Origin of the sequence: Aeromicrobium sp. 636 (assembly GCF_024433585.1) — a bacterium.
GTDB lineage: Bacteria > Actinomycetota > Actinomycetes > Propionibacteriales > Nocardioidaceae > Aeromicrobium > Aeromicrobium senzhongii.
Genome location: NZ_WNJU01000001.1, coordinates 283936 through 340428, shown reverse-complemented (window position 1 = coordinate 340428; position 56493 = coordinate 283936). Strand labels below are relative to the sequence as shown.

Here is a 56493-nt window from a genome sequence, read left to right as displayed (position 1 = left end):
CCTCGAGGAACTGGTTCTCCTCGCTCTCGGTGTACATCCGCTCGACGGTGCGCTGGATCATGGCGTGGACGCAGGCCTGGCGGTCGCCGCCCCACTCGCGCAGATCGTCCTCGTGCAGCGGCAGCGTCGTGGTCAGGTACTTGCTGAAGATGTCGCGGGCGGCCTCGGCGTCGGGGCGCTCGATCTTGATCTTCACGTCGAGGCGCCCGGGTCGCAGGATGGCCGGATCGATCATGTCCTCGCGGTTCGAGGCACCGATGACCAGCACGTTCTCGAGACCCTCGACGCCGTCGATCTCGCTGAGCAGCTGCGGGACGATCGTGTTCTCGACGTCGGAGGAGACGCCGGACCCGCGGGTGCGGAACAGGGAGTCCATCTCGTCGAAGAACACGATGACCGGGGTGCCCTCGTTGGCCTTCTCCCGAGCCCGCTGGAACACCAGGCGGATGTGCCGCTCGGTCTCGCCGACGTACTTGTTGAGCAGCTCGGGGCCCTTGATGTTGAGGAAGTAGGAGCGTCCCTCCTCCCCCGTCCGCTCGCTGACCTTCTTGGCCAGGCTCGCGGCGACGGCCTTGGCGATCATCGTCTTGCCGCAGCCGGGAGGCCCGTAGAGCAAGATGCCCTTCGGCGGCTTCAGCTCGTGCTCGATGAAGATCTCGGGGTACAGGTACGGCAGCTCGACGGCGTCCTTGATGATCTCGACCTGGTTGCCCAGGCCGCCGATGCTCGTGTAGTCGATGTCCGGCACCTCTTCGAGGACCAGCTCCTCGACCTCGGACTTGGGGATGCGCTCGTAGACGTAGCCCGCGCGGCTGTCCAGCAGCAGCGAGTCGCCGGCGCGGAGCCGCTCGTCCGCGAGGGTGTCGGCGAGACGCACGACCTTCTCCTCGTCGGCGTTGCCCAGGACGAGCGCACGGTCACCGTCGGCCATCAGCTCCTTGAGCATGACGACCTCGCCGATCTGCTCGAACTCGAGCGCCGCGACGACGTTCATGGCCTCGTTGAGGATGACCTCCTGGCCCTTGCGCAGCGAGTCCTTGTCGACCGCGGGGCTGACATTGACGCGCAGCTTGCGGCCGCCGGTCATCACGTCGACGGAGTCGTCGTCGTTGCGCTTGAGGAACGTGCCGAACCCGGTGGGCGGCTGGGCGAGCCGGTCCACCTCCTCCTTGAGAGCGACGATCTGGTCGCGCGCCTCTCGCAGCGTGGAGGTGAGCCGCTCGTTCTGCGCGGCCGTGTTGGCGAGCCGGGACTCGACGTCCGCAAGGCGGGCCTCGATGAACCGATCGGTGTGCTCATTGCCGTTCATGTGCACCTCCTGGAGGGTGATGTCCACGACCCTACCCGCCGGGGACGCCCGTAACACCCCATCGTGAGATGGCCGCGCTGCGATCGTGTCGCCCGCCGGACGCGCACCCTCTTCCGGGGCGCGGTGCGTCTAGCATGTCGCCATGAGTCGAGGGAGCCTGCTGACCGTGACGTGTGCCCTGACCCTGGGCCTGGCGCTGGCCGGGTGCGGGAGCGAGGCCGACGAGGGTCCGGGCAAGCCCGCGAGCCCCAGCGCCTCGGCCACCGCCGACGCGGACGAGGTCGCCGTGATCGACGCGTACACCGCGTTCCTGACCGAGAAGCGTGCCATCGAGAACTCCGGCAAGGTCCCCGCGGACGCCTACGTCGCGACGCTCTCCCAGGACCGCATCGAGAAGGAGCGCGCGCTCGCGCGCGGGTACGCCGAGTCGGGACTCGTGCGCGTGGGCCGGTCCGAGGTCAAGGACGCCGAGGTCGTGGACCTGAGCGGCGACAGCGCGACGCTGCTCGTGTGCGAGAACGAGGACGGCTGGGGCTTCAAGCCGAAGGGCAAGGACGTCCAGTACCCGAAGGCCGGCTGGGGCCCGCGCGGCATGAAGGTCGTGCGCGAGGGCGATCGCTGGGTCGTGGCCGAGGCGATCGACCAGCAGCGCCTCCCCGCGAAGGACTGCACGGAGTGAGGACGGCGGCACGGCGATTCGGGACGGCCCTCGCGCTCGCGCTGGTGGGCTCGTTCCTCATGATCGCGCCGGCGTCGGCCGAGCGTGAGTGCCTCAGGGAGGGCATGGTCCAGCAGCCCGACGGTTCCATGGTCTACGGCTGCGTCGAGTGGTCGGCCGGCTCCCCCGGCGACTCCGGCGGCGGCTCGGGAGGTGGGGGCGACACCGCTCCCGCCTGCACCTTCCGCGGGTCGATCTACAACGAGTTCTGCATCGGCGACCGTGCGTGCTTCATGAACGACCCGGCGGCCTACCAGGACGTCGAGGCGATCCGCGAACGCGGCGGCACCATCTCGGACAAGCCCGACGACGCCGACCACATCATCCACGTGGGCTGCATCGGACCGGACGACACCGAGTACGAGAACTGGTACTGGGACTCCGAGTTCGAGACGGTCTCGGTGCGCGACCGCCTCGTCGCCGCCTATGGCCGCATCGTCCTGCCGGACGTGACGCCGGTGTTCAACCCGCCGAACCGCACGCTGGTCAACCTCGAGACGTGGTTCTGGGCCCAGGGGGCGTCCGCCACGCCCGTCGTCGGGTCCGAGGCCCTTGGGCTCGTGGCGATCGCCGAACCCCGGGCCATGGTCGTCACCGCCGCGGGCCAGTCGGTGACCTGCCCGGTGGTGACCAGCCGCTCGGACGCGTGCTCGATGACGTTCAGCCGCGCCGGAACCCACACCGCCTCGATGCGGATCACCTACGACATCCGCTTCGAGCTGGACGGCTCGCCCTTCACGGTGCCGCCCGGGAACGAGCAGTTCCTGACGATGGAGTCCACCGACTCGGTCACCGTGCCCGTGATCGAGGTCCAGTCGCTCGTGACCGAGTTGGGCTGAGCCTCAGACGTCCGCGGGGCGCGGGCCCACGTAGTCCGGTCCGTAGGCGCCCGGCGCGGGGCGACGCGTCTTGGGCATCGGCCGCTGACCGGGGGCCAGGCGACGTGCGGTGACGAGGAACGCGGTGTGCCCGTTCATCTTGTGGTTGGGGCGAACGGCCAGTCCCTCGAGGTGCCAGTCGCGCACGAGGGTCTCGAACGCGTGCGGCTCGGTGAAGCCGGCCGACTCGCGCAGCGTCTCGACGAAGCGCGACAGCTGGGTGGTCGTGGCGACGTACCCACAGACGATGCCCCCGGGCACGAGCCGGTTCAGGGCCAGCGGGATGCAGGTCCAGGGATCGACCATGTCGAGGATGATGCGATCGACCTCGGGCCCGTCTGCGGCGTCACGCAGGTCGCCGACGGTGAGGGACCAGGTGTCGGGCGCCCCACCGAGGGCCAGTTCGACGTTCTTGCGGGCCGTCTCGGCGAAGTCCTCGCGCAGCTCGTGGGACTCCAGGTGACCCTCGGGGCCGATCGCTCGCAGCAGGTAGGTGGTCAGGCTGCCGGAGCCGGCGCCGGCCTCGATGACGCGGGCGCCGGGGAAGATGTCGGCCTGCACCAGGATCTGGGCGGCGTCCTTCGGGTAGATGATCGCGGCGCCGCGGGGCATCGAGACGACGTACTCGAACAAAAGGGGCCGGAACACCTGGTACGGGAACTCCAGCGAGGTCTCGACGACGATCCCCTCGGGGCGTCCGATGATGTCGTCGTGGCGGATCTGCCCCTTCTTGGTGCTGAACTCCTTGCCCGCGACGAGTTGGATGTTGTGCTTACGGCCCTTGGGGTCGGACAGGCGGATCCACTCGCCCTCGACGAACGGGCCCGTGCGTTGAAGATTCATCCAGCCTCACGATAGGCGCGGTCCACCGTGGACGCGAAGAGGGTGCCCACCACGAACCCGCCGTCGTCGACGAGCGCATAGGCATCCGAGGGATTCTCGGCCATCGCCAGCAGCAGATCACGGCCCGAGAGCTCGACAGAGATCGGGACGGCACCGGCCGGCGGCGCATCCTCGCGCATGAGCGAGGAGGCGGACAAGGAGCCGATCCGGGCCAATGCCACCCCCTGCTGCAGCGCGTACGACGCGCCCTGCCACAGGAAGAGGGCGACGGCGAGCAGCAACAGGGCTCGACCGATCGCGAACGCGTCCTCGCCGAACATCATCGAGATCGCGATCCCCACGAGTCCGAGGGCGGCCAGGCGGCCGATCCATCCGGCGACGCGCACGCCCTTGGACTCGCTCCCCGTGACGGCCCAGATGAGGGCGCGCAGCACGCGTCCGCCGTCCAGGGGCAGGCCCGGGAGCATGTTGAAGATCGCGATGAGCACGTTGATGAAGCCCACCGACCACAGCACCGAGCGCGTCGCGCCCTCCGTGGCCTGGGCACCCCAGAGCGCCGCGATGCCCACGACGAACGAGGCGATCGGACCGACGACCGATGTCGCCAGCTCCTGCCAGGGGTTCCGCGAGTCGCCCTCGATGTGGGTCTCACCGCCGAGCAGGTGCAGCTCGACCATCGGCACCCGCATGCCGAACCACCGGGCGACACCGAGGTGCGCGAGCTCGTGGAGGAACACCGACACGTAGAGGCTGAGGACGAACACGATGGAGGTCAGGTACGGGTTCGGCCCGGCCCCCAGGGAGTCGAACTGCGGCGCGAAGACGATCACCAGGATGACGCCCATCAGCAGCAACGAGGGACGCACGCGGATGTCCGCGCCCGCGATGCGCGCGATGCGCCAGCCACCACTCATGCGTACAACCTACTGGCGGGTGACGAGGAGATCACTGGTCATTCGTGACCGAGCCCGGCCAGTCGCCCCAGGTGGTCTGCCGTCAGTCCGGCCAGGGTCGGGACGACCGCCCGGAACGGTGCCTCGGGGACGGCGACGGCGTGCGGCACCGCGATCACGAAGCAGCCCGCGGCGTTGGCCGACGCGGCACCGGTGCGCGAGTCCTCGATGGCGATGCAGTCCTCCGCCCGCACCCCCAGCAGCTCGGCGGCCTTCAGGTACGGCTCGGGGTGCGGCTTGCCCTGCGTCACCGAGTCGCCCGTCACCACCGCCTCGAACCCGAGCGCGTCGACGACCGGTTCGGCGATGTAGCCGTACGACATCGTGACGAGGGCCTGCGGCACGCCCGCGGCGCGGTACTCCTCGATCAGCTCCCGGGCACCGGGACGCCATTCCTGCTGCTCCCGCAGGGCGGTGGCCACGCGACCGCCCAGGAAGTCGACGATGTCCTCCGGCGTCATGTCACCGCCGATCCGCTCCTTGATGTAGCGCGCCGCCACCAGCAGGTCGCTGCCGACCAGGTGCAGCGAGTCCTCCTCGGTCCAGACCGCGCCGTGGTCCTCGGCGAGCTGGTGCTCCCCCGCGATCCACATCGGCTCGGTGTCGACGAGGGTGCCGTCCATGTCCCATAGAACGGCGGCGGGACGTGTCGAAGGCGCATTCATGCTGTGACCTGCAGTTCTCTCGAGTCGTGGCGCGCACACGGTGGGCCCGTGGCGTCTCCACCCTAGGTCGGGCCCCGATGACGCCCGAACCACGGTCGCGCCGGCTCAGCGCTGCGCGACCGCCCGGATGACGAGCTTGCGCACCTCGTCGTACCAGAGCACGACGGAAGCCAGTGCCGTGCAGACGCCCCAGTGGACCAGGTCCAGGGAACCGGTCCCGAACGCGACCTGGAGGAAGGGCACTTCCACGACGGCGAACTGGAGCACGATCCCGAGCCCGATCGCGCCCCACAGCCAGCCGTTCCTGAACAGGCCGTGGAAGGCGCTCGTCGTCTCCGACCGGGCGTTGAGCGCGTTGAACAGCTGGGCGAGGACCAAGGTGGTGAACCCGGCCGTCCGGGCGACCTCGAGCGAGTCGTCCCCCTCGACCAGTCCTCCGGGCAGGAACACGTCGATGGCGAACAACGTCACCAGCGCCATCACCAGACCGATGGTGACGATGCCCCGCCACATGCGGGTGTCGATCGCGCGGTCCTCCGGCCGGCGTGGCCGGCGCGCCATCACGTCGTCGATCTCGGGATCGACCCCCATCGCGAGTGCCGGGCCCGAATCGGTGATGAGGTTGATCCAGAGGATCTGGGTCGCCAGCAGCGGCAGCACGATCGTCTCGTTGCTGGCCTCGTTCAACCCGATGACGCCCGCGAACACGACGCCCAGGAAGACCGTGAGGACCTCGCCCATGTTCGACGAGAGCAGATAGCGCAGGAACTTCTTGATGTCGTCGAAGATCACCCGTCCCTGACGGACCGCCATGACGATCGTGGCGAAGTTGTCGTCGCCCAGGATCATCCGGGCGGCCTCCTTCGTGACCTCGGTGCCGGTCACACCCATGGCCACGCCGATGTCGGCGGACTTGAGGGCGGGCGCGTCGTTGACGCCGTCGCCGGTCATCGCCACGATCTGCCCTTCCGACTGGAGGGTGTCGACGAGCAGGAGCTTGTGCTTCGGGGACACGCGGGCGTAGACGGACACCTCGTGGACGATCTCGCGCAGCGTCCGGTCGTCCACGGTGTCGAGTTCGGTCCCCGTGACGGCGCGGCCGCCCGGCTCGATGATGCCCAGATCCGCCGCGATGCGGGTCGCGGTGGTCGGGTGGTCGCCGGTGATCATGATGACGCGGATCCCGGCCCGGTGGGCCTCCGCGATCGCGGTGGCGGCCTCGGCGCGCGGCGGATCGATGATGCCGACCACGCCGAGGTAGACGAGCTCGTGCTCGATCGACGCGTCGACGTCATCACTCCCGGGCGGCACGTCGTCGGCGACCCGGTAGGCGACGCCGAGCGTCCGGAACGCCTCCGCCGACAACGCCTCGACCTGGGCGAGACGCTCAACCCTGGCCGCGTCGGTGAGCGGCGCCGTGGCGTCCCCGACCTGGTACTGCGCGCAGTGCGCGAGGAGAACGTCGGGCGCGCCCTTGCTGAACACCAGAGGCGTCCCGTCGTCGCGCTCGCGGTGCAGCGTGGACATCATCTTGCGGTCTGACGTGAACGGGATCTCGGCCACGCGCTCGAACCGCGAGAACTGCTCGGCCGTGCCCGGGAACTTGCGCGCCGCCACGAGGAACGCCGCCTCGGTCGGATCTCCCTGGATGGTCCATTCACCGTCGCGCTCGGTCAGCTGGGCGTTGTTCGCGAGCGATCCGGCACCCAGGAGGAGCTGGGCCTCCAGGCGCTGCGGCCCGGCCAGGTCCTCTCCCCCGGCCGTCAGCGTCCCGTCGGGGCGGTACCCGACACCCGTGACGTCGGCGCTGCCCGAAGCCGTGACCACCCGCTCGATCGTCATCTCGTTGCGCGTCAGGGTGCCGGTCTTGTCGGTACAGATCACCGATGCGGATCCGAGTGCCTCGACGGAGTTGAGCTGCTTCACCACCGCGTTGCGTCGTGCCAACCGCTGCACGCCGATCGCCAGAACGACGGAGAGGATCGCCGGCATCCCCTCGGGCACCGCGGCGACCGCCAGCGAGACGCCCAGCAGCAGGACGACGACGAAGTCCGCCGGCTTGGTGACCCCGTCGACCACGACGATCGTGATCATCACGGCCAGGGCGATGATGACCACCGCGGTGCCGAGCATCCTGCTGATGTGGGCGACCTCGGTCTGCAGCGGCGTGGGCTCCTCCTCCGTCGCGTCGAGCATCTCGGCGATCGCGCCGACCTCCGTCGACATGCCCACGGCGGTCACGGCGGCGCGACCGACCCCCTGCACGACGGCGGTGCCCTTGTGAACCATGTCGTGGCGCTCCGCCAGGGGCGCCGGCTCGGCCAACGTCGCCGCATTCTTGGTGACGGCCTCGCTCTCACCGGTCAGCGACGCCTCTTGGATCCGCAGCGCACTCGCGCTCAGCAGCCGGGCGTCGGCGCCGACGGCGTCGCCCTCGTTGAGGACCAGCACGTCGCCGACCACGAGATCGGCTGACGGGACGGTCTTGAGCTCACCGCCGCGCAGCACCGTCGACGTGGCGGCGGTCATGGAGCCGAGCGCAGCCACCGCGTCCTCCGCCCGGGCCTCCTGGGTGTAGCCGAGCACCGCGTTGAGGATCACGACGATCGCGATCACGACAGCATCGACCGGCACGCCTTCGGCGCCCTCGATCGCCCACGAGACCAGCGAGATGACGACCGCCGCCAGCAGCAGGTAGATCAGTGGATCCTGGAACTGCGCCAGGATCTTGCGCCACGTCGGAACCGCAGGCTTGCCCCGGAGCTCATTGGGGCCGTTCTCCTCGAGCCTGCGCGCGGCCTCAGCGTCGGCGAGTCCGGTCGACGGGTCGACCTGCAACCGCTCCGCCACCGTCGCCGCGTCGACGCATGACGCGTCCTGGATGCCGTGATCGATCATGTCTCGACCCCATGACCGATCCTCCCCCAGGACCACCTCGGCCGCGACGGCAACGGCGCAACCCTGCCGTGAGGGCGGGACGCGGACGCCCGGTGAGCATCATCACTCCCCGGCCCGGAACAAGCCGCCGCGCCCGCGCGTTGGGACCACTGGTGTCCCTCGGGGCACACTCGACTCGCCATTCCCCACCGCGCAGGAGCACCGTGACCACCACCGCCGCCACCTCGGCACCCTCGAGCAACGACCGTTCGGGCCGCCTGATCGCCCTGCTGGTCGGCTCGGCGTTCGTCGTGATCCTCAACGAGACGATCATGAGCGTCGCCCTGCCCGAGCTGATGCGCGAGTTCGACGTCCCGGCGACGACGGCCCAGTGGCTCACGACCGTGTTCCTGCTGACGATGGCCGTGGTCATCCCCATCACCGGGTTCCTGCTGACGCGCTATCCCCTGCGCCGGGTCTTCATGGCCGCGATGATCTCGTTCACGGCCGGCACGTTGCTGGCCGCCGTGGCGCCGACCTTCGCCGTGCTGGTCGCCGCTCGCGCCGTCCAGGCCGTCGGCACCGCGCTGATGATGCCGCTGCTGATCACGACGATCCTCAACCTGGTCCCCGCGGAGCGCCGCGGCCGCATGATGGGCACCGTCTCGATCGTCATCTCGGTGGCCCCCGCCGTCGGGCCCACGATCTCGGGCCTCATCCTCGACCAGCTCGACTGGCGATGGATGTTCTGGCTCGTGCTGCCGATCGCCCTGCTCTCCCTCGGGCTCGGTGCCGCGTGGGTGCGTAACGTCACCGAGCCGGTCGACGTCCCGATCGACGTGCTCTCGGTGGTGTTGTCGGCGCTGGCCTTCGGTGGGCTGATCTACGGACTCAGCAGCATCGGCGCGGCCGCCGCGGGCGAGACCCCCGTCGACCCCTGGATTCCGGTGGCCGTCGGCGCCGTCGCACTCGTCGTCTTCGTCCTGCGCCAGCTCTCGCTCCAGGACCGCGCGCTGTTGGACCTGCGCACCTTCGCCCACCGGACCTTCACCATCGCCGCCGGCCTCGTCGCCGTCAGCATGATGGCGCTGTTCGGCACCTTGATCCTGCTGCCGATCTACCTGCAGACCGTGCTGGGGCTGTCGACGTTGAAGACCGGCCTCGTGCTGCTGCCCGGTGGCGTGGTCATGGGCCTGCTCGCACCGATCGTGGGTCGCCTGTTCGACCAGTACGGACCGCGGCCCCTCGTCGCGCCCGGCGCCGCCGTCACCTCCGTCGCACTGTGGTCGATGTCGATGTTCGACACGAGCACGACGCAGGGCACCGTCATCGCCGTGCACGTGCTGATGAGCATCGGGCTCGCGCTCATGTTCACGCCGCTGATGACGTCGGCGCTGGGCTCGCTGCCGCACCATCTGTACTCCCACGGCAGCGCGACGGTCTCCACGTTGCAGCAGGTCGCCGGCGCCGCGGGCACGGCGCTGTTCGTCACCGTGATGACGCGTCGGTCCGTCAGTGACCTCGAGTCCGGCGCCACGGTGGTCGACGCGACCGCGGCCGGCGTCCACGCCGCGCTCTTCTACGGCGGGCTGATCTCCGCGGTGGCCGTGCTGGTCGCCCTGCTGGTCAAGGGCCCGAAGTCCGAGACCTCCGTCGTCGTGACCGACGGGACGCAGACCCCCGCGCGTTGACCCGGACCCGTTCCACCGGCGTTCGTGAGGCGCCCGACACACCCGGTCCCACACCGCGGCGATCGAGTTTCGCGTCGCGCGGACTGACGTATGCTCGGGGAACAGTTCGGATCCTTCCCGAGGCCCAGGCGAGCCCGCCGCCGGCTGGAGGGTCCCAGCAGCCACCGCTGTCACACCGCTGAGGACTTTCACCCATGACCGAGTTCGTTCCACAGTTCCGTCCCGACGCCACCGCCGCGCTCACCGAGGCGATGTCGCAACGGATCCTCGTGCTCGACGGCGCCATGGGAACCGCGATCCAGCGAGACCGTCCCGACGAGGCCGGCTACCGCGGTGAGCGGTTCGCCCAGTGGTCCTGCGACGTCCAGGGCAACAACGACCTGCTCACGCTGACGCAGCCCGACATCATCGCCTCGATCCATCGCGAGTATCTCGAGGCCGGCGCCGACATCATCGAGAGCAACACGTTCAACGCGAACGCGATCTCGTTGCGCGACTACGACATGGTCGACCTCGCCTACGAGCTCAACTACACCTCGGCCCAGCTGGCGCGCTCCGCCGCGGACGCGGTCGGCACCCCCGACCGCCCCCGGTACGTCGCCGGCGCCCTCGGTCCGACCACCCGCACCGCGTCCATCTCCCCCGACGTCAACGACCCCGCGGCCCGCAACGTCACCTGGGACGAGCTGGTCGACGCCTACCTCACCGCCGCTCGCGGCCTGGTCGACGGCGGCGCCGACCTGCTGATGATCGAGACGATCTTCGACACGCTCAACGCCAAGGCCGCGATCTTCGCGGTCGAGACCCTCTTCGAGGAGACGGGACGTCGCTGGCCGGTCGTCATCTCGGGCACCATCACCGACGCCTCCGGCCGCACGCTCTCGGGCCAGACGGTCGAGGCGTTCTGGAACTCGGTCCGGCACGTCAAGCCGCTGCTCGTGGGCCTGAACTGCGCCCTGGGTGCCGACGAGATGCGCCCCTACATCGCCGAGCTGTCGCGCATCGCCGACTGCCACATCTCCTGCTACCCCAACGCCGGCCTGCCGAACGCCTTCGGCGAGTACGACGAGGCACCCGACCAGACGGCCGCCACGCTGCACGAGTTCGCCGAGAGCGGCTTCATCAACGTCGTGGGCGGCTGCTGTGGAACGACGCCGGCGCACATCGCGGCCATCGCCGAGACGGTCGAGGGGCTCAGCCCCCGCGAGGTGCCCGAGATCGCCCCGGCGCTGCGCCTGTCCGGACTCGAGCCGCTGACCGTCACCGAGGACTCGCTGTTCGTCAACGTCGGCGAGCGCACCAACATCACCGGCTCGGCCCGCTTCCGCAACCTCATCAAGGCCGAGGACTACACCTCCGCCCTCGCGGTGGCCCTGCAACAGGTCGAGAACGGCGCGCAGGTCATCGACATCAACATGGACGAGGGCATGATCGACGGCGTCGCCGCGATGGACCGGTTCTGCAAGCTGATCGCCGCCGAGCCCGACATCAGCCGCGTCCCCGTCATGGTCGACTCCTCCAAGTTCGAGGTCATCGAGACCGGGCTGAAGGCGATCCAGGGCAAGTGCATCGTCAACTCGATCTCCCTCAAGGAGGGCGAGGAGCGCTTCGTCGAGCACGCGCGCCTGTGCCGCAAGTACGGCGCCGCGATCGTCGTCATGGGCTTCGACGAGGACGGCCAGGCCGACAACCTCGAGCGCCGCCAACAGATCGCCAAGCGCGCCTACCGGATCCTGACCGAGCAGGTCGGCTTCCCCGCCGAGGACATCATCTTCGACCCGAACGTCTTCGCCGTCGCCACGGGCATCGAGGAGCACGCCCGCTACGGTCTGGACTTCATCGAGGCCACCGCCTGGATCAAGCAGAACCTGCCCGGCGCGCTCGTCTCGGGTGGCGTCTCGAACGTCTCGTTCTCGTTCCGAGGCAACAACACGGTCCGCGAGGCGATCCACGCCGTCTTCCTGTTCCACGCCATCAAGGCGGGCATGGACATGGGCATCGTCAACGCTGGCGCCCTGGTCCCCTACGACGCCGTCCCGACCGAGCTGCGCGAGCGCATCGAGGACGTCATCCTCAACCGGCGCGAGGACGCCGCCGAGCGCCTGCTCGAGATCGCGTCCGAGTACGCCGGCACCACCGAGAGGACCGAGGCCGCGGCCGAGGAGTGGCGCTCGCTGCCCGTGGGCGAGCGGATCACCCACGCCCTCGTCAAGGGCATCGACGCCCAGGTCGAGGAGGACACCGAGGAGCTGCGCCAGCTGATCTCCGAGCGTGGCGGCAAGCCCATCGAGGTCATCGAGGGCCCCCTCATGGACGGCATGAACGTCGTCGGCGACCTGTTCGGTGCCGGCAAGATGTTCCTGCCCCAGGTGGTCAAGTCGGCGCGGGTCATGAAGAAGGCCGTCGCCTACCTGATCCCGTTCATCGAGGCCGAGAAGTCCCCCGACGACGTCAGAACCTCCAACGGCACGGTCATCATGGCCACCGTCAAGGGCGACGTCCACGACATCGGCAAGAACATCGTCGGCGTCGTGCTGCAGTGCAACAACTACGACGTCATCGACCTCGGCGTCATGGTGCCGGCCCAGAAGATCCTCGACGCGGCGCGTCAGCACAACGCCGACGTCATCGGGCTGTCCGGCCTCATCACCCCGTCGCTGGACGAGATGGAGAACTTCGCCGCCGAGATGGCGCGCCAGGAGTTCGACATCCCGCTGCTGATCGGCGGCGCCACCACGTCGCGAGCCCACACCGCCGTCAAGGTCGACCGCAAGTACCCCGGGCCGGTCGTCTGGGTGAAGGACGCCTCGCGCTCGGTCCCGGTCGTGGCCGCGCTGCTGTCCGACGAGCAGCGGCCGAAGCTCATGGCCGATCTCAAGACCGACTACGACGCGCTGCGTGAGCGCCACGCCGCCCGCGGCGACTCCCGTTCCCTCCTGCCGCTGGAGGCCGCCCGCGCCGACGCCACGGCGATCGACTGGAGCGACTACAAGCCGCCGGTCCCGGCCTCCCCCGGCATCCACGAGTTCGGGCCGTTCCCGCTGGGCGAGCTGCGCGAGTACATCGACTGGCAGCCGTTCTTCAACGCGTGGGAGATGAAGGGCTCGTTCCCCGACATCCTCAACTCGCCCACGCACGGCGATGCCGCGCGCAAGCTGTACGACGACGCGAACGAGATGCTCGACCGCATCATCGCCGAGGACTGGCTGACCGCCCGTGGGGTCGCCGGCCTGTTCCCGGCCGCCCGCGACGGTGACAGCACGATCGTGTTCACCGACGAGTCCCGGACGACCGAGCTGACGCGGTTCCACCACCTGCGCCAGCAGACCGCGCACCGCGAGGGCGTCCCGCACCGCTCGCTGGCCGACTTCGTGGCCCCGGTCGACACCGGCCTGCCCGATTACGTCGGCGCGTTCGCCGTGACCGCCGGGCTGGGCAGCACCGAGCGGGTCGCGGCCTTCAAGGCCGAGCTCGACGACTACTCCGCGATCATGGTCGAGGCCCTGGCCGACCGGCTGGCCGAGGCGTTCGCCGAGCGCCTGCACGAACTGGTCCGCACCGACCTGTGGGGCTACGCCCCGGACGAGAAGCTCAGCAACACCGAGCTGATCAAGGAGAAGTACGACGGCATCCGCCCGGCGCCGGGTTACCCCGCGTGCCCGGAGCACACCGAGAAGAGCACGATCTGGTCGTTGCTCGACGTCGAGGCGCGCACGGGCATCGAGCTGACCGAGTCGATGGCCATGTGGCCGGGCGCCTCCGTCAGCGGCCTGTACTTCTCGCACCCGCAGTCGCAGTACTTCGTCGTCGGCCGGATCGGCCGCGACCAGGTGCAGGACTACGCGGAACGCAAGGGTTGGACGATCGCGGAGGCCGAGCGGTGGCTGTCGCCGAACCTCGGTTATCGGACCGAGGATGAGTAGGCTGGCAGGGTGACCGACGCCCAGATCCCCGTCCTGCGGAATCCGTGGATGATCGCCGCGTTCGAGGGCTGGAACGACGCAGCCGACGCGGCCACCAGCACGATCGACCACCTGCTCGAGGAGTGGGACGCCGAGATCTTCGCCGAGCTCGATCCGGAGGAGTTCTACGACTTCCAGGCGGTCCGCCCGGTCATCGCCCCGTCCGAGAACGGTGTCCGCGACATCGTGTGGCCCACCCCCACGCTGTACTTCGCCCGTCCGCCGCGCCTGGACCGCGACGTCCTGCTGCTGCGCGCGGTCGAGCCGAACTACCGCTGGCAGACCTTCTGCGCCTCGGTGGTCGAGATCGCCCAGCGCGCCGGTGTCCAGGAGCTCCTCACGCTCGGGGCCCTGCTGGCGGACAGTCCGCACTCCCGTCCGGTTCCCGTGACCGGCACGACCAACGACCCGGTGATGCTGGAGCGGCTGTCCCTCGAGCAGTCCCGCTACGCCGGCCCCATCGGCATCACGACCGTTCTCGGCGACGTCGCCGCGCGGGCGGGCATGGCGACGGCCGCCATCTGGGCGGCCGTGCCGCACTACGTGGCCGAGCCGCCCTGCTACAAGGCCACGCTCGCGTTGCTCGGAGCCGTCGAGGACGCCGTGGGCGTCGGACTGCCCCAGGGGGTCCTGCAGGAGATGTCCGAGGCGTGGCAGCGCGGGGCCGACGAGCTGATGGAACAGGACGAGGACCTGCGCGACTACGTCCAGTCACTCGAGACCGACCGCGACACCGACGACCTGCCCGAGGCCTCGGGCGACGCCATCGCGCGCGAGTTCGAGCGCTACCTGCGTCGGCGCCCCACCGAGGAGACCTGAGGCCCGCAGGCCCGGCACCGGCGCACCGGGGTCAGAGCGCGATGCCGAGCAGCGCGTCGACCGCCGCGCGCATCTGGGCCGGCGCCTGGGCGTCGTTGCCCGTCGAAGCCGTCCACGCGTCGACCGCCGCCAGCGCGGCGGGCGCGTCGAGGTCGTTCGTCAGAGCGGCCCTGAGCTGATCCACCAGCTCCTGGCCGGACGGTCCGGCCGAGCGATCGGCCGCGGCCCGCCAGCGGGCCAGGCGCGCCTCGGCGACCTCGATCTCGTCGCCGAACCACTCCCAGTCCTCGCGGTAGTGGTGCGCAAGCAACGCCAGCCGGATCGCCATCGGGTCGCGGCCCTCGACACGCAGCTTGGAGACCAGGACGAGGTTGCCCTTGGACTTGCTCATCTTCTCGCCCTCGTAGCCCACCATCCCGGCGTGCACGTACGAGCGGGCGAAGGGCTCACCCGTGGCGCGCTCGGCCTCGGCGGCCGACATCTCGTGGTGCGGGAAGACCAGGTCCGATCCCCCGCCCTGCACGTCGAACGCCGAGCCCAGGTGGTGCAGGGCGATGGCCGAGCACTCGATGTGCCAGCCGGGCCGACCGCGGCCGAGCTCGGTGTCCCAGGCGGGCTCGCCCGGGCGCTCGGCCTGCCAGAGCAGACAGTCGAGGGGATCGCGCTTGCCGGGACGCTGCGGGTCGCCGCCACGCTCGGCGAAGAACTTCAGCATCGCGTCGGTGTCCAGACCGGAGACCTCGCCGAAGCTCGGCGCGGAGCGCACCTCGAAGTACAGGTCGTCGTCGACCCGGTAGACCGCGCCGGTCTTGTCCAGCCGCTGGATCAGATCGATGACGAGCGGGATCGACTCGACGGCGCCGATGTAGTGCTCCGGGGGCAGGACACGCAGTGCGGTCATGTCGTCGCGGAACAGCTGGGTCTCGCGCTCGGCGAGCGCCACCCAGTCCATGCCGGTCGCCGTGGCCCGCTCGAGCAGCGGGTCGTCGACATCGGTCACGTTCTGCGTGTAGTGCACGTCCAGGCCGCGGTCGAGCCAGACCCGCTGCAGCAGGTCGAAGGTCAGGTACGTGTTGGCGTGTCCCATGTGCGTGGCGTCGTACGGCGTGATGCCGCAGACGTAGAGGCGCGCGGCACCCTCGGGGTCGACCGGGACGACCTTCCCGGCGGCGGTGTCGTACACCTGGACGGGTGGTCCGTCACCGAGCCCGGAGTCCGAGAGTCGTGGGATCGGTGGGCGGGACCAACTCTGCATGTCGCCGAGCCTATCGGGAGACCGGAAGCCACAATGGGCAGGTGATGATCGACTGCGCCGTCTACGTCGACGGGGTGCGCCGCGACACCGACCACGACCCCGACGACCTCGCCGAACGGTTGGCCGGCCTGACGGGCAACGACTTCATCTGGGTCGGCATCAACAACCCGACGCACGACGAGATGGAGCGTCTCGGCAAGGCCTTGCGGATGCACCCGTTGGCGGTGGAGGACACGATCGGCGCGCACCAGCGGCCGAAGATCGAGCGGTACAGCGATCACGTGTTCATCTCGATGCGCGCCGTGTCGTACAACGACGACGACATCACCACCAACGAGGTGAACATCTGCCTGGGTGCGCACTACCTGCTGACCGTGCGCCACGGTGGGGCGTCGCTCGTCGACGCGCGGCACCGGGCCGAGGTCTCCCCCGAGCGGCTGAGCCACGGGCCGATCGTCGGGCTGCACGCCGTCGTCGACTCGATCGTGGACCACTACGAGTCGGTCGCCGCCGAGCTCGAGACGGACGTCGGCGAGGTCGAGACCTCGGTCTTCTCGCCCGACCGCACCGAGGACTCCCGTCGCATCTACCGGCTCAAGCGCGAGACGCTGGAGTTCCGGCACGCCGTCGCACCGCTGCGCGACCCGATGAGCCGCTTCGCGACCGTCGCCGACCCGGAGGCCCTGCGGCCCTACTTCCGCGACATCGCCGACCACCTGCAACGTGCGGTGGACGCCATCGACTCGATCGACAGCCTGCTGTCCAACGCGCTCAACGCCTACCTCGCGCAGCTGAGCGTCCAACAGAACGAGGACATGCGCAAGCTCGCCGCGGGTGCCGCGCTGTTCGCGATCCCGACCGCCGTGGCCGGGGTCTACGGGATGAATTTCGAGCACATGCCCGAGCTCTCGTGGACCTTCGGCTATCCCGCCTGCCTGGCCGCCATGGGTGGCACCTGCTGGTACGTGTACCGCCGCTTCAAGAAGTCCGGCTGGCTCTGAGTGCCCGTCAGCCGGCGACGGCGCCGGTGATGACGCCGGCCCAGAGCAGGCCGAGGACGAGTGCGCCGAGCGCGACGCGGTAGATCACGAACGGCTTGTACGAGTGGTTGCTGACGTACTGCAGCAGCCAGTGGATGACCGCGAGGCCCACGACGAACGCCACGGCGGTTCCGACGATGGTCGGGACCGTGCCGTAGGCGTTCTCACCGCCGGGGATGTCCTTGAGCTTGTAGACACCGGCGCCGACGACGGCGGGGATGGCCAGCAGGAAGGCGTAGCGGGTGGCGGCCTGGCGCTCGTAGCCCAGGAACAGGCCCATCGAGATCGTGGCGCCCGACCGGGAGACACCCGGGACGAGGGCGCAGGCCTGGGCCAGACCCAGCAGGATCGCGTCGCGGGACCTGAGGTCGGCGATCGGCTTGGTCTTGCGTCCGAGCCGCTCGGCGAGACCCAGGACCAGGCCCATGCCGATCAGCATCGAGGCGATGAACCACAGGTTCCGGAACTCGCGGTCGATCGCGTCCTCGAGTGCGAGGCCCAGCACGACGATCGGCAGTGAGCCGACGATGATGAACCAGCCCATCCGCCACTCCGGTGCCTGCCGCGCCTCGGCGTTGAACACGCCGCGGACCCAGCCCGAGCCGATGGTCCAGATGTCACGCCAGAAGTAGAGGATGACCGCCAGCTCGGTGCCGATCTGGACGACCGCCGTGTACGCCGCGCCGGGGTCTTCCCAGCCCAGCAATTGCGGCACGATCGCCAGGTGAGCACTGCTGGAGATGGGCAGGAATTCGGTGAGTCCCTGGACGATGCCCAGGATCACGGAGCGCAGCAGATCCACCGTGCGAGCCTACACACGAAGTTCCGAGCCACCGACTAGCCTCGTCGCATGCACGCGCGTCGGCTCGGGGGTTCGGGTCTCCAGGTGTCGCGGCTGGGCCTCGGGACGATGTCCTGGGGTGCGGCCGTCGACGAATACGTCGCTGACGAGCAGTTGCGCGTCTTCCTCGACGCCGGCGGGACCCTGCTCGACACCGCGCCCATCTACGGCGACGGCGGATGCGAGCAGGTCATCGGGTCCCTGCTGGCCAAGCACGGCGTCCGCGACCGGGTCGTCCTGGCCGGCAAGGCCGGCGTGATCCGTCGCGACGGACATGCCGTGGTCGACGGCTCCCTGCGGTCGCTGATGCGCCAACTGGACCAGTCGCTCGCCGATCTCGGCACCGACCACCTCGACCTGTGGCAGATCCACCGCTGGGACGACGCCGTCCCGGTCGACGAGACGATGGCCGCGCTCGATCAGGCGGTGCGCTCGGGCCGGGTCCGTTACGCGGGCATCAGCAACTTCACCGGGTGGCAGACGGTCGCGGCCCAGCACGCGTTCACGCGCCTGGGCGGCGGCGTCCCGCTGGTCAGCACGCAGATCGAGTACTCGTTGGTGCGCCGCGACCCCGAGATCGAGACGATCCCGGCCGCCGAGCACGCCGGCATGAGCGTCCTGGCGTGGTCTCCCCTGGGCCGAGGCGTCCTCACCGGCAAGTACCGCGCCGGTGTACCCGGCGACTCACGCGCCGCCGACGCGCGATGGGAGGCGTTCGTGGCGCCGCACCTCACGTCCTCGAAGGCCCGCGTCGTCGACGCGCTCGCGGCCGCCGCCCAGGGTCTGGGCGTCCCGGTCTCCCACGTCGCCCTGGCGTGGCTGCGCGACCGGCCCCAGGTCGGCTCGGCGATCGTGGGAGCCCGCACCACCGCTCAGCTCCAGGAATCCCTCGAATCGGAGACACTGGAACTGCCGCCCGAGATCCACGCTGCGCTCAGTGATGTGTCAGAAGGAGCACGATGATCGACTACGAGTTCTGGGATGTCTCCATCTCGCGGACGAAGTCGCGAAATGCCGTGTGCCAGTGGCTGACGCAGGCGGCCGAGTTCCAGGGATGGGAACTCGACCGCCTCCGCAAGGATCCGACCGGTCATCGCACGGTGCGGCTGCGGCGCAAGATCATCCGCATGCGCGCGACCGTCTGACCGTCGGTCAGTCGTCCTTCGGCTCGCCTCGCGAGCGTCGCAGCGCCCGGCCTCGGGCGATGTCCTTCTCGGCCTTCTTCTTGGCCTTCTCGATCTGGCGGGTGTCGCGCGGAGGCAACTGGATCTCCTCCTCGGCCGGCAGGCCAGCCTGCAGCTCACGACCGCGCTCCAGCTCGGCATCGAGCTCGGCGCCGAAGAGCAGGGCCAGGTTCGTGATCCACAACCACAGCAGGAACACGATGACGCCGGCCAACGAGCCGTACGTCTTGTTGTAGTTCGAGAAGTTCGAGACGTAGAGCCCGAACAGCGCCGAGGCCACGATCAACACCACGATCGCGACCACCGCGCCGAGGCTGATCCAGCGGAACCGCGGCTGCTTCACGTTCGGCGTGACGTAGTAGAGCAGCGCCACGATGAAGACCACGACGATCAGCAGGACCGGCCACTTGGCGATGTTCCACACCGTCACGGCCGTGTCGCCGAGACCGACGGCGTCGCCGACCGCCTGCGCGGCAGGACCGGTCAGGACGAGCCCCAGGGCCACGACCGCGGTCAGCGCCACGAGGACGACCGTCAGCAGCAGCATCACCGGACGCAGCTTCCAGATCGGCCGGCCTTCACCGATCTCGTAGATGCGGTTCATGCCGCGGCTGAACGCATTCACGTAGCCCGACGCCGACCACAAGGCCGCGACGAGACCGATGATGAGGCCCAGTCCCGAGTTCTGGCTCTGGCCCAGCTCGCGCAGGGTCGGCTCCAGGGTGTCGGCCGCACCGGAGGCGCCGAGGTCGCGCAGGATCTGCATGAGCGCGTCGACGGTCTCGTCGCTGCGCCCGACCAGGCCGACGAGCGACAGCACCGCGACCGCGGCCGGGAACAGCGCCAGGATCGAGTAGTACGTCAGCGCTGCGGCGAGGTCGGTGCACTGGTCCTCGGAGAATTCACGCGCCGTCTTGCGCAGCACGTAGAACCACGAGGGCTTGGTGAGCTCCTTCGGGGAGTCCGGGCCGCTGTCCTTGCCAGGTTCAGCCATCAACGCCCCCGCCGCAGCGACCGCAGCACCAGGAACGCCAGGCACAGCGACGTGATGCCGGCGGCCAACGCCAACACCTCCGGTCGCGGCTTGCCGTCCTGGTCGGTCAGGGACTCGCGGGTGGAGTCCTTGAAGTCGTTCAGGGACTCGCGGGTGGAGTCCTTGAAGTCGTTCGCGGAATCCTTGACGCGGCTCTTCACGTCGAACTTGGCGGCGAGTTCGTCGACGGTGTCGGCGAGCTCCTCACGCGTCCGTTCCACCTCGTCACGCAACTCGTGGATGTTCTCGTCACTCATGGCACTCCTCGGGATCAGTGGTCTCGGGCATGTCGGACGGCGTCCACGTCGGCCTTGACGCTGTCCATCGTGCCAGTGGGAACCGGCGGACCGGCTTCCTGCACCCGGCTCTTGCCCAGCAGGGCCGCGATGCCGGCGATGACCAGCAGGACGACCGCGACGATGAGCGCCGCCAACCACGCGTCCATGACCAGCGCCAGAGCCAGGATGATGGCGGCGAGCAGGACACCGACCCCATACAGCGCGAGCAAGCCGCCCACGCCGATGAAGCCGGCCCCGATGCCTGCCTTCTTGGCCCGCCCGGTCACCTCGGCTTGCGCGAGCCGCATCTCGTCACGGACGAGCGTCTTCATCTCGGTTGTCAGCTTGGAGATGAGCTCACCGGTGGTGGCCGACGAGTGATCCGACTGCTCTTGGCTCATTGCCCGGAGACTCCCGTGGAACGGGTGCCGAATTCGGTCGAGCCCGTGCTGGTGCCGGTCGAGCCGGTGCTGGTGCCGGTCGAGCCGGTGCTCGAGCTGCTCGAATCGGTGCTGGACTTGCTCGCACCGGGCACGTGCTCCTGGGCCACGTCCTGGACCTTGTGCGTCGCGTCCTGGACCTTCGGGTTCTTCCAGAGGCTCTGGGCCTTCTCGACGATCTGGTCGTAGCGCTCGCGACCCGAACGGGCCCCGAGGACGTAACCCGCGCCGAGTCCGACGAGGAACTTCAACTTTCCGGCCATGGTGATCCCCTGTGTGTCTCGCGACCGCCCGAATGACGGTCTGTGCCGAGGGGGTACCCAGGTGTCGACCGGGTATGCGCCTCTCAGGCCAGATCGAGGAATTCGTCGAAGACCCGGCAGCCGAACTGGAGCGCGTCGATCGGGACGCGCTCGTCGACGCCGTGGAACAGTGCGGTGAAGTCCAGGTCGGCCGGCAGCCGCAGCGGCACGAACCCGTACGACCTCATCCCCAGCTTGTGCCACGCCTTGGCGTCGGTCCCCGCGGACATGAGGAACGGCGCCACGTGGGCCTGCGGGTCGTGCTTGAGCAGCGAGACGGTCATCGCGTCGACGAGGTCTCCCTCGAACGGGTACTCCAGCGGGATGTCGAGGTGGTACGGCTCGACCGTGACGGTGTCTCCCGCGATCTGCTGCACGCGGTCGACGAAGCCGTCGTCGTGCCCGGGCAGCGGACGGCCGTCCACGTACGCGACGGCCTCGCCGGGCACGACGTTGTGCTTGTAGCCGCCCTGGACCATCGTCGCGTTGGTCGAGTTGCGCAGGCCCGAGCCGATCATCCGGGCCGCCGGCCCGAAGTGCTCGAAGAGCTCGTCGGGCGTGCCCTCGGCGCCGGTCAGCTCGCGCACCTTGTCCAGCAGGATCCGCATGGAGGGGCCCGGCTCGGACGGCCACTCGTGCTCGCCGAGGTTGACCAGTGCGCGCGCCAGGTGGGTGACGGCGTTGTCCGGGTTGCGCATCGAGCCGTGGCCCGCGGTTCCGGCCGCCTTGAGCCGCAGCCACGCGATGCCCTTCTCACCCGACTCGATCAGGTAGAGGCGCTGTCCCGCGACCTGCGTCGAGAAGCCGCCGACCTCGCCGACCGCCTCGGTGCAGCCCTCGAACCACTCGGGATGCTCGGCGACGAGCCAGTGCGCGCCGAGCTGACCTCCGGCCTCCTCGTCGGCCGTGAAGACCAACAGGATCGGGCGGTCGGGGATCCGGCCGGTCCGCTGCCGGTCGCGCACGACGGCGAGCATGATCGCGTCGAAGTCCTTCATGTCCACGGCGCCGCGGCCCACGACGTAGTCGTCGACGATCTCGGCGGCGAACGGGTCGACCGACCAGTCGGCCGCCTGGGCCGGCACCACGTCCAGGTGTCCGTGCACGACCAGTCCCGGGCGGGTGGAGGTCTGGTCGCCCCAGCGAGCGACCACGCTGGCGCGGCCTCGCTCGGACTCGAGGATCGTGGACTCGATGCCGACCTCGGCCAGGCTGGCGGCGACGTACTCCGCCGCGGCGCGCTCACCCGGGCCGGACGAGTCGCCGAAGTTGGACGTGTCGATCCGGATCAGGTCACGGCAGAGGTCGACGACCTCGGTCTCGGCAGCGGACATGCCACCCACCCTAGCCACGGAGCAGACGGCTCAGCACGGACGAGACCATGAGTCCGAGGAGCCGCCGCACGACCGGGTCGAGGAACCCCGGGACGCCGATCACCGAGACCTCTTCGTCCCACGTGACGATCGACCCGGGCCCGTCAGGCTCGACCGTGATCGTGGCGCTCCCCCGGACGACCCGTCCCCGCTTCACCAGATGGACGCGGCTCGGCGGGTCCCAGTGCGTGACCTCCATCGGGTCGTCGAACCCCAACGGGCCGAGGCCGGTCCGGGCCGTGAACCCGTCGGAGGTGGCCGTGATCGTCGTGAGGGGCACCCGATGCTGCTCCCAGTCCGTCACGCGGGCGAAGGCTGCAGGAGCAGCCAACTGTGATCTACGCCTCACCCGAGTCATCGCCGCCATACTGTCAGCGTAGACTTGAATCCATGTTCAACAAGGGCACGATGCCGTTCACGTCGGTCGCCGACGTCAAGGCCCGCCTCGCCACAGCCGGCTATCTCGCGTCGGACGCCGTCGCCACGACGGTGTTCCTCGCCAGCGAGCTGGGCAAGCCGCTGCTCGTCGAGGGCCCCGCCGGGGTCGGCAAGACCGAGCTCTCGCGGGCCATCGCCCAGGCGTGCAGCGCCGAGCTGGTGCGCCTGCAGTGCTACGAGGGCGTCGACGAGTCCCGCGCGATCTACGAGTGGAACCACGCCAAGCAGCTGCTGCGGATCTCGGCCGGCCAGGACGAGACGTGGAGCGAGGCGAAGTCGGACATCTTCTCCGAGGAGTTCCTGCTCCCCCGCCCGCTGCTGTCGGCGATCCGCAACGACGGCCCCACCGTGCTGCTGATCGACGAGACCGACAAGGCCGACGTCGAGATCGAGGGCCTGCTGCTCGAGGTGCTCGGCGACTTCCAGATCACGATCCCCGAGCTGGGCACGGTGACGGCCACCCAACGGCCTTTCGTCGTGCTGACCTCGAACGCGACCCGCGAGCTGTCCGAGGCGTTGCGCCGCCGCTGCCTGTTCCTGCACATCGAGTTCCCCGACGCCGAGCTCGAGCGCGACATCGTCGCCATGAAGGTGCCCGACCTCGACCAGGCACTGGTCGACTCGGTCATCCGCGTGGTCAACGCCCTGCGTGCCATGCCGCTGCGCAAGGCCCCCTCGGTGTCCGAGACGCTCGACTGGGCCCGCACCCTCGTGGCGCTGGGCGCCGACGCGCTCACCTCCGAGGTCGTCTCCGAGAGCCTCGGTGTCGTGCTGAAGCACCAGGACGACATCGACAAGGCGCGCACGAAGCTGGATCTGGACGCCGTCCTGTCATGAGCGCCCAGGTCGCGACCCGGCTGGTCGAGTTCGTCGAGGCGCTGCGCACCAAGGGCGTCAACGCCGGTCCGAGCGAGACGATCGACGCCGCGGACGTGATGCGCGTCCTGGGTCTCGACGACCGTGAGCTGCTGCGCGAGGGCCTGGCCGCGGCGCTCGTGCGCCGCGGCGGCCAGCGCGACGTGTTCGACCAGACCTTCGACCTGTTCTTCCCGGTCGGCGTCGGCCGCCCCGAGGCCGCCCGCGACGCCGGCGAGGACATGGACGTCGAGCAGATCCGCGAGCTGCTGCTCATGGCCCTGATGGACCGCGACCCGCGCACGCTGGCCCAGATCGCCGAGATCGCGGTGGACGTGCTGGGCGAGGTGGGACAGCCCGGCAGCGAGACCGCCGGCTGGTCCGCCTACCAGACCATCGACCGCCTCCAGCCCCAGACGCTGATCGCCGCGGCCCTGGCCATGCGCCCCGGCGGCGGCAGCGGTCAGGGCGGCCAGGGACTGGGCACCCAGTTCACCGACCGGCTGGCCCGCGACGAGGTGCGCCAGGGCGTCGAGGCGTTCCGCGAGATGGTCCAGGCCGAGGCCCGCCGCCGGTCGGCCGAGCTGCGTGGTCGTGAGCTCGTGGCCCGGCACGCCGTGCGGTCGTCGCGTGAGCACGTCGATTTCCTCAGCGCCAACCGCCAGCAGCTGGAGGAGCTGCGCCGGTCGGTGAAGCCGCTCGCCCGCGTGCTGGCGACCCGCCTCTCGGCCCGCCGCCGACGCCGGCGCCGCGGCAAGATCGACATGCGGCGCACCCTGCGACGCGCCATGGGCACCGGCGGCGTGCCGATGCGGCCCGTCTACGAGAAGCCGCGACCGAACCGCCCCGAGCTCGTCCTGCTGTGCGACGTCTCGGGGTCCGTGGCCGGGTTCTCCAACTTCACGATGCTGCTCACCCAGGCCCTCAGCGCCCAGTTCAGCAAGGTGCGGGTCTTCGCCTTCGTCAACGCGATGGCCGAGGTCACCGACATCGTGCGCGACGGCGCCGTCTCCGGCGGCGCGGACATCGAGACGCGCATTCGTGCCGAGGCCCGGATCACGAAGTGGCACACCAGCAGCGACTACGGCGAGGCGCTGCTGGACTTCCGCGAGTTCTTCCTCGACGCGGTCGGACCCCGGACCGCCGTGCTGATCCTCGGCGACGCCCGCAACAACAACCAGAACCCGCGGTTCGACGCGCTCCACGAGATCGCGATGCGGTCCCGGCGGACGTACTGGCTCAACCCCGAGCACCACACCCGGTGGGGGCTGGGCGACTCCGAGGCGCTGGCGTACGCCGAGGTCGTGCCGATGTACGAGTGCGCCAACGTCGATCAGCTGACCCACTTCGTGACACGATTGCTGCCTGTCTGAGCGAAGGAGCGCGATGCGCACCCTGATCCGTCTCGCGGTGGTGGCCGCAGTCGCCCTCGTCCTGGCCGCCTGTGGCGGCTCCGAGGAGGCGCCCGACGCTCCGACGACGCCCACGATCACGCCCGCCCCGTCGCGTGGCGTGCCCGCGGGCGTCAAGGAGAGCATCGACACCCCCGCCGGGGTCGTCGTGGGCGAGGGCGGCCAGATCCACGTGGTCACGTACGGCAGCAGCTCCAACCCCGCGGTCGTCCGGGACGTCAGCGCCGAGGGCCAGACCGTCACGGTCGACGTCGGCGCCGTCCCGGGCCGCGCCGCCACCATGGACTACGTCCCCACCACGTCGACGTTCCCGGTGCCCGAGGGCGTGGACACCGGCGAGCCCATCGTCTTCCGGCTCGGCGAGTTCGGTGCGGTGACGATCGAGTCCTTTGCTCCCGGCGCCCAGGCCTGGATCACGAGGCCCGAGTGAGCGCCACGATCAGCGCCGTCCAGGCCGACATCACGACCCTCGAGGTCGATGCCATCGTCAACGCCGCGAACAACGCGATGCGCGGCGGCGGTGGCGTCGACGGGGCGATCCATGCGGCCGGCGGTCCCGCCGTCCTGGCCGACTGCATCGCTCGGTTCCCCGACGGGCTGGCCACGGGCGACGCGGGCTGGACGACCGCCGGCGACCTCCCGGCCCGATGGATCATCCACACGGTCGGACCGAACCGCCACGCGGGCCAGACGGACCCCGATCTGCTCGAGTCCTGCTACCGCCGGTCCCTCGAGGTCGCCGACGAGCTCGGTGCGCGCGAGGTGGCGTTCCCGCTGATCGGGGCCGGCGTCTACGGCTGGTCGAAGGCCGAATCCGTGGCTGCCGCCGTCCGTGCGGTCCACGGCACAGCGACCTCGGTCGAGCGCGTGCTGCTCGTGGGCTACGACGCGGCGGCCCGCGCCGAGATCGAGTCGGCGCTGCGCTGACGGGCGCGGTTGACTGTCCCCATGGCATCTCGGCTGCTGATCCTCGCGGACACCCATCTGCCCAAGCGGGCGAAAGACCTCCCGGAGCAGGTGTGGGACGAGGTGGACGCCGCTGACGTGGTGATCCACGCCGGCGACTGGGTGTCGGTCGACCACCTGAACGACCTCGAGCAGCGCTCGCGACGCCTCGTCGCGGTGTACGGGAACAACGACCACGGCGAGCTGCGCGAGCGGCTGCCGCTGGTCGCCCGCGCCGAGATCGACGGCGTCCGGTTCGCCGTCGTGCACGAGACGGGCCCGGCGAAGGGCCGCGAGGACCGGTGCAGCGTCGAGTACGGCGACGTCGACGTCCTCGTGTTCGGGCACAGCCACATCCCGTGGGACACGACGGCCGAGAGCGGCCTGCGGCTGCTGAACCCCGGCTCCCCCACCGACCGCCGCCGTCAGCCGTTCTGCACCTACCTGACGGCGATTGCCGATGCGGGTGCCCTGCGGGACGTGACGCTGCACCGACTCCCGCCCCGAACCCCGGCGCCAAGGTCTGGCTCCCGCTAGGGTCCGGCACATGACTGAGCGTCCGAGGGCCGTCGTCGCGGGGTGGAACGGATTCATCGGACACCGGCTGGTCGACGACCTCCGGTCACGGGACTACGAGGTCGTACGAGTCGGCCGCGCGGGACCGGACGCGACCTGGTCGGACCCCTCCTCCCTCCGTCGCGCGGTCGACGGAGCCGACCTCGTCGTCAACCTGGCGGGCAAGAGCGTCGGCTGCCGGTACACCGACGCCAACCGCGACGAGATCCTGCGGTCCCGCGTGGCGACCACGCGTCAGCTGCGCGAGGCCATCGAGCAGGCGGGCCACCCGCCACGGCTCTGGATGAACGCCAGCACGGCGACGATCTACCGCTACGCCCTGGACCGTCCGCAGACCGAGTCCGACGGCGAGCTGGGCTCCGGCTTCTCGGTGGACGTGGCGCGGGCGTGGGAGGACGAGTTCTTCGCCGGCGACCTGCCGGGCACCCGCCGCGTCGCCCTGCGGATGGCGATCGTGCTCGGCGGGCCGGCGTCCGACCTGCTGGCCCGCGTGGCGCGGCTCGGACTGGGCGGCCCGCAGTACGACGGGTGGTGGCGCCAGCACCGCCGCTACCGCGGGATCGGCGACCGTCCCTCCGCCGGTCCCGTTCCGATCCACCACTCGCGCGGTCGCCAGAAGTTCTCGTGGATCCACATCGACGACGTGCTCGCCGCCACGCGGTACATCGATGAGCACCCCGGGATCGACGGCCCGGTCAACCTCTCGTCGCCCCGGCCCAGCGACAACCGCACCCTCATGGCCGAGTTGCGCCGGGTCGTGCGGATGCCACTCGGCCTGCCCGCCCCCCGCTGGATGCTCGAACCCGCCCTGTGGGTGCTGCGCAACGAGTCGGAGCTGTTGCTCAAGAGCCGCTGGGTGCTGCCCGAGCGGCTCGAAGCGGCAGGTTTCGACTTCGCCTGGCCCGAGCTGGGACCTGCACTGGACGATGCGGTGCGAAGCCGGAGAAGTCAGCCCGCACGGGCCGTGTAGCCCGCCATCGCAGGCCTTTCGGGGCGCTACGACCGCGTGGATCCCGTGAGATATCTCACGAGGAGGGATTTCTCCGGTTAACGGATATTCACTGGAACCGCAGTGCGATCGCCGGCTCGAGTCGGACGGCTCCCTACACCGTGGGTTCGTGATCGCCTGAATTTCCGACGTAGATTCGCTGTGGCCACAAGGGGCCAGGCCGTGAACACGCTGAACTCGCCGAGGTTCACGGGACCAGTCAAGACGAACACAATCGGCGAGCCGGGGAAACCAGCATTCCGTCGCGACAGCGCGACTTGGGGCTAACCACCACGCGTGGGGCACACCTTCACTGCCAGCCCGACAGGTCTCTCTCCGTAGGCGTTGAAGGAGACTCCCATGCGACACGTCGCACGAATCCTTGCTGCCACGATGGCGGCTTCCGTCCTCGGCGTCGTTGCTCCCGCAACCGCCCATGCCTCGGGCAGCACGACGCCCACCACGACCAGCACGACCAGCACGACCGCCGCTCCCGCACCGACTGCAGCGCAGTTGGCAGCGAAGAAGAAGGCCGCCGAGAAGAAGAAGCGTGCGGCCATCGCGAAGAAGAAGCGCCTGCTGAAGAAGAAGCGGGCCATCATCGCCAAGAAGAAGGCGCTCGCGAAGAAGCGTGCCGCCGCCGCGCGCGGCAAGAAGATCGTCCGCCACGCCGCGAAGTACAAGGGCACGCCCTACCGCTGGGGCGGCACCAGCCCTCGCGGCTTCGACTGCTCCGGCTACGTCCAGTACGTGGTGAAGAAGGCGATCAAGAAGAAGCTCCCCCGCGTTGCGGGTGCCCAGATGAAGAAGGGCAAGAAGGTCTCCAAGAGCAACAAGAAGAAGGGCGACCTGATCGGCTTCTACAGCGGCTCGCGCGTCTACCACATCGGGATCTACGCCGGTGACGGCAAGATCTGGCACTCGCCCCGTCCGGGCAAGTCGGTCAAGAAGGAGAAGATCTGGACCAGCAAGTACAAGGTCCGTCGTCTCTGATCTGACGCATTCGTCGCCGAGGGCGAGCCACCGTCACGGTGGCTCGCCCTTGGTGTCTCTTCGAGTGCTGATGCCTGCTCGTCTGACCGCGGTCAGACGCCGAGGTAGGCCCGCTGCACCCGCGCGTCGTTCTGGAGCTCCTTGGCGCTTCCCGACAGCACGACCCGGCCCTCGGCCAGGACGTAGCCGGAGGTGGCGATCTGCAGGGCCGAGTTGGCGTTCTGCTCCGCGAGCAGCACGCCGATGCCCTCGTTGTTGATCTCGACGATCGTCTCGAAGACCTGCTGGGTGATCAGGGGCGCCAGTCCCATCGACGGCTCGTCGAGGATCAGCATCGACGGGTCCGACATCAACGAGCGGCCGATCGCGACCATCTGCTGCTGGCCGCCCGACAACGACCCGGCCGCCTGCTTGCGCTTCTCACGCAGGACCGGGAACAGGTCGTACGACCGCTCCAACAGCGTCTTGACCCGGGACTTGTCGCCGCGCCGGACGTAGGCGCCCAGCATGAGGTTCTTCTCGACCGACATCCGCGGGAACAGGTGGCGTCCCTCGGGGCAGTGCGCGAGGCCCTTCTTGACGATCGCCGCCGGGCTGCTGCGCGTGATGTCCTCCCCGTTGAACTCGACCGAGCCGCTGTTCGGCCGGAGCACGCCGCTCATCGCCTTGAACAGCGTCGACTTCCCGGACCCGTTCGCACCGAGGATGACCGTCAGCTCGCCGTCGTTGGCGGTGATGTCGATCCCGTGGAGGACGTCGACAGCCTCGTAGCTTGCGTTCAATCCGCTGATCTTGATCATGATCGCGCTCCTGCTTGGTCGTTGTTGGCGCCGAGATAGGCCTCGATGACGAGCGGGTCCTTCTTGATCTGCTCGGGCGACCCGGTCGCGATGCGCTGCCCGTGGTCGAGCACGACGATCTGGTCGGCCAGGTTCATGACCATCGACATCTTGTGCTCGACGAGACACACGGTGATGCCACGCGACACCATCTGGCGGATGAGGTCGCCGAAGGCCTCGGTCTCCTCGTCGTTGGTGCCCGCTGCCGGCTCGTCCAGCAGCAGCAATCGGGGCTCCGTGGCCAGGGCGAGTGCCATCGACACGCGCTTCTGCGCCTCCTGGGGAAGCTTCGACGCCACCTCGTCACACAGGTGCGCCGCCCCGACGAACTCGAGCTCCTCCATCGCCTTGGCCCGACTCGCGCGCTCGTCGCGCCGGTGCCGAGGCGTGTGGAAGACCGCGTCGAGCGCATTGGACTTCGAGCGGACGACGCAGCCGGCCAGCACGTTGTCGAGCACCGTGGAGTCCTCGAACAGCTGCGTCGTCTGGAACGTCCGGGCGATGCCTTCGCGCACCGTGCGGTGCGGCTTCATGCCGGTGATGTCCTTACCCTCGAACGTCACCGTGCCGGAGGTCGGCGTGTAGAACCCCGCCAGGAGGTTGAACAGCGTCGACTTGCCCGCACCGTTCGGACCGATGATCGCCGTGATCTGACCTTCCGGGACATCGATGTCCACGTCCTTGACCGCAGCAATGCCGCCGAACGTCTTGCCGAGACCGCGTACCTGCAGGAGCATCAGTGCACCTCGTCCTTCGTGGTGGAGCCGGCCGGCACGGTGGCGGGCTCGGTGGCCGGCTCGCCGGGCATCGTGGTGGCGCGGCGTTTGAAGCGCGCGGGGACCAGGTCGTTGAGGTACCCGATCATCCCGCGCGGGGCGAAGATGACCAGCAGCACGATGATCGGTCCCAGCACGATGAAGCGATAGGTCTCCAGGTCCTGCAGCATCTCGAACAAGAACGCGACCAGGAGGCTGCCCAGCAGCGGCCCCATGACCGTGCCGAGGCCGCCGATGAGCAGGAACAGCAACATCTCGAACGTGCGGTCGATGCCCGCCGAGTCCGGGCCGATGAAGCCGTTCAACGAGGCGAACAGGCCGCCGGCGAGTCCGGCGATGGTGGCCGACGCGGTGAAGGCCAGCTGCTTGCTGACGGCGACGTTCACGCCGATGGACTTCGCCAGGTCCTCCGAGGTGCGGATGGCCACGAGCGACCGTCCCGCGTTGGAGTGCAGCAGCGCATGGGTCGTGTACGCGGCGGCGGCCAGGAAGATCAGGACGAAGTAGTACATCGTCGCCGGCTCCGTGAAGTCGATCGGTCCGATGTTCTCGGGGAACTTCACCCCGCTGACGCCCGAGTGCGCGTGCGTCAGCGACTCCCACCGCACGATGACGATGAAGATGAGGAACCCCAGCGCCATCGTGAAGATCGCGAAGTAGGCACCCTGCGTCCGCAGTGCGATGAGCCCCGAGACGTAGCCCAGCACCGTGGTGGCGAGAATCGCGACGAGGAAAGCCGACCAGAACGGCCAGTCACGGTCGGTCGTCAGCAGGCCCACCGTGTAGGCGCCCACGCCGAAGAAGGCACCGTGGGCCAGGGACAGCTGCCCCGTGAGGCCCAGGATGATGTTCAGTCCGTAGGCCGCGATGGCGTAGATGGCGGCCGTCGTCACCACGCGCAGCAGGTACTGCTGCTCGCTGAAGACGACCGGTGCGAGGAGCAGGGCGATCGCGACGAGGGCGACGCCGAGCAGGCGGGGGTTGAGTCGGTCGATCATCGCTGTGCCACCGTTCCGAAGATGCCCGTGGGCTTGATCGCCAGGACGGCGATGAGGATGACGAAGATCGCCGCCTCCCCCGCCGCGACGGAGATGTAGGTCGAGGCCATGACCTCGGCGATCGCGATCGAGAAGCCACCGACGATCGCTCCGGGCAGCGAGCCCAGGCCGCCGAGGATGATGATGGCGAACACGGTCAGGCCGAGGGCGTCGCCCATGCCGGGCGAGAGCAGGTTGATCGGGGCGACCAGACCGGCCGCGATGGCGACCAGCGCCAACGAGACCGCGAACGTCACCATCGAGACCATGCTCGGGTTGATGCCCACGAGCGCGGCGCCCGTGCGGTCCTGCTCGATCGCCTCGATGGCCTGCCCGTGCGGCGAGCGCTTGAGGAACCAGGTCAGGAGCAGCAGCACGACGACCGCCGTGACGATGATGATGATGCGCTGCCACGAGACCTGGGCGCCCAGGACGCTCACCTGGCCGCCGACCGGCGACTGCATCCGCAGGAATCCGGTGCCCCAGACCTCCTGGACGAGAGCGACGAGGAAGAACATCACGCCCACCGTCGCGATCATGTGATGGGTGTGTGGCGCATTCCGCAAGGGGTGGAACACGAGTCGCTCGAGCACGACGCCGAGGAAGGCCAGGACCGCTGCGGCGGCCAGGATCGCCACGACATAGGGCATGCCGGCGTCGGTGAGGAAGAAGTATGTGAGGTAGGCGCCGAGCATGTACAGCGCGCCGTGCGCCAGGTTCGGGAAGCCCAGGACGCCGAACACGAGCGTCAGCCCGATGGCGGCGAGACAGTAGATCCCGCCCAGGGCCAGGCCGTTGGCCAACTGCTGGATGAAGAGGGTCATCAGTCACCTTCTGATGGGAGGTCGGTGGATCAGGGCGTGGCGGGGCCCCGGCCGCCCGGAGGACGGACGGTGGGGCCCCGCTGGCTCACTCCTGCGGCTGCTCGATCGCGAAGGGCTCGTACTCGCCGTCCGCGTTGCGGTAGGCGGCCTGGAGGCCGTCCGCCTGCAGGTGGCCCTTCGCGCTGACCTTGTTCGGCACGAAGAAGACACCCTCGACCGACTTGACGGCCTCACCCATCGCCTCACGGATGGCCTTCGGGTCGTCGGTCGTACCAGCGATCTTCATGGCCTCGATGAAGATGGGCAGCGCCTGGTAGTTCAGCGCGATGTCGGCGTTGACCGGCTTCTCGGAGGAGTACTTCTCCTTGTAGTCGGCGATGAACTTCTCGGTGCCCTCGAACAGCGGCAGCGGCATGATGCCGACCGAGTTGTTGAGGTTCTTCGGGTCGGTGAACTCCTCGAGCTCCTCGAACTTCGCCTGGTCGATGATCAGGAAGGCGCCCTTGAAGCCCTGCTTGCGCGCCTCCTCGATGAGCAGCGCCGTGGGCTGCGAAGGGCCGCCGACGAGGATCACGTCGGGCTTGCCCGCGAGCGTCTTGGCCACCGGGCCGGCGAAGTCCGAGACGGTGCCGTAGTCGATGTTGTTCTTCGGCAGGACCTCGCCGCCGGAGGCCTCCCACTTCTCGATCGTCGTCTTGGTCCACTCCTGGCCGAACTCGCTGGCCGTGGCCATCAGGCCGAGCTTGGCGTTCTCCTTGGTCTTGACCTTGTCGATGAACGGCTGGACGTAACTGTCGAAGCTCGGGGGGATCATGACCGTGAGGTCGTTCCCGCTCTCGAGGATCGCCGGGTCGGACGAGTAGGCGCCCACGAGGAACTCGGTGCGGCCGGAGTTCAGCTCCTGCGCGGCCTTGATGCCGCCGGCGTGCGGAACGAAGACGACCGAGGCGCCTTCCTTCTCGACGAGGCGCTGGACGTTCGTTCCGGTCGTGCCGGGCTGGTACTGGTCGTCGAGGGACTCGAGCTTGACGGTGTACTTCTTGCCGTCGATCTCGACGCCTTCCTCGTTGACCTCGTCGATGGCCATCTTCAGGCCGTTCTGGACGTTCACGCCGTACTCGGCGGCACCTCCACTGAGTCCGGCCGAGTACCCGATGACGATCGTGCCGTCACCGGAGTCGCTCGAGCCGCCGCACGCGGCGACGGCCGCGAGCATGCCGACGCTGGCGACCGCGGCCGCGGTCCTGAACGTGCGCTGTGACAATCGATGAGTCATTCCAGTCCCCCCATGTGATCTGCTTCATACTGAACGTGAACTCAACTTAAGTGCCCGGTGGGACTCCGTCAATCCGAGAGTGATCCACAACACAGTTTTTTTCCGCCATGGGCCACCGCAGAATCTGCTAGCTCCATTCCGGCTCGTAGGCTGAAGTGAGCCACGGGCCGGGAAGGACCGACCAGCGAGCGAACGACCGGACGCCATCACGGTGCGCGGCGCCCGCGTCCACCACCTCGAGGACGTCGACGTCACGGTGCCCGTGGACCTCGGCCCCGGAGGAGGCGTGAACGGCGGGCGGATCGTCGCCACCGGCACCGCCGAGCAGGTCGCAGAGAACCCCGACAGCGTCACCGGCCGATACCTCCGAGCGGCGATGTCTTGACCCCGGGCTTCACGACGCGCCATGCTCGCGCATCACCGACCACTCGTTCGGTGCACGAGACAGGATGTCGAGCCCATGACGACACGAGCACTGCGCATCGGCGGACGGGCCGCCCTCGCGGCCGGCCTTCTCGCGGCGGCGGCCGCGGTGACGGTGGCCGTCATCGGGATCCTCGCGTCGGCAGGCAAGGTGACCCACCCCGTGGACCTCGCCTGGGGCCCGTTCCACCTCGAGCACCGGGTGTCGCTGCCCGTCGCGTGGGGCGCGGACGTCTGCCAGTCGGCCGACGTCGGGGACCAGACTTCTCCGAGCGAGTGCCTGAGGTTCTTCGTCCATGACGCGGACGGGTCAGGTGCGCGTGGGCCGGTGCGCGAGCAGGACGCGGATGTCCGCCCTGAATCGGCGACCCTGACGGGAGCGGTGGAACTCGCCTCCACGGGTCGGCCGAGTGCCTTCGTCGCGACGTCGGCGGTGCGCGATGCGATCGGTCTGGCGGTCATCAGTGCCGCGCTCCTCGTGCTGTGGCGCCTGCTCGCGGGCGCAGCCGGGCCTGTGGCCGAGCGCCGCACCGCACCGCTCGTACGGGCCCTCGGCTGCCTGTTGATCGCCGGGAGCCTCGTCGACGCGGCGCTGGGACTGTTCATCGCCACCCAACTCCGGTACTCGTACGAGGCATTCGGACCCGGACCGCTGCTGTCACCGGCCGACGGCCGCGGGTTCGACCTCGGCCAGCTCGCTCTCGGCGGATTGGTCCTGCTCATCGGCGAGCTGTTCCGCCGCGATGCCACCGCCGAGGCCGACGACCGACTGACCGTGTGAGGGCCGACCCGCCAGAGTCAGGACCTCGCAGCCAACGCGTCGGTGAGCATCGAGACGAGGGTCTCGAGCTGGATGTCCGCCGACTCGACGATCTCCTCGTCGGAGCCGTCGAGCGCACGGGCGGCGAGACCGGCCTTGCTGTCGATGAGCTCGACGATCCGGTTCTCGATCGTGCGCGAGGCGATGATCCGCCACGCCGTCACCGGCTCCTCCTGACCGATGCGGTGGACCCGGTCGATGGCCTGGGTCTGCTCCGCGTCGGTCCAGGACAGCTCGGCCAGCACCATGTCGGAGGCGACCTGCAGGTTGACGCCCACGCCGGCCGCAGACAGCGAGCAGACCACGACGGAGACGTCGGGATCGTTGACGAAGGCGTCGATGTTCTTCTGCCGCGCCGACGGCGTCTGGTTGCCGCGGATCGACGAGTACCGGATGCCCCGCTTCTCGAAGGTCTGCTCGGCGACGTCCATGACGTCGACGTGCTTGGCGAAGAAGACGACCTTGCCGACGCTGTGGGCCAGTTGAGCGGCGTAGTCGGCCGCGAGGCCCGCCTTCGCCTGGCCGATGCGCCGCATCATGGCGAAGACGTTCTCCTCCGTCTTCGCGGACTCCTCACGCTCCCACGCCGCGATCCGGCGCACGAGGTCGTGGTCGATGCCCTCGACCGGCACACCGGGCGCACGGGTCTCGAGCGCCGCCTCGTAACGGGCGACCAGCCGCTGCTGGAGCTCGCGCTCGGCCGCGTGGATCGAGCGTCCGGCCTCGTCGTCGAGCTCGACCCGCAGGTCGGCGATGCGGCGGGCGGGGATGTCGGCGGCCACGTCGACCTTGCGCCGGCGCACGATGCCCATGTCGATGACGCGGGCGCGGGCGGCCGAGAAGAACCCGGGGTCGATCGGGGTCAGGCCCGTGTCCTCGAGCGCCTGGAGCAGCTCGGCGCGCGGCTTCTTCTCGTCGATCCACCCCAGGTACTGCCAGATGGCCCGGAAGTCCTCGATCTCGTTGATCAACGGGGTGCCGGTCAACGCCATCAGCAGCGGCCGGGAGGTCCGGGAACGGATGCGCTCGGACAGCTGGAGGACGTGCTGGGAGCGCTGGGACGACTTGTTCTTGATGAAGTGCGCCTCGTCGAGGACCATCCCGCGGAAGCCCAGGTCGCCGAGCCAGCCGACGTGCCGGTCGAGCACCTCGTAGTTGACGATGACGATGTCGGCGAATCCGTCGATCGTGTGGCCGTCGCCCTGGATCACGGTGGCCTTGTGCTTCGGGGTCCACATGTTCGCCTCACGCGCCCAGTTGGACTTGACGACGTTCGGGACCACGACCAGCAGCGGATAGGCGTCCGCGGCCTGCGCCGCCAGGAGCGCCTGGGCGGTCTTGCCCAGGCCGGGCTCGTCGGCCAGCAGGAAGGTGCGGTGCCCCTCCGCGGCGGCTGCCACCAGTTGCGCCTGGTGGCGCATCAGCTCTTTACCCTCGGGAAGGGGCACGGAGATCGGCTCGGGCAGGGCCATGCACGCCGGGGAGCTGCTGGACGCCCGCTCGAACGACGACAGCAGCGGTCCGATGAGCTCCCAGCTGGCCAGCCGCCGCCCTTGGGGCTTGCGGGTCTCGGGGGTCTCGAACTGCGGAGCGAGGAACGGGTCGGCCAACCGGCGCGAGATGACCGACTGGGGAACCACCTGACGCGTGGGAGCCGCGGGCGTGGGGTCCTCGTCGACCTCCGCCTCGGGCTCGGCCGGGGACTCGAGGCCCGCGGCGATCAGCATGTCGCGCTTGAGGGCCTTGGAGGCGTCGGACACCTCGGCGTCCTCGGCGAGCAGGGACAGCAAGGAGGTGTCGCGGGTGGCGGTCTTCGCCAGAATGGTGCCGATGCCGTCGAGTCGCTTGAGCTGCTCGGCCCGTTGGGACTCGCCCATCGAGGCCGTCTTGACCCGCGTGCGCTCCTCACGCGCCAGCAACGCGACGGTCTGGAACTTCGTTCGAACCGTCGGGGTCGCCCGGCCGCGCTGGACGCCCGCCTCGACGTCGCGCACGGCGCGCGCGAGCACCGGGATGATGCCCTCGTTGTCCGTGGCGCGCCCACCCCGCTGGTTCCGCGGGCGTGCCCCGGTGGAGCTTCCCTGACTGCGGCCTCGTCTGGCCAAACTCGTCTCCTCTGACTGGCGCTCTTTCCGTACCGAGACGGCAGCGCACTCGGACCCTGCAAGGCCCGGGCTCGCCGACTTCGCCGACGACGAACGCGTGGCCGCCCTGCGGGCAGCCGCGGACCTGGTGACCAGATGAGGACCGACGACGCGATCCGCGGTCGGCCGACACTCACTGGTGTTCTTTTCCGTCCCCATTCCAGCGCAGTTCTGCTGCGAGCGCGTGGAGACGACGTCCTGACACTCAGAGTTTACCCCGACGAGGGCGCACGGATCGCACAGGACACGAGCGGTCTCGTCCATGGCATGACAGCGTCATCGCGTTCGTCCCGTCGATCACGCTCGGATGCAGGATCGACGACGAAATCCGGCGGATCCAGTGGCCCGGGGATGCAGGGCCTCAGGCCCAGGTGTCGACTGAGTGGCTCGCCGATGGGTACCTCTCAGTCCCAGCTTCGGCGCACGGGGGCGCCGCGGCGCAATGCAGAGGAGTGGTCATGGCTTCAACGAGGAAGACCCAGGGCAACGGTGGTGTCCAGATGACGGACGACAGCCTGCGCGTACGGCAGCTCACGCACTACCAGTTCAGCTGGACCGCGGGCGAGGGTGGCGGGTCCGGTGTCTGGACGCTGCAGCTCGTGCTCGACCAGGGCGCGTGGGAAGAGGTGCTCACGGTCAGCGCCGAGGACGCCGACGCCCTGCAGGACATCCTGACGAACACGAGCAAGGTGTTCTACGACATTGACCGCCGCGTGCTCATGTTCGGGGTCACCAAGACGGGCGACTGACCCGCCCCAGCAACACCATTCGCAACGAGGAGTGCGGCGGCATCGCATGTTCGCGGTGCCGCCCTGCCCCTACCGCCTCCGGCACGATCAGCTGACACGTGACCCGCCCACGGCCCCGTCACGGTCGAGGTCCAGGCGGATCGTCAGCAGACTCGTCCCCAGGGCGCGAACGGCTGCGCTGTTCCCGCGGGGAAGGGCGCGCAGTCGTGCCTGAGGATCGTCGTCCGGCAGCACGTGCGCGATGCCGGTGTGCCACCGTCCCCGCATCAGCAGCCGAACCCTCGGCTCGGCCACCAGGTTCTTGACGTACTGCGAACGCAGACCGTGCTCGGAGACCAACCAGAACGAGTCGCCCACCAGTCGCCCACCCACCGGATTGCGGCGGGGCTGTCCGGACGTGCGACCCGTGGTCTCGAGCAGGACGGGTGCTCCCGGGATCCGGCCGGCGATCCGCCTCACGACCGGGTTCGCCACGTACCGCTGGAACACGTTGACGACTGCCTGCTTGCGCCGCTGGCCTGGTGCCGACTTCTCGGTCATCGACCGACCTCCACCCTCGTGTTCCGGAACCGTGCCTGCGACCTTGGCGGGCGTCGAGCGCCCGGCGACGCGCGTCGGGTCAGTTTGTCAGAACCGGAGGGCCAACCGGCGACGACCGCGGCGGCCACGAGGAAGTCCGTCGGCTCGACGCCGCCGTTCGGGGTGTAGTCGAGCAGGCCCGTCAGACTGCCGCCCCGGCGACGTGGCCCCGCACATCCTGGGACGACGAGTTCATGCCGTGGCGTGATGATCGTCGCGCCGGCCGGAGGCCACCACGCGACTCTGGGCCTGAGCGACAACACTGAGCCCACGCCACAAAGACAAAACCCCCTCACCGGCGAGAGTGAGAGGGTCTTGCATGTCCGAGGCTACATGCCCGGTCTCGAAGCTCTCGCGGCGGCCGTGACGCCCGCGTCCCTGTCTCGGTACTCGTCCGCGACAGGGACGCGGCCGGGGACGTTCTCCCGACCATCTGGGTCGTCTCCACCGTCGACGGGCCCGGAGGTGTGGCTCAGCGCTCCAACGCCGCCCGAAGCTGCGCTCGGGAGGTGATCCCCACCTTCAAGAACACCTTGTTCAGGTGGTACTCGACGGTCCGGGAGCTGATGAAGAGCTGCTTCCCGATGGCGGGGTTGGAGTACCCCTCGATGGCGAGCGCGACGACTTGGGACTCACGCTCGGTGAGCGCGCCGAGCGTCTTCGGCGTTCGACGGCGAGCCTGCTCACCCGATGCGCGCAACTCGAGCCAGGCTCGCTTCGCGAACGCGGTGGCACCGGCCGCGTCGAACACCTCGAGCGCTTGTCGCAACGGTGTCCGCGAATCCACCCGCCGCGTCTGCCGACGCAACCATTCCCCGTACAGCAAGTGAGTCCGGGCGAGGTCCAGGCTCATGCCGGACAGCTCCAGGTGCCGCACGGACTCACGGAAGTGCTCCTCCGTCGAGTGGTCCTCGGCGAGGAGGGCCAGACAGCGCTGCTCGATCCCGAGGGCCCAGGCCGATCCGGTCGCGCGGCCGATGGAGCGGATCAGCGCGATCGCCGTCGCTGCCTGCTCGGGGTGGCCGAGCCGCACCGCCGCCTCGACCACCTGTGGCGCGGCCCACGACGAGACGAACGGCTCGTCGGCGTCGAGTGCCCGCTGCGCGTCGCGCAGCGCCGGCTCGTACCGGCCCGAGGCGATGTGGACGAGGGACCGGCCGAGGTCCACGAGGGGCGTCGCGCCCACATCGTCACAGTCCGGGTGGTCACCGCCGGATCCCTGCCAGCTCCGGAGCAGGGTCGGCGTCAACGCGGGCGCGGCCGCGCCGATCCGGTGGGCGAGGTGTGCCGACTCCTCCGTCGCGACCGCCGCACCGTCCATCTCTCCCCGCCACAGGCGCAGGCAGGCCAGCAGGTCGAGCGCTCGTGGCAGGCTCGCCAACGCACCGGCCTGCCGAGCATGGTCGACAGCTCGCCGGGCGAGCGTCACCCACGCCTTCTCGTCCAGCAGGTCCATGGCGATCCGGGTCGCAAACGGGTGCGCGGCTGATTCATCGGCGCACCACGCGTCGATCGCGCGAGCGAGGGTGACGCGATCGGGCACCGCACCGCTCCCCCACCGAGACGACACGAAACGTGACAAGAAGTTACACCTGTTAGACACTGGGATTCCCCCGGAAGTCCAATCGCGTCCGGCCGACTCCCGGTTGTGCTCATACTTGCGCTATGAGTCAGCAATTGGTCATGGTTCTCGCAATCGCGGTGATGGTCGCCGTCTTCGTCTGGTGGCTGGTGATCTTGCTCGAGGCGCTCCGAGTGCCTCGGGAACGCTGGGAGGTGGCCGGCCAGAGCCAGTTGATCTACGTCCTTCTGATGGTCTTCCTGGGAATCGTCGGGTCGATCGCGTACGTCGCTGTGGCACGGCCACGTCTGCGGGCGGCATCCGTGCCCGCCGCAGGCGTGTGACGGTCGGGGCAACACGAGGGCGTGTGACGGCCGCGGCAACACGAGGGCGACACTGATGCACGAGACTGCCAGGCGAACTTGCGGTTGTAGCGGGTGTGGCGCGAGTCGTGGAAGCGGAACGGCGCGATGCCGGACTCTTTCAGATCGAGACTGAGGGGCTGCCACACGCGCTCGTAGAAGTCGTGGATGGCGAGTCCAGTCGGGGACGTGAACACGATGTCGTCCGCGAGGCGGCCCTCCACGAGGGGTCGTAGGAGCTCGACCAGCGCCGGGGCGATGGTGATGGCGCGGCGTGACTTCGGGGTCTTGGGGTTGCCGAGGTGATTGCCCGCGAATGGCGTGCTTGGGTCGCAGGCCGTGGTAGTTCGCCTTGGTCTTGATGGACCGGTCCCAGCTGATCAGCCAGGCCTTGATGTCCTTCTCTGTGATCGCGTCGATGCGTCGGTTGAAGGATCCGCGTACCGCGGATCTCGGTGCGCGCCAAGACCTTCACCTGCGACAGGTAGCGCTTGCGCTGCCCCGGCGACGGGTCGACAATCTGTCGCACGTACTCCTCGGCCACCTCGGCGAAGTACGGCGGTGGCACGTAGTGGTCGTCGCGCGAGCGGACGAACCCCTGCCCTTGACCCAGCCGTCGGGCCAGTTGCCACCCGCGGCCTCGACCGCCTTCTTGAAGCCTCCGGCGCGAGCGAGGTTCTGCGCGTCGGTGCCGGCGCTGAAGGTTTCGTCTTGGCGGACGCCGGTGCGGCCTCCGCCCATTCGCCATTCGACGCGCACCGAGAGCCCGCCATCGGTTCTGCGTCGCTCCTGAATCCATGCCATGTCGGGTGCTCCTCTGACCCTCGTTAGGTGTCATCGGTGCGCCCTGCGAGGGCCCATGTGCCGCCATGGTGCCGCCATGACCGCAAATGCAAAGTGGCCCCTGCTGCGTTTCCGCAGATCAGGGGCCACTTCGCAGGTGTGTCCGAGGGGGGACTTGAACCCCCATGCCCCTAACAGGGCACTAGCACCTCAAGCTAGCGCGTCTACCAATTCCGCCACCCGGACGAGGTGTTTGTGGTGCAGCACTGAACTCTAGCAAACGCCTTCACGGCCCATGCAGAAGGCCCCGGGTAAGTATGAGTTACCCGGGGCCTTCGCATCGAGAACGCGTGATGAATGCTCTCGGATCCGGTCGCCCGGGCGGATCTCCTCGACACCTGCACCACCAGGAGTCTGCGTCCGGCGCGAGCCGTCTGCGTGAGGTGAATCGGGCTTCCTTCTCGCTCTTCTGGGGAGAAGTGCGTGAGACCTGTCTACGCCTCATGTGACAGCGAACACAAGGGGTTTCGCGCATCATTGCAGGGAAATTCTCGCGTCCACAGGTTCTCCACACCGGACACACGCTTACGTCCACACGCTGTCCACAGCGGTTGTCCACAGCTGTGGATCCAGCACGGTGTGGATTCAGCAGGGCATCACCAGAGTTGTGAGACCGCGTGGATCACCAGGCCGGCCAGACCGCCGACCACCGTGCCGTTGATCCGGATGAACTGCAGGTCCCGCCCGACGTGCAGCTCGATCCGGTCGGAGGTCTCCTTGCCGTCCCACCGCTCGACCGTCGCGGAGATGACCGTCGCGATCTCGCCGCCGTAGTGCTCGACCACGTAGGCCGCCGCATCGCCGGCCCACCCGTCGACCTTCGCCGCGAGGACCGGGTCGGACTTCAGCCGCTCCCCCAGGCCCTCGATCTCTTCGACGATCCGCCGGCGCAGAACGCCGTCCCGGTCGCCCAGCGCCTCGAGCAGACCCCGGCGGAAGGAGTCCCAGAGCCGGACCGTCGTCACCGCGGCCTTCGGCTGGGTCAGCAGCCGCTGCTTCAACCGCTCGGCGCGCTCCATCGTGTCGGCGTCGTGCTGCAGGTCGTGCGCCAGCTCGACCAGCCAGTGGTCCAGCGCGACCCGCGCGTCGTGCCGGGGGTCGTCGCGGATGTCCTCGACCCACGTGAGCACCTCGCGGAACAAGCGGTCCGCGATCATCGTGTTCGCCCAGCGAGGCGCCCACTCCGGCGCCCGCGCGATGATCAGGTCCGTGATGCGGTCCGGGTGGGCCGCGAGCCAACCGTGCAACTCGTCCAGGCCCAGGTCCACCAGGCCGGTGTGCGCCCCCTCGTCGAGGATCTCGGTCAACAGCTGGCCGACGGCGGGGCTGAGCGGCTCCTGCATCATCCGCGGGATGATCAGCTCGGTGATGACCGCCTGGACGTCCTCCTCCTTGACCCGGCCGAGCAGGTCCGAGGTGACGCGGGCGCCCTCGTCGACGATCCGGTGCACGCGCCCCGGGGCAGCGACCCAGGCCCCGACCCGCTCGGCAGGTCCGGCCGCGGCGATGCGGTCGCGGATCACGTCCTCGCGCAGGAAGTTCTCGGACACGAAGTCCTGCAGGCTCGCGGCCAGCTGGTCCTTCTTCTTCGGGATCAGCGCCGTGTGCGGGATCGGCAGACCCATCGGATGCCGGAACAACGCCGTGACCGCGAACCAGTCCGCGATCGCGCCCACCATCGCCGCCTCCGCCGTGGCGTTGACGTACCCCCAGGCGCCGCCGTGGCCGTGCGTCAACGCGAAGACGATCGCGGCGACCACCAACAGCGAGGTGGCCAGGGCGCGCATCCGGCGCAGAGCGGTTCGCCGTGCCTCGTCGTCACCCGACAGGGGCAGCACCGGGCTCATCACTTCGGTCATGGCGCAACCCTAGGAGTCCCCCGCCCCGCTGACACGGTGGAGAGCACGGCCGCCACCTAGAATCGCGCCATGACGTTCAACGAGGGCGCGAACCTCGACACCAGTCAGGTCATCGGTGGCAAGTCCGGCGCGGTGGTCGGCGGTGGCGTCGGCGGCCTGCTGCTGGTGCTGCTGTTCGCCTTCCTCGGTGGCAACCCGCTCGGCGGCGGCTCGTCATCGGCCTTCGACGTCAACCAGGTCCTGACCGGTGGCAGCAACTCCTCGTCGATCGACGTCACCCAGTGCAAGACCGGCGCCGACGCCAACGAGAACGACGTGTGCCGGATCGTCGGCACCGTCAACAGCACCCAGGACTACTGGACCGACGCCCTGCCGGCCGACGTCAACCGCCAGTACCGCGAGGCCCAGACCGTCATCTACTCCGGCTCCACCCAGTCGGCGTGTGGAACCGCGTCGAACCAGACCGGCCCCTTCTACTGCCCCTCGGACGAGCGGGTCTACATGGACGCGTCCTTCTTCGACCAGCTCAGCAGTCAGTACGGCGCCGACGGCGGCAACCTCGCGCAGATGTACGTCGTCGCCCACGAGTACGGCCACCACGTCCAGAACATCCTCGGCATCCTCGCCAAGGCCCAGGACGGCAAGACCGGCCCGCGCAGCAACGGCGTCCGGGTCGAGCTCATGGCCGACTGCTTCGCCGGCGTGTGGGCCCGCCACGCCGCCTCCACCCAGGACGACCAGGGCAACACGCTCATCCAGCCGCTGACGCGCAAGGACATCGACTCGGCCCTGTCCGCCGCGGCGGCCGTCGGCGACGACCACATCCAGGCCGAGCTCGGCGGCGGTCGCGTCAACCAGGACTCCTGGACCCACGGCTCGAGCGAGTCGCGTCAGCGGTGGTTCACGACCGGCTACGAGACCGGCAACCCGAACAGCTGCGACACGTTCGCGACGAACGAGCTGTGATGACATGACCCGGCGCCTGCGCGCCGAGGTCTGGATCGTCCTCGGCCTCTCCCTGGGCCAGTCGGCGGTCTATGCCGTCGTCAGCCTCATCCGCAAGCTGAGTCAAGGTCCGCTGCGCGACTCGACCGCGACCCTCAACCAGTCACGCGACGAGGTCCCGTGGCTCGACCTGACCTACCAGCTGCTGTCGATCGGGTTCGCCCTCGTCCCAGTGGCGCTCGTGCTCTACCTGTTGAGCCTCGACGAGGCTCCCCCGGTGCTCAAGCGCCTCGGCCTCGACGGCAGCCGTCCGCTGCGCGACACCCTCGCCGGCGCCGGCCTGGCCGCCGTGATCGGCATCCCCGGGCTGGGGCTGTACTTCGCCGGCCGCGAGCTGGGGATCACCGCCGAGATCGTCACGAGCCCCGAGGAGCTCTACTGGTGGTCCGTGCTGGTGCTGATCCTGTCGGCGATCCAGAACGCCGTGCTGGAGGAGGTCATCGTCGTCGGCTACCTGATGACCCGGCTGAAGCAGTTCGGCTGGGGCCTGCCTGCGGCAATCGCCGCCTCTGCGGTGCTGCGCGGCAGCTACCACCTCTACCAGGGCTTCGGACCGTTCCTGGGCAACGCCGTGATGGGCGTCGTGTTCGCCTGGTGGTTCCACCGCACCGGTCGCGTCATGCCGCTCGTGATCGCGCACACCATCTTGGACGTCGTGGCCTTCGTCGGGTATGCCCTCTGGGCCGATCAATTGGGCCTGCGGTGATGATGGGAGCGATGAAACTCGAGTTCGATCCCGCTCTGCCGATCACCGCACGTCACGACGAGATCCGTGACGCGCTGCGCGATCACCAGGTCGTGGTCGTCGCCGGCGAGACGGGCTCGGGCAAGACCACGCAGCTGCCTAAGATCGCCGCCGAGCTCGGTCGCACCAAGATCGCCCACACCCAGCCGCGCCGCATCGCTGCCCGGTCGGTCGCCGCCCGCATCGCGCAGGAGTGCGACGTCGAGCTGGGTGCCGAGGTCGGCTACGCGGTGCGCTTCGACGACAAGTCCGGTCCCGACACCGTCGTCCGACTCGTCACCGACGGTCTGCTGCTGACCGAGCTGCAGCACGACCGCCGGCTCGAGCGGTACGACACGATCATCATCGACGAGGCCCACGAGCGATCGCTGTCGATCGACTTCCTGCTGGGCTACCTGCGCGAGCTGCTCCCCCGCCGTCCCGAGCTCAAGGTCGTCGTCACCTCGGCCACGATCGACGTCGAGCGGTTCGCTGCCCTTTTCTCGACGCCCGAGCGACCCGTCCCGATCATCGAGGTCAGCGGCCGGACCTACCCGGTCGAGGTCCGCTACCGGCCCCTCGACCGCGAGGACGACGTCATCGACGGGATCGTCAGCGCCATCCGCGAGCTGCCCCGCGACGGCGACGTACTGGTGTTCCTGCCCGGCGAGCGCGACATCCGCGACACCGCCGAGGTGCTCGAGGGTCAGTCCCTCGGCGACGTGGTGCCGCTCTACGGCCGGCTCGCCGCCCACGAGCAGCAGCGGGTCTTCCAGACCGGCCCGCGCCGGCGGATCGTGCTGGCGACCAACGTCGCCGAGACCTCGATCACCGTGCCGGGCATCCGGTACGTCGTCGATCCCGGGTTGGCGCGCATCTCGCGCTTCAGCGCCCGGCTCAAGGTCCAGCGCCTCCCGATCGAGCGGATCTCGCAGGCCAGTGCCGCGCAGCGCGCCGGCCGGTGTGGCCGCGTCGCCGACGGCATCTGCATCCGCCTGTACGACGAGGAGGACTTCGAGTCCCGTCCGGAGTTCACCGACCCCGAGATCCAGCGCACGAACCTGGCCAGCGTCATCTTGCAGATGGCATCGCTGGACCTGGGCGACATCAGCGACTTCGGGTTCCTGGACGCCCCCGACCACCGCGCGGTCGCCGACGGCCTCACGCTCCTGCGCGAGCTGGACGCCCTGGCGCCCCGACGGGACGGCACCGACCGGCTGACGAAGCTCGGCCGCACGATGTCGCGGCTCCCCCTGGACCCCCGTCACGCCCGCATGGTGCTGGCGGCGGACCGACTCGGGGTCCTGCCCGAGGTCCTGGTCATCGTCGCGGGCCTGTCCATCCAGGACGTCCGCGAACGCCCGCTCGACAAGCAGCAGGCCGCTGACACCCAGCACGCACGCTTCCGCCAGCCCGACTCGGACTTCCTGTCGCTGCTCAAGCTGTGGGAATACCTGCAGGAGCGCCGCGACGAGCTCTCGCACACGAAGTTCCGCCGGATGTGCCACGACGAGTTCCTGCACTACCTGCGCGTGCGCGAGTGGGCGGACGTGAACTCGCAGCTGCGCCGCACGGTGCGCGAGCTGGGTCTCAAGCCTGGCAAGGTCCGCAAGGAGCCGGACGCCGACAACATCCACCGAGCGTTGCTGCACGGTCTGCTGTCCCACGTCGGTCTGCGCGACGCCGAGACCCGCGAGTACCTCGGTGCGCGCGGCGCCCGCTTCACGATCTTCCCGGGCTCCGGCCTGTCCAAGAAGCCCCCGCGATGGATCATGGCCGGCGAACTGGTCGAGACGTCGCGGCTGTTCGCCCGCGACAACGCCCGGATCGACCCGGCCTGGGTCGAGCAGGCTGCGGGCCATCTGCTGAAGCACCAGTACTCCGAGCCGCGGTGGTCGGCGAAGCGCGGAGCCGCCGTCGCGACGCAACGGTCCACGCTCTACGGACTGCCCGTGGTCGTGGACCGCACGGTCATGCTGGCTCAGCACGACGCGCCGCTGGCCCGCGAGCTGTTCATCCGGCACGCGCTGGTGGGCGGCGAGTGGCGCACCCATCACAAGTTCTGGCTGCGTAACCAGGACCGGCTGGCCGAGATCGAGAGCCTCGAGGAGCGCGTCCGCACACGCGGCATCCGGGTCGACGACGAGACGCTCGTCGACTTCTACGACGCCCGCATTCCCGCCGACGTCGTGTCGGTGCGTCACTTCGACTCGTGGTGGAAGAAGCAGCCCGACAAGCACCTGCTGGACTTCACCGACGACCTGTTCCGCGCCGACGTCGACGCCGACGCCTTCCCGACCTCGTGGACGTCGCAGAGCACCGACTTCGACGCCGTCTACGACGTCTCGTACCGGTTCGACCCCCAGGCCGCGGACGACGGCATCACGATCACCGTGCCGGTCGACGACCTGCTCACGGTGGATGCCGACGAGTTCGCCTGGGGAGTGCCCGGACGCCGGCTGGAACTGGTCACCGAGCTCATCCGCGGCCTGCCGAAGGCCGAGCGTCGCCGCTTTGCGCCGGCCGCCCAGTCCGCCGAGCGGGTCCTGCCGGGCCTCGACACGTCGAAGGACCTGCGCACCGAGCTGGGCCGCGCCCTCGACGTGGACCCGTCCCTGATCGACCCGACCTCACTGCCGTCGCACCTGCGCCCGACGTTCCGCGTGGTCGACGGTGAGCGTGAGCTGGCCTCCGGCAAGGACATCGACGCCCTGCGCCGCGAGCTCGAGCCCCGCCTGCGGCGCGACCTGCAGCGCAAGGCGCAGAGCGAGGAGCGCACGGGAATCACCGACTGGGACGTCGGCGACCTCCAGCGCAGCATCACCGCCGGCCAGGTCACCGGATACCCGGCACTGGTCGACGAGGGCAAGAGCGTCGCGTTGCGAGTGCTGCGCACGCAGGCCGAGCAGCAGGTCGCCATGGTGCGCGGCCAGGCGCGCCTCATCGCGTTGTCGACCGGCTCGCCCGTCGGCACGGTCGGGCGCACGCTCTCGCTGCAGGACAAGCTGCTGCTGGCCACCTCGCCGCAGGGCGACGCCGCGGCGGTCATCGAGGAGTCCTGGCTGACCGCGCTCGACCACCTCGTGGTCCAGCACGGCGGCCCCGTCTGGGACGAGGCCGCCTACCGCCGGCTGCGCGATCTCGTGCGCGCCGACGCCGTGCCACTGACCGAGCGCATCGTGCGCCAGGTGATCAGCGCGCTGCAGGCGCTCGGCGACGTGACCCCCGGCACCGACGAGGCGGGCGAGGACGTCCGGGTGCAGGTCTCCTGGCTGATCCACCCGGGCTTCATCCGCGACATGGGCGCCGACCAGATCGGGCGCCTCCCGGTCTACCTGCGCGCCGCGGCGAGGCGCCTGACCTCGACGAAGGACCCGAGCGAGATCTGGGACCTCGAGGCCCGCTTCCACGAGCGCACCAAGGAGCTGCGTCCCTGGCAGCGCCTCACGCCTCCGGTCCGTCGCGTGCGCTGGATGCTGGAGGAGCTGCGGGTCAGCGTCTTCGCGCAGGAGCTGCGGGCCGTCGGGCCGATCTCGGCCCAACGCGTGGCCAAGGCACTCACCGAACTCTGACGTACCGTGGCCAGATGGAGCGTGCGACGAATGCGCAGGACGGCACTCGGATCGCCTTCGACGTGGTCGGGACCGGTGAGCCGATGCTCCTGGTCCACGGCACGGGGATGTCGTCGGCGATGTGGCGGGACGAGGGCTACGTCGAGCCGCTGGCGACGCGTCACCGACTGATCCTCGTCGATCTGCGTGGCCACGGCGACAGCGACAAGCCGCACCACGAGGCCGCCTACACGATGGATCGGCTCAGCGCCGATCTCGTCGCCGTGCTCGACGCGGTCGAGGCCGAACGGGCGCACCTCCTCGGCTACTCCGCCGGGGCGCGGATCGGCTTCAACCTCGCCGCCCGGGACCAGGATCGGCTGATCAGCCTCCTGTTGGGCGGCGGCACTGCCAGGTCCCAGCACGACGAGTTCGACGAGGTCTTCTTCCCCGGCAGCATCGACGTGCTCGACACCGGGGACACGGCCGAGTTCCTGCGCCGCCTGGCCGAGGCGAAGGGGCCCGCGGTCGAGACCGCGGCCCGGGAGTTCCTCGACGCCGACCCGCCGGCCATGGCCGCGTGGTTCCGCGCGTCCAGGGACGCACCCGGGCTCACCGACGAGCAGCTGGCCGGCATCGTCGTGCCGACGCTGCTGTTCGCCGGGTCGCAGGACGCCGCCCGGCTGCGCGACTCACGCGCCGCGCAGCAGGTGATGCCTCACGCCCGGCTCGTCGAGATCGCCGGACGCGATCACATCACCACGCTGGCGGCGACGCACGACGTGGTGTCGAGCGTCGAGGGCTTCCTCGACGAGCTCGACTGACGTCAGGGGTGCGTGCTCAGCCGACGCCGAGCAGGTCGATCACGAAGACCAGCGTGCGACCCGAGAGACGGTGTCCGCCACCGGCCGGACCGTAGGCCAGCTCCGGCGGGGCGATGAGCTTGCGACGGCCGCCGACCTTCATGCCGGGGATGCCCTGCTGCCAGGCTCCGATGAGCTGCGGCAGCGGGAAGCGCGCCGACTGGCCGCGGTCCCAGGAGGAGTCGAACTGCTCGCCGGTCTCGAAGTCCACGCCCACGTAGTGGACGTCGACGACGCCGCCGTTGACCGCTTCGTCGCCCTCACCGATGGTGATGTCCTCGATGACGAGGTCGGTCGGGGCCGGGCCGGGGGTGAAATCGACTTCAGGCTTTTCACTCATGTCTGCCATCCTTGCACGCATGCGCGCGACCGTCCTTCACTCCCCCGGCGACATCCGACTCGACACCGTTCCCGATCCCGTGATCGAGGCCGACACCGACGCCATCGTGCGCGTCGTGGCTTCGTGCGTGTGCGGTAGCGACCTGTGGCCCTACCGCGGCCTCAACAAGCCCCAGACCGAACCGCACCAGATCGGACACGAGCAGGTGGGCATCGTCGAGAGCGTCGGCACGGACGTCTCCGGCATCGCCGTGGGCGACTTCGTGATCGCTCCCTTCATGTACAGCGACAACACGTGCGTGCACTGCCGCAACGGCGTGCAGACCTCGTGCGTCAACGGTGGCGGCTACGTCGGCTGCCAGGCCGAGCTGGTCCGCGTCCCCCAGGCCGACGGCACCCTCGTCACCGTTCCCGGTGATGTCGACGACGCACTGCTGCCGCACCTGCTCGCGCTGACCGACGTCTTCCCCACGGGCCACCACGCCGCCTTCGGCGCAGGGGTGACCGCCGGATCGACCGTCGCCGTGGTCGGGGACGGCGCCGTCGGCCTCAGTGCCGTCCTGGCGGCCAAGCGGCTCGGAGCCGCGACCGTCGTGGCCATGTCCCGGCACGAGGACCGCCAGCAGCTGGCCCGGCGCTTCGGCGCCGACCACATCGTCGAGACCCGTGGCAAGGAGGGAGCCGCCGAGGTGCGCGAGATCCTCGACGGCATCGGCGCGGACGCGGTGCTGGAGTGCGTCGGCACCGGCGAGTCGATGAAGCAGGCGTTCTTGTCGCTCCGCCCGGGCGGCACCGTCGGCTACGTCGGCGTGCCCCACGGTGTCGAGCTCAACGTGCCGGCGATGTTCGGCCGCAACCAGGCGTTGGCGGGCGGCGTGGCGCCCGTGCGCCGTTACCTCGACGAGCTGCTGCCCGAGGTCCTCTCGGGCGCGCTGACGCCCGGCGACGTCTTCGACCTGACCGTCCCGCTGGACCAGGTCGCCGACGCCTACCGGGCGATGGACGAGCGGACCGCGATCAAGGCGCTGCTGAAGCCCTGATCGCGGCCCGCCGCGGTCACTTCAGCTGCGAGCTGTTCAGACCCAGCAGCCGTCGCGCGACGATGAGCTGCTGGATCTGCTGCGTGCCCTCGAAGATGTCGAGGATCTTGGAGTCGCGAGCCCACTTCTCGAGGAACTCGGTCTCGCTGTAGCCCAGCGAGCCCGCGAGCTCGACGCACTTGAGCGTGATCTCGTTGCCCGAGCGGCCGGCCTTCGCCTTGGCCATCGACGCCTGCAGGGAGTTGGCCTGGCGGTTGTCGGCCATCCACGCGGCTTCGAGCGTCAGCAGCAGCGCGGCCTCCCAGTCGGCCTCCATCTGCAGGAACGTCGCCACCACGTGCGGCTGCAGCGCGGGCGAGCGGTCGTAGTCGATCGTCAGCCCGGCCTTCTCGATGAGCTCGCGCATGACCTCCAACGACGCCCGGGCGCAGCCGACGGCCATGCCCGCGACGAGCGGCCGGGTGTTGTCGAACGTGGCCATCGCACCGGCGAAGCCCTTGGACGTGTCGATCTCGGGATCGCCGAGCAGGTTCTCGGCCGGGACCCGGCAGTTGTCCAGGACGATCACCGCGGTGTCGGACGCGCGGATGCCGAGCTTGTGCTCGAGCCGCTCGACCCGGATGCCCGGCAACGACTTCGGGACGACGAACGACTTCACCGCGGCCCGGCCGAGGCTCTTGTCGAGGGTGGCCCACACGACGACGGAGTCCGAGCGCTCGCCGGAGGTGACGAAGATCTTCTCACCGTTGAGGATGTAGTGATCGCCGTCCTTGATGGCCGTCGTCTTGATGGCCGCCGAGTCCGAGCCGAAGCTGGGCTCAGTGATGGCCATCGACGCCCAGGTGCCCTTGAACTTCTCGAGCTGCTCGTCGGTGGCGACCGATGCGATGGCCGAGTTGCCCAGGCCCTGACGCGGCATCGACAGCAGCAGGCCGACGTCGCCCCAGCACATCTCGATCACGGACAGGACCGACGCCATGTTGGTGGCGTTGCGGACGCCCTGGTCCTTCTTGGTGCTGCTCTTGACGCGCACGCCTGCAGCGCCGGCGCCGGTGCTGTTGCCCGACTCGTTCAGGCCGTCGATCAGCGAGGCCAGGAGGTCGAGCTCCTTGGGGTAGCTGTGCTCGGCGAGGTCGTACTTGCGCGAGTTGGCACGCAGGAACTCGTTGGCGACGTCGTGCGCCTGCTGGACGAAGGCACGGAACTTCTTGGGGGTCTCGAGGTAGATCATGATCTGTCCCGTCCTCAGATGAGGACTGCTCCTTCCATCACGCCGACGGCACGCAGATCGCGGTACCACCGTTCCACCGGATGCTCCTTGACGAAGCCGTGACCACCGAGCATCTGGACGCCGTCGGTGCCGATCTTCATGCCGTACTCGGTCGCGAGGCGGCGAGCCAACGCGGTCTCGCGGGCGAAGTCGCTGCCCCGCTCGGCACGCGAGGCGGCCTTCAGCGTGACCAGGCGCATGCCCTCCAGCTCGATCGCCATGTCGGCGACGGTGAAGGCCACGGCCTGGCGGTACGCGATCGGCTCACCGAAGGCCTCGCGGGTGACGACGTACTCCTTGACGTACTCGAGCACCGACTTCGCGGTGCCCAGCGCCAGCCCGGCCCACGCAAGACGCGAGAGGCGGATCATCGTCCGGTAGTCCTCGGGGCTGCCCAGGATCGCGTCCTCGCCGACGCGGACGTCGGTGAGCTGGATCCGCGAGAGCCCGGCCGCCCGCAGGCCCATGCCGGGATCGGCCGCGACGGCGACGCCGTCGGTGTTGGCCTCGACGATCACCATCGACGGGCCGCGGCCCTCGACGTCGGCGGCGACGACCAGCAGCTCGGCCTCGGCCCCGCGGACCGCACCGGACTTGAGGCCGTTGAGGACGTAGCCGCCGTCGGTGCGGCGGGCGACGGTGCCGAGCGTCAGCGGGTCGAACATCGGCACCGGCTCGGCCACGACCAGGGCGGCCGCCGGGACGTCGCCCTCGGTGAACGGCGGCAGGTAGGTCTGCTGCTGGCCCTCGGTGCCCCACAGCGAGATCGCGGTGGCGACGGCGGACGGCGCGAGACAGGCGACGGCCTGGCCCATGTCGCCGTGCGCCAGTGCCTCGGCGACGAGCACGCCGGTGACGGCGGAGCGCTCCTCGGCCAGGCCGCCCAGCGACTCGGGGATGTTGATCAGCGACAGGCCGAACTCGGCGGTCTGGGCCAGCACCTCCTTGGGAGTGTCGTCGGCGTGCTCGGCCTGCTCGGCACCGGGGCGCAGCACCTCGGCGGCGAACTCGGAGATGACGTCGACCATCATCTGCTGGTCTTCGGTCGGCGTCAGGTCGAAGACTCCCGACGGCTGGGCCGCAGCGGGCCGGTCGCCCTGGGCGTGGCCCGAGACCTTCGTGAAGGTGCGCTGGGCGGCCCCGATAGCCTGAAAGCTGGTCTTGGTGGTGCCGTGGACCGCGCGCTCGGCGAACTTGCGGAGCCCGAAACGGTCGAGCGTCTCTGACGCGGCCAGTTTGTTCAGCACGCGTAGCCCGTAGGCCATGGGGTCTGTGCCCGCCACATTCACTCCCTCGGTGAGATGTTGAAACTGTTGTTTACAGTTTCACATACCGAGAGTATCTGAATCCAACTCCAGTTACCACTGAATCCGCGTGTCGCTGCACTCGATATGGTGAGACGTGCCCGAAACGCCCTCCGCCGACCAGTCCCGTCCCCTGCCCACGGGCGGTTCCGTCCGTCCGATCACGCGCTGGGGAACTCCCGTGATGCACCACGAGCTGCGCGACGTCACCGAGTTCGATGACGAGCTCGCCACGCTGGTGGCCGACATGGTCGCCACGATGTACGCGGCCGAGGGCGTGGGCCTGGCCGCGAACCAGGTCGGCGTCGACCTGAAGGTCTTCGTCTTCGACTGCCCCGACGACGACATGCAGCGGATCACCGGCGTGGTCTGCAACCCGGTGCTGCGTCTGCCCGACGGCGCCGATCGCAAGCTCGACGTCCACGACGAAGGGTGCCTGTCGCTGCCGGGCGCATTCACCGAGTGCGCGCGTCCGGACCACGCTTGGGTCACCGGCGTGGACCAGCACGGCGAGCCGGTCGAGTTCGAGGGCACCGGCCTGCTGGCGCGATGCCTGCAGCACGAGACCGACCACCTGTTCGGCACCGTCTTCGGCGACCGCGTGCCCGAGAAGGCCCGCAAGAAGCTCTACAAGCAGCACCAGGCCCTCGCCGACGACTACGCCGAGGACTGGCCGGTCGGCGAAGAGCCGGAGTGACCCGGCGCGTCAGCGCGATCTCGGCCTGAACTCCCAGCAGGCGATCGCCGTCGAGGCGGCCACGTTGAGCGAGTCGATCCCGGCCGCCATGGGGATGATGACCCGGTGGTCGGCCTCGCGCTGCCAGTGCTCGCTCAGGCCCGGCCCCTCCGAGCCGACGATCACGGCCGCCCGCTCGGCCGGCTCGATGTCGTCGATCGCGACGGCGTCGTCGGCCAGGGTCATGGCGTACGACGTGAACCCGTGCTCGCGCAGCAGTTGCGGGGCGCCGTACCAGTCCTCGATCCGCGCCCAGGGCAGCGAGAACACCGCGCCCATGGCGACCTTGATCGAGCGCCGGTAGAGCGGGTCGGCACACCGCGGCGACAGCAGGACGCCGTCGAACCCGAGAGCCGCGACGTTGCGCATGATCGCGCCGATATTGGTGTGGTCGACGAGGTCCTCGGCCACGAGCACCCGCTTCGCCGTGGCCAGCACGTCGGCGACGCTGCGCTCGGCCGGCCGGTGCATCGCCGCCAGCGCTCCACGGTGCACGTGGAAGCCCGTCACACGCTCGATCGCCTTCTCGTCGAGCACGTAGGCGGGCGCGTCCGTCTGCTCGAGGACCTCGGCGAGGTTGTCGAGCCAGCGCGGCGCCAGCAGGAAGGACTTCGGCTCGTGGCCGGCGGCGACGGCGCGGTGGATGACCTTCTCGCCCTCGGCGATGTAGATCCCGCGCTCGTGCTCGACCGTGGTGCGCAGCTGCACGTCCCTCAGGTCGGTGTAGTCCCGGAGCCGCTCGTCGCGGGGATCGTCGAGTGCGATGAGGTCGGCCACCGCACTAGGTTAGGACCCATGAGCCTCGACCGACCCGTGACTCCCGATCCGTACCCGCTGCTGCCCGCGGCCGAGACCTTCACCGTCGTCAGCGACGACGTCACCGACGGCGAACGACTCAAGCCCGACCAGGTCAACGCGCACGGCGACACCTCGCCGCACCTGTCCTGGAGCGGCGCCCCCGAGGGGACGAAGTCGTACGTCGTGACCTGCTTCGACCCGGACGCCCCGATCGTGTCGGGCTTCTGGCACTGGGTCGCCGTCGACATCCCCGCCGACGTCACCGAGCTGGCCGTGGGCGCCGGCGCCGACGACGCCTCGCTGCCGGGGAACGCCTTCCACGTGCGCAACGACGGCGGCGGCATGAACTTCATGGGCGCCGCTCCCCCGGAGGGCGACCAGGTGCACCGCTACTTCTTCGTGGTCCACGCCGTCGGCGAGGAGACCTTGGGCGTCGACTCGTCCGTCTCCCCCGCCGTCGTCGGCTTCAACCTAGCGTTCAAGACGCTGGGCCGCGCGATCATCCACGGCACCTGGCAGTCCTGACGGCGCGCCGGCGCTACTTCGCGTAGCTGTCGGCGATGCTGCGGACCTTGTCGACGTACGCCATCGAGTTGTTGTAGGCGAAGACGGCCTTCACCCAGCCGTCGCCGGACAGGTCGCGCTCGTGGGCGCACAGGTGGTTGGCGGCACCGAGTGCCGCGTCGTCGATGTCGTGCGGGTTGGCCTCGCCGTCACCGTCGGCATCGGCGCCGTACTGGTCCCACGACGTCGTCAGGAACTGGAACGGGCCCACCGCCCGGTCCCACGTCTCGTCACCGTGCAGGGCGGTGGACTCCCGGGTGGCCTTGATCGCCCGGGTGCCGTCCTTGCCGTTCAGCGGCGGGCCGATGATCCGCTTGCTGGACACGCCCGCGGCGTCGAGACCGGCGCCGCCCAGCGTGCCGTGGGCCGACTCGACCGAGCCGACGCCGGCGAGCGTGTTCCACCGCAGTCGGCACTCGGGCTGCTCCTCGCGCTGGCTGATCTCCGTGCGGGCGTACGCCTGCATCGCCCGCACCGGGATCTGCCGGTCGGCCGCGGTCTTCGTCACCCAGTCCTCGTCGGGCTCGGTGGTCGAGCCGTCGGCGAGCGGGACCTCCTCGGCCAGCTGGGCCGCGGGTCCGCTGATCGGATCGTCGTCCGTGCGGTCGATGACGAGCCAGGCCACGACGATCGCCACCGTCGCCAGGACGGCAGCGCCGAGGAGCATCATCCGGGGGCGGGTCATGCCTCCACTGTGCCAAGACGGACCAACAGCGTGGGTCCGCGTTCCGACGGCGCGACCGATACGCCACCGGCCCCTCATCCCCGGTACGGGAGTGAGAGGCCGGTGAGGAAATGCTCCGGATCGAGCGCCGTCAGGCGGGCGGCTGGTCCGTGGGCGGATCGTCCTGCGTGGAGACCGGGGACTCGGCCTGCTTGGCCGCGCGGATGGCCTCCTCGACGGCGCTGCTCGTGCCAGCCGGCTCCGACGACGACTCGGTCACGACCGGCTCGTCGAGATCCACCCGCTTGTGCGATCCGCCGCCGTCGACCGGGATGGACCCGACGACGTTGCCGATCGAGCTCAGCGCGGCCGTGACCTCGGCCGGGATGATCCAGGTCGAGGCGTTGTGGCCCTGCGCGATCTTCGGGAGCGTCTGCAGGTACTGGTACGAGAGCAGCTTCTGGTCGGGGTTGCCGTCGTGAATCGCCTGGAAGACGGTCTCGATGGCGCGGCCCTCGCCCTGCGCGGTCAGGATCGCCGCGGTCTTCTCGCCCTCCGCGTTCAGGATCGCCGCGGTCTTCTGACCCTCGGCGGTGAGGATCGCTGCCTGCTTCTGGCCCTCGGCACTGAGGATCGCCGACTGACGCTCACCCTCGGCGGTGAGGATGGCCGCGCGCTTGTCGCGCTCGGCACGCATCTGCTTCTCCATCGCGTCGATGATGGTCGGCGGCGGATCGATGCTCTTGAGCTCGACCCGGCTGACCTTGATGCCCCACCGGCCGGTGGCCGCGTCCAGCTCGGCGCCCAGGCTGCGGTTGATCTGGTCGCGGCTGGTCAGCGCGTGCTCGAGCGTCATGCCGCCGATGATGTTGCGC

General features: G+C 69.5%; 54 protein-coding genes and 1 tRNA gene (2 of these 55 cut by a window edge). 26 read left to right on the top strand and 29 right to left on the bottom strand.

Translation table 11 applies throughout. The annotated features are described in order from the left end of the window. Positions 1 to 1309 carry the 5' portion of a proteasome ATPase gene (gene arc / locus GL325_RS01625; protein ID WP_154596161.1) on the bottom strand. The gene continues 341 nt to the left of window position 1, outside the view, so only the first 1309 of its 1650 coding nucleotides appear in the window; its start codon is at positions 1307 to 1309; its stop codon lies off the left edge, out of view. Between the two features lie 142 nt (positions 1310 to 1451). Here arc and GL325_RS01620 point away from each other — a divergent pair, with 142 nt between their 5' ends. Together GL325_RS01620 and GL325_RS01615 are read left to right on the top strand one after the other, a co-directional pair. Next, entirely contained in the window at positions 1452 to 1988 is a 537-nt protein-coding gene (locus GL325_RS01620; RefSeq protein WP_154594941.1) for a hypothetical protein, read from the top strand. Then, entirely contained in the window at positions 1985 to 2866 is an 882-nt protein-coding gene (locus tag GL325_RS01615) for a hypothetical protein (RefSeq protein WP_187768389.1), read from the top strand. The genes GL325_RS01620 and GL325_RS01615 overlap by 4 nt, the downstream gene beginning before the upstream one ends. 3 nt (positions 2867 to 2869) lie before the next feature. Here the strand turns inward: GL325_RS01615 and GL325_RS01610 are convergent, their stop codons facing one another. The 4 genes from GL325_RS01610 to GL325_RS01595 form a co-directional block, all read right to left on the bottom strand. Then, positions 2870 to 3748: a tRNA (adenine-N1)-methyltransferase gene (locus GL325_RS01610; RefSeq protein ID WP_154594939.1), complete on the bottom strand. Its 879-nt coding sequence runs from the start codon at positions 3746 to 3748 to the stop codon at positions 2870 to 2872. Then, positions 3745 to 4662, bottom strand: coding sequence for a M50 family metallopeptidase (locus tag GL325_RS01605; RefSeq protein WP_187768388.1), 918 nt, complete (start codon positions 4660 to 4662; stop codon positions 3745 to 3747). The genes GL325_RS01610 and GL325_RS01605 overlap by 4 nt, the downstream gene beginning before the upstream one ends. Before the next feature lie 38 nt (positions 4663 to 4700). Next, entirely contained in the window at positions 4701 to 5366 is a 666-nt protein-coding gene (locus GL325_RS01600; RefSeq protein WP_187768387.1) for an HAD family phosphatase, read from the bottom strand. A 105-nt stretch (positions 5367 to 5471) separates the two neighbouring features. Beyond that, entirely contained in the window at positions 5472 to 8264 is a 2793-nt protein-coding gene (locus GL325_RS01595) for a cation-translocating P-type ATPase (RefSeq protein ID WP_187768386.1), read from the bottom strand. 203 nt (positions 8265 to 8467) lie between these two features. Here GL325_RS01595 and GL325_RS01590 point away from each other — a divergent pair, with 203 nt between their 5' ends. The 3 genes from GL325_RS01590 to GL325_RS01580 all read left to right on the top strand — a co-directional run bounded on the left by GL325_RS01590 (position 8468) and on the right by GL325_RS01580 (position 14715). Continuing rightward, positions 8468 to 9934 carry an MDR family MFS transporter gene (locus GL325_RS01590; RefSeq protein WP_187411364.1) on the top strand — a complete coding sequence of 489 codons (1467 nt, stop codon included), beginning with the start codon at positions 8468 to 8470 and terminating at the stop codon, positions 9932 to 9934. Between the two features lie 194 nt (positions 9935 to 10128). Further along, a complete protein-coding gene (gene metH / locus GL325_RS01585; protein ID WP_187768384.1) occupies positions 10129 to 13857 on the top strand; it encodes a methionine synthase in 3729 nt (1242 codons plus the stop codon). 9 nt (positions 13858 to 13866) lie between these two features. Further along, positions 13867 to 14715, top strand: coding sequence for a PAC2 family protein (locus GL325_RS01580; protein ID WP_255955358.1), 849 nt, complete (start codon positions 13867 to 13869; stop codon positions 14713 to 14715). Positions 14716 to 14746: 31 nt separating this feature from the next. Here the strand turns inward: GL325_RS01580 and mshC are convergent, their stop codons facing one another. Next, the gene (gene mshC / locus GL325_RS01575; RefSeq protein ID WP_187768383.1) at positions 14747 to 15970 is read right to left on the bottom strand and encodes a cysteine--1-D-myo-inosityl 2-amino-2-deoxy-alpha-D-glucopyranoside ligase; all 1224 of its coding nucleotides are present in this window, start codon (positions 15968 to 15970) and stop codon (positions 14747 to 14749) included. Between the two features lie 44 nt (positions 15971 to 16014). Here mshC and corA point away from each other — a divergent pair, with 44 nt between their 5' ends. Next, the gene (corA, locus tag GL325_RS01570; RefSeq protein ID WP_223110994.1) at positions 16015 to 16971 is read left to right on the top strand and encodes a magnesium/cobalt transporter CorA; all 957 of its coding nucleotides are present in this window, start codon (positions 16015 to 16017) and stop codon (positions 16969 to 16971) included. Positions 16972 to 16978: 7 nt separating this feature from the next. Here the strand turns inward: corA and GL325_RS01565 are convergent, their stop codons facing one another. Then, positions 16979 to 17812, bottom strand: coding sequence for an undecaprenyl-diphosphate phosphatase (locus GL325_RS01565; RefSeq protein ID WP_187411366.1), 834 nt, complete (start codon positions 17810 to 17812; stop codon positions 16979 to 16981). A gap of 48 nt (positions 17813 to 17860) precedes the next feature. On the opposite strand from GL325_RS01565, the gene GL325_RS01560 reads away from it, so the two are divergent. Together GL325_RS01560 and GL325_RS01555 are read left to right on the top strand one after the other, a co-directional pair. Next, positions 17861 to 18814 (top strand): aldo/keto reductase, encoded by a 954-nt coding sequence (locus GL325_RS01560; RefSeq protein WP_187768381.1) that lies wholly within the window; start codon positions 17861 to 17863, stop codon positions 18812 to 18814. Further along, positions 18811 to 18996 (top strand): DUF5703 family protein, encoded by a 186-nt coding sequence (locus GL325_RS01555; protein ID WP_154594925.1) that lies wholly within the window; start codon positions 18811 to 18813, stop codon positions 18994 to 18996. Before GL325_RS01560 ends, GL325_RS01555 begins: the two co-directional genes overlap by 4 nt. A gap of 7 nt (positions 18997 to 19003) precedes the next feature. Here the strand turns inward: GL325_RS01555 and GL325_RS01550 are convergent, their stop codons facing one another. From GL325_RS01550 to GL325_RS01525, 6 genes are all read right to left on the bottom strand, one after another. Further along, positions 19004 to 20029 carry a YihY/virulence factor BrkB family protein gene (locus GL325_RS01550; RefSeq protein WP_187768380.1) on the bottom strand — a complete coding sequence of 342 codons (1026 nt, stop codon included), beginning with the start codon at positions 20027 to 20029 and terminating at the stop codon, positions 19004 to 19006. After that, complete coding sequence (locus tag GL325_RS01545; protein WP_154594923.1) at positions 20029 to 20325, bottom strand: DUF3618 domain-containing protein; 297 nt, start codon at positions 20323 to 20325, stop codon at positions 20029 to 20031. The genes GL325_RS01550 and GL325_RS01545 overlap by 1 nt, the downstream gene beginning before the upstream one ends. Before the next feature lie 14 nt (positions 20326 to 20339). Further along, positions 20340 to 20747, bottom strand: a complete 408-nt coding sequence (locus GL325_RS01540) for a phage holin family protein (RefSeq protein ID WP_154594922.1) — start codon at positions 20745 to 20747, stop codon at positions 20340 to 20342. Beyond that, the gene (locus GL325_RS01535) at positions 20744 to 21049 is read right to left on the bottom strand and encodes a hypothetical protein (RefSeq protein WP_154594921.1); all 306 of its coding nucleotides are present in this window, start codon (positions 21047 to 21049) and stop codon (positions 20744 to 20746) included. Before GL325_RS01535 ends, GL325_RS01540 begins: the two co-directional genes overlap by 4 nt. 83 nt (positions 21050 to 21132) lie before the next feature. Next, entirely contained in the window at positions 21133 to 22422 is a 1290-nt protein-coding gene (locus GL325_RS01530; protein WP_154594920.1) for a M20/M25/M40 family metallo-hydrolase, read from the bottom strand. 10 nt (positions 22423 to 22432) lie between these two features. Continuing rightward, entirely contained in the window at positions 22433 to 22765 is a 333-nt protein-coding gene (locus tag GL325_RS01525) for an SRPBCC family protein (RefSeq protein WP_223110945.1), read from the bottom strand. Between the two features lie 86 nt (positions 22766 to 22851). On the opposite strand from GL325_RS01525, the gene GL325_RS01520 reads away from it, so the two are divergent. From GL325_RS01520 to GL325_RS01490, 7 genes are all read left to right on the top strand, one after another. Further along, on the top strand, positions 22852 to 23736 hold the full coding sequence (locus GL325_RS01520; protein WP_222865743.1) for a MoxR family ATPase: 885 nt from the start codon (positions 22852 to 22854) through the stop codon (positions 23734 to 23736). After that, on the top strand, positions 23733 to 25127 hold the full coding sequence (locus GL325_RS01515; protein WP_187768378.1) for a VWA domain-containing protein: 1395 nt from the start codon (positions 23733 to 23735) through the stop codon (positions 25125 to 25127). The genes GL325_RS01520 and GL325_RS01515 overlap by 4 nt, the downstream gene beginning before the upstream one ends. A 13-nt stretch (positions 25128 to 25140) precedes the next feature. Further along, positions 25141 to 25596, top strand: coding sequence for a hypothetical protein (locus GL325_RS01510; RefSeq protein ID WP_187768377.1), 456 nt, complete (start codon positions 25141 to 25143; stop codon positions 25594 to 25596). Continuing rightward, positions 25593 to 26093: a macro domain-containing protein gene (locus GL325_RS01505; RefSeq protein WP_187768376.1), complete on the top strand. Its 501-nt coding sequence runs from the start codon at positions 25593 to 25595 to the stop codon at positions 26091 to 26093. The genes GL325_RS01510 and GL325_RS01505 overlap by 4 nt, the downstream gene beginning before the upstream one ends. Before the next feature lie 21 nt (positions 26094 to 26114). Further along, on the top strand, positions 26115 to 26648 hold the full coding sequence (locus tag GL325_RS01500; RefSeq protein WP_187768375.1) for a metallophosphoesterase: 534 nt from the start codon (positions 26115 to 26117) through the stop codon (positions 26646 to 26648). Between the two features lie 10 nt (positions 26649 to 26658). Beyond that, positions 26659 to 27657, top strand: coding sequence for an epimerase (locus GL325_RS01495; protein ID WP_187768374.1), 999 nt, complete (start codon positions 26659 to 26661; stop codon positions 27655 to 27657). A 378-nt stretch (positions 27658 to 28035) separates the two neighbouring features. After that, positions 28036 to 28668: a C40 family peptidase gene (locus GL325_RS01490; RefSeq protein WP_154594914.1), complete on the top strand. Its 633-nt coding sequence runs from the start codon at positions 28036 to 28038 to the stop codon at positions 28666 to 28668. Between the two features lie 92 nt (positions 28669 to 28760). Here GL325_RS01490 and GL325_RS01485 read toward each other — a convergent pair whose 3' ends face one another. The 5 genes from GL325_RS01485 to GL325_RS01465 all read right to left on the bottom strand — a co-directional run bounded on the left by GL325_RS01485 (position 28761) and on the right by GL325_RS01465 (position 33420). Further along, entirely contained in the window at positions 28761 to 29468 is a 708-nt protein-coding gene (locus GL325_RS01485; protein WP_154594913.1) for an ABC transporter ATP-binding protein, read from the bottom strand. Further along, positions 29465 to 30244 carry an ABC transporter ATP-binding protein gene (locus GL325_RS01480; protein ID WP_154594912.1) on the bottom strand — a complete coding sequence of 260 codons (780 nt, stop codon included), beginning with the start codon at positions 30242 to 30244 and terminating at the stop codon, positions 29465 to 29467. The genes GL325_RS01485 and GL325_RS01480 overlap by 4 nt, the downstream gene beginning before the upstream one ends. After that, positions 30244 to 31281, bottom strand: a complete 1038-nt coding sequence (locus GL325_RS01475) for a branched-chain amino acid ABC transporter permease (protein WP_154594911.1) — start codon at positions 31279 to 31281, stop codon at positions 30244 to 30246. The genes GL325_RS01480 and GL325_RS01475 overlap by 1 nt, the downstream gene beginning before the upstream one ends. Further along, positions 31278 to 32144 (bottom strand): branched-chain amino acid ABC transporter permease, encoded by an 867-nt coding sequence (locus GL325_RS01470; protein ID WP_154594910.1) that lies wholly within the window; start codon positions 32142 to 32144, stop codon positions 31278 to 31280. The genes GL325_RS01475 and GL325_RS01470 overlap by 4 nt, the downstream gene beginning before the upstream one ends. Before the next feature lie 85 nt (positions 32145 to 32229). Further along, positions 32230 to 33420: an ABC transporter substrate-binding protein gene (locus GL325_RS01465; protein WP_154594909.1), complete on the bottom strand. Its 1191-nt coding sequence runs from the start codon at positions 33418 to 33420 to the stop codon at positions 32230 to 32232. 211 nt (positions 33421 to 33631) lie between these two features. Here GL325_RS01465 and GL325_RS01460 point away from each other — a divergent pair, with 211 nt between their 5' ends. Further along, complete coding sequence (locus tag GL325_RS01460) at positions 33632 to 33805, top strand: hypothetical protein (RefSeq protein WP_187769042.1); 174 nt, start codon at positions 33632 to 33634, stop codon at positions 33803 to 33805. A 75-nt stretch (positions 33806 to 33880) separates the two neighbouring features. Next, the gene (locus GL325_RS01455) at positions 33881 to 34624 is read left to right on the top strand and encodes a hypothetical protein (protein WP_187768373.1); all 744 of its coding nucleotides are present in this window, start codon (positions 33881 to 33883) and stop codon (positions 34622 to 34624) included. 17 nt (positions 34625 to 34641) lie between these two features. Here the strand turns inward: GL325_RS01455 and GL325_RS01450 are convergent, their stop codons facing one another. Further along, on the bottom strand, positions 34642 to 36672 hold the full coding sequence (locus GL325_RS01450) for a DEAD/DEAH box helicase (protein ID WP_308209229.1): 2031 nt from the start codon (positions 36670 to 36672) through the stop codon (positions 34642 to 34644). A 593-nt stretch (positions 36673 to 37265) separates the two neighbouring features. Between GL325_RS01450 and GL325_RS01445 the strand changes: the two genes are divergently transcribed. Beyond that, a complete protein-coding gene (locus tag GL325_RS01445) occupies positions 37266 to 37556 on the top strand; it encodes a hypothetical protein (protein ID WP_222865745.1) in 291 nt (96 codons plus the stop codon). A gap of 87 nt (positions 37557 to 37643) precedes the next feature. Here GL325_RS01445 and GL325_RS01440 read toward each other — a convergent pair whose 3' ends face one another. Continuing rightward, a complete protein-coding gene (locus tag GL325_RS01440; RefSeq protein ID WP_187768371.1) occupies positions 37644 to 38096 on the bottom strand; it encodes a nitroreductase/quinone reductase family protein in 453 nt (150 codons plus the stop codon). Positions 38097 to 38607: 511 nt separating this feature from the next. Continuing rightward, positions 38608 to 39678 (bottom strand): LuxR family transcriptional regulator, encoded by a 1071-nt coding sequence (locus GL325_RS15860; RefSeq protein ID WP_187768370.1) that lies wholly within the window; start codon positions 39676 to 39678, stop codon positions 38608 to 38610. A gap of 122 nt (positions 39679 to 39800) precedes the next feature. On the opposite strand from GL325_RS15860, the gene GL325_RS01430 reads away from it, so the two are divergent. Further along, the gene (locus GL325_RS01430) at positions 39801 to 40040 is read left to right on the top strand and encodes a hypothetical protein (protein WP_154594903.1); all 240 of its coding nucleotides are present in this window, start codon (positions 39801 to 39803) and stop codon (positions 40038 to 40040) included. A gap of 961 nt (positions 40041 to 41001) precedes the next feature. On the opposite strand, the gene GL325_RS01425 is transcribed toward GL325_RS01430, so the two are convergent. Together GL325_RS01425 and GL325_RS01420 are read right to left on the bottom strand one after the other, a co-directional pair. After that, positions 41002 to 41087: transfer RNA gene (locus GL325_RS01425), tRNA-Leu, on the bottom strand. A 410-nt stretch (positions 41088 to 41497) separates the two neighbouring features. Next, a complete protein-coding gene (locus GL325_RS01420; protein ID WP_187768369.1) occupies positions 41498 to 42760 on the bottom strand; it encodes a DUF445 domain-containing protein in 1263 nt (420 codons plus the stop codon). 69 nt (positions 42761 to 42829) lie between these two features. Between GL325_RS01420 and GL325_RS01415 the strand changes: the two genes are divergently transcribed. The 4 genes from GL325_RS01415 to GL325_RS01400 are packed head-to-tail and all read left to right on the top strand — an operon-like array spanning position 42830 to position 48864. Then, complete coding sequence (locus GL325_RS01415; protein ID WP_187768368.1) at positions 42830 to 43726, top strand: neutral zinc metallopeptidase; 897 nt, start codon at positions 42830 to 42832, stop codon at positions 43724 to 43726. 4 nt (positions 43727 to 43730) lie between these two features. After that, positions 43731 to 44471: a CPBP family intramembrane glutamic endopeptidase gene (locus GL325_RS01410; RefSeq protein WP_187768367.1), complete on the top strand. Its 741-nt coding sequence runs from the start codon at positions 43731 to 43733 to the stop codon at positions 44469 to 44471. Positions 44472 to 44482: 11 nt separating this feature from the next. Next, positions 44483 to 48061 carry an ATP-dependent RNA helicase HrpA gene (gene hrpA / locus GL325_RS01405; RefSeq protein WP_187768366.1) on the top strand — a complete coding sequence of 1193 codons (3579 nt, stop codon included), beginning with the start codon at positions 44483 to 44485 and terminating at the stop codon, positions 48059 to 48061. A 14-nt stretch (positions 48062 to 48075) separates the two neighbouring features. Next, complete coding sequence (locus GL325_RS01400; protein ID WP_187768365.1) at positions 48076 to 48864, top strand: alpha/beta fold hydrolase; 789 nt, start codon at positions 48076 to 48078, stop codon at positions 48862 to 48864. A 16-nt stretch (positions 48865 to 48880) separates the two neighbouring features. On the opposite strand, the gene GL325_RS01395 is transcribed toward GL325_RS01400, so the two are convergent. Beyond that, positions 48881 to 49243 (bottom strand): FKBP-type peptidyl-prolyl cis-trans isomerase, encoded by a 363-nt coding sequence (locus GL325_RS01395; protein WP_154594897.1) that lies wholly within the window; start codon positions 49241 to 49243, stop codon positions 48881 to 48883. Between the two features lie 19 nt (positions 49244 to 49262). Here GL325_RS01395 and GL325_RS01390 point away from each other — a divergent pair, with 19 nt between their 5' ends. Then, a complete protein-coding gene (locus GL325_RS01390; RefSeq protein WP_154594896.1) occupies positions 49263 to 50282 on the top strand; it encodes a zinc-dependent alcohol dehydrogenase family protein in 1020 nt (339 codons plus the stop codon). A 16-nt stretch (positions 50283 to 50298) separates the two neighbouring features. Here GL325_RS01390 and GL325_RS01385 read toward each other — a convergent pair whose 3' ends face one another. Continuing rightward, a complete protein-coding gene (locus tag GL325_RS01385) occupies positions 50299 to 51513 on the bottom strand; it encodes an acyl-CoA dehydrogenase family protein (protein ID WP_154594895.1) in 1215 nt (404 codons plus the stop codon). Positions 51514 to 51527: 14 nt separating this feature from the next. Next, the gene (locus GL325_RS01380) at positions 51528 to 52835 is read right to left on the bottom strand and encodes an acyl-CoA dehydrogenase family protein (protein WP_255955345.1); all 1308 of its coding nucleotides are present in this window, start codon (positions 52833 to 52835) and stop codon (positions 51528 to 51530) included. Positions 52836 to 52953: 118 nt separating this feature from the next. Here GL325_RS01380 and def point away from each other — a divergent pair, with 118 nt between their 5' ends. After that, a complete protein-coding gene (gene def / locus GL325_RS01375; RefSeq protein ID WP_255955343.1) occupies positions 52954 to 53553 on the top strand; it encodes a peptide deformylase in 600 nt (199 codons plus the stop codon). 9 nt (positions 53554 to 53562) lie between these two features. Here the strand turns inward: def and GL325_RS01370 are convergent, their stop codons facing one another. Beyond that, positions 53563 to 54369 (bottom strand): RNA methyltransferase, encoded by an 807-nt coding sequence (locus GL325_RS01370; protein WP_187768364.1) that lies wholly within the window; start codon positions 54367 to 54369, stop codon positions 53563 to 53565. An 18-nt stretch (positions 54370 to 54387) separates the two neighbouring features. On the opposite strand from GL325_RS01370, the gene GL325_RS01365 reads away from it, so the two are divergent. Further along, positions 54388 to 54915 (top strand): YbhB/YbcL family Raf kinase inhibitor-like protein, encoded by a 528-nt coding sequence (locus GL325_RS01365; protein ID WP_154594894.1) that lies wholly within the window; start codon positions 54388 to 54390, stop codon positions 54913 to 54915. A gap of 13 nt (positions 54916 to 54928) precedes the next feature. Here the strand turns inward: GL325_RS01365 and GL325_RS01360 are convergent, their stop codons facing one another. Both GL325_RS01360 and GL325_RS01355 read right to left on the bottom strand, forming a co-directional pair. Continuing rightward, positions 54929 to 55639 (bottom strand): lytic transglycosylase domain-containing protein, encoded by a 711-nt coding sequence (locus tag GL325_RS01360; RefSeq protein WP_187768363.1) that lies wholly within the window; start codon positions 55637 to 55639, stop codon positions 54929 to 54931. 130 nt (positions 55640 to 55769) lie between these two features. Further along, positions 55770 to 56493, bottom strand: the 3' portion of a protein-coding gene (locus tag GL325_RS01355) for an SPFH domain-containing protein (RefSeq protein ID WP_154594892.1). Its footprint extends 359 nt past the window's final position; only the last 724 of its 1083 coding nucleotides appear in the window; its start codon lies off the right edge, out of view; its stop codon occupies positions 55770 to 55772.

Bases quoted from the DNA above. Each gene is read 5' to 3' on its own strand.
- GL325_RS01620 (WP_154594941.1), top strand. From the start codon at position 1,452: ATGAGTCGAGGGAGCCTGCTGACCGTGACGTGTGCCCTGACCCTGGGC.
- GL325_RS01610 (WP_154594939.1), bottom strand. From the start codon at position 3,748: ATGAATCTTCAACGCACGGGCCCGTTCGTCGAGGGCGAGTGGATCCGC.
- GL325_RS01605 (WP_187768388.1), bottom strand. From the start codon at position 4,662: ATGAGTGGTGGCTGGCGCATCGCGCGCATCGCGGGCGCGGACATCCGC.
- GL325_RS01600 (WP_187768387.1), bottom strand. From the start codon at position 5,366: ATGAATGCGCCTTCGACACGTCCCGCCGCCGTTCTATGGGACATGGAC.
- GL325_RS01595 (WP_187768386.1), bottom strand. From the start codon at position 8,264: ATGATCGATCACGGCATCCAGGACGCGTCATGCGTCGACGCGGCGACG.
- metH (WP_187768384.1), top strand. From the start codon at position 10,129: ATGACCGAGTTCGTTCCACAGTTCCGTCCCGACGCCACCGCCGCGCTC.
- mshC (WP_187768383.1), bottom strand. From the start codon at position 15,970: ATGCAGAGTTGGTCCCGCCCACCGATCCCACGACTCTCGGACTCCGGG.
- corA (WP_223110994.1), top strand. From the start codon at position 16,015: ATGATCGACTGCGCCGTCTACGTCGACGGGGTGCGCCGCGACACCGAC.
- GL325_RS01560 (WP_187768381.1), top strand. From the start codon at position 17,861: ATGCACGCGCGTCGGCTCGGGGGTTCGGGTCTCCAGGTGTCGCGGCTG.
- GL325_RS01555 (WP_154594925.1), top strand. From the start codon at position 18,811: ATGATCGACTACGAGTTCTGGGATGTCTCCATCTCGCGGACGAAGTCG.
- GL325_RS01550 (WP_187768380.1), bottom strand. From the start codon at position 20,029: ATGGCTGAACCTGGCAAGGACAGCGGCCCGGACTCCCCGAAGGAGCTC.
- GL325_RS01545 (WP_154594923.1), bottom strand. From the start codon at position 20,325: ATGAGTGACGAGAACATCCACGAGTTGCGTGACGAGGTGGAACGGACG.
- GL325_RS01540 (WP_154594922.1), bottom strand. From the start codon at position 20,747: ATGAGCCAAGAGCAGTCGGATCACTCGTCGGCCACCACCGGTGAGCTC.
- GL325_RS01535 (WP_154594921.1), bottom strand. From the start codon at position 21,049: ATGGCCGGAAAGTTGAAGTTCCTCGTCGGACTCGGCGCGGGTTACGTC.
- GL325_RS01530 (WP_154594920.1), bottom strand. From the start codon at position 22,422: ATGTCCGCTGCCGAGACCGAGGTCGTCGACCTCTGCCGTGACCTGATC.
- GL325_RS01520 (WP_222865743.1), top strand. From the start codon at position 22,852: ATGTTCAACAAGGGCACGATGCCGTTCACGTCGGTCGCCGACGTCAAG.
- GL325_RS01515 (WP_187768378.1), top strand. From the start codon at position 23,733: ATGAGCGCCCAGGTCGCGACCCGGCTGGTCGAGTTCGTCGAGGCGCTG.
- GL325_RS01510 (WP_187768377.1), top strand. From the start codon at position 25,141: ATGCGCACCCTGATCCGTCTCGCGGTGGTGGCCGCAGTCGCCCTCGTC.
- GL325_RS01500 (WP_187768375.1), top strand. From the start codon at position 26,115: ATGGCATCTCGGCTGCTGATCCTCGCGGACACCCATCTGCCCAAGCGG.
- GL325_RS01495 (WP_187768374.1), top strand. From the start codon at position 26,659: ATGACTGAGCGTCCGAGGGCCGTCGTCGCGGGGTGGAACGGATTCATC.
- GL325_RS01490 (WP_154594914.1), top strand. From the start codon at position 28,036: ATGCGACACGTCGCACGAATCCTTGCTGCCACGATGGCGGCTTCCGTC.
- GL325_RS01485 (WP_154594913.1), bottom strand. From the start codon at position 29,468: ATGATCAAGATCAGCGGATTGAACGCAAGCTACGAGGCTGTCGACGTC.
- GL325_RS01480 (WP_154594912.1), bottom strand. From the start codon at position 30,244: ATGCTCCTGCAGGTACGCGGTCTCGGCAAGACGTTCGGCGGCATTGCT.
- GL325_RS01475 (WP_154594911.1), bottom strand. From the start codon at position 31,281: ATGATCGACCGACTCAACCCCCGCCTGCTCGGCGTCGCCCTCGTCGCG.
- GL325_RS01470 (WP_154594910.1), bottom strand. From the start codon at position 32,144: ATGACCCTCTTCATCCAGCAGTTGGCCAACGGCCTGGCCCTGGGCGGG.
- GL325_RS01465 (WP_154594909.1), bottom strand. From the start codon at position 33,420: ATGACTCATCGATTGTCACAGCGCACGTTCAGGACCGCGGCCGCGGTC.
- GL325_RS01455 (WP_187768373.1), top strand. From the start codon at position 33,881: ATGACGACACGAGCACTGCGCATCGGCGGACGGGCCGCCCTCGCGGCC.
- GL325_RS01445 (WP_222865745.1), top strand. From the start codon at position 37,266: ATGGCTTCAACGAGGAAGACCCAGGGCAACGGTGGTGTCCAGATGACG.
- GL325_RS01440 (WP_187768371.1), bottom strand. From the start codon at position 38,096: ATGACCGAGAAGTCGGCACCAGGCCAGCGGCGCAAGCAGGCAGTCGTC.
- GL325_RS01430 (WP_154594903.1), top strand. From the start codon at position 39,801: ATGAGTCAGCAATTGGTCATGGTTCTCGCAATCGCGGTGATGGTCGCC.
- GL325_RS01420 (WP_187768369.1), bottom strand. From the start codon at position 42,760: ATGACCGAAGTGATGAGCCCGGTGCTGCCCCTGTCGGGTGACGACGAG.
- GL325_RS01415 (WP_187768368.1), top strand. From the start codon at position 42,830: ATGACGTTCAACGAGGGCGCGAACCTCGACACCAGTCAGGTCATCGGT.
- GL325_RS01410 (WP_187768367.1), top strand. From the start codon at position 43,731: ATGACCCGGCGCCTGCGCGCCGAGGTCTGGATCGTCCTCGGCCTCTCC.
- hrpA (WP_187768366.1), top strand. From the start codon at position 44,483: ATGAAACTCGAGTTCGATCCCGCTCTGCCGATCACCGCACGTCACGAC.
- GL325_RS01400 (WP_187768365.1), top strand. From the start codon at position 48,076: ATGGAGCGTGCGACGAATGCGCAGGACGGCACTCGGATCGCCTTCGAC.
- GL325_RS01395 (WP_154594897.1), bottom strand. From the start codon at position 49,243: ATGAGTGAAAAGCCTGAAGTCGATTTCACCCCCGGCCCGGCCCCGACC.
- GL325_RS01390 (WP_154594896.1), top strand. From the start codon at position 49,263: ATGCGCGCGACCGTCCTTCACTCCCCCGGCGACATCCGACTCGACACC.
- GL325_RS01385 (WP_154594895.1), bottom strand. From the start codon at position 51,513: ATGATCTACCTCGAGACCCCCAAGAAGTTCCGTGCCTTCGTCCAGCAG.
- GL325_RS01365 (WP_154594894.1), top strand. From the start codon at position 54,388: ATGAGCCTCGACCGACCCGTGACTCCCGATCCGTACCCGCTGCTGCCC.
- GL325_RS01360 (WP_187768363.1), bottom strand. From the start codon at position 55,639: ATGACCCGCCCCCGGATGATGCTCCTCGGCGCTGCCGTCCTGGCGACG.